The 56,056-nt window shown below is 73.0% G+C and carries 54 protein-coding genes and 1 riboswitch (1 of these 55 cut by a window edge); of the genes, 31 read left to right on the top strand and 23 right to left on the bottom strand.

The annotated features are described in order from the left end of the window. The 8 genes from AB0O21_RS20780 to AB0O21_RS20745 all read left to right on the top strand — a co-directional run. A protein-coding gene (locus AB0O21_RS20780) for an MFS transporter (RefSeq protein WP_365172612.1) crosses the window boundary here: on the top strand, positions 1-428 show its 3' end. 850 nt of this gene lie to the left of the window's left edge; the window shows 428 of its 1,278 coding nt (coding positions 851-1,278); its start codon lies off the left edge, out of view; it ends in the stop codon at positions 426-428. Continuing rightward, entirely contained in the window at positions 425-1,930 is a 1,506-nt protein-coding gene (locus AB0O21_RS20775) for an ATP-binding protein (protein WP_365172611.1), read from the top strand. Before AB0O21_RS20780 ends, AB0O21_RS20775 begins: the two co-directional genes overlap by 4 nt. A 15-nt stretch (positions 1,931-1,945) precedes the next feature. Further along, on the top strand, positions 1,946-2,287 hold the full coding sequence (locus tag AB0O21_RS20770) for a nuclear transport factor 2 family protein (protein ID WP_266937957.1): 342 nt from the start codon (positions 1,946-1,948) through the stop codon (positions 2,285-2,287). A 101-nt stretch (positions 2,288-2,388) separates the two neighbouring features. After that, positions 2,389-3,039, top strand: a complete 651-nt coding sequence (locus tag AB0O21_RS20765; protein WP_365172610.1) for a TMEM175 family protein — start codon at positions 2,389-2,391, stop codon at positions 3,037-3,039. Between the two features lie 72 nt (positions 3,040-3,111). Next, the gene (locus AB0O21_RS20760) at positions 3,112-4,440 is read left to right on the top strand and encodes a transposase (protein WP_365172609.1); all 1,329 of its coding nucleotides are present in this window, start codon (positions 3,112-3,114) and stop codon (positions 4,438-4,440) included. Then, complete coding sequence (locus tag AB0O21_RS20755) at positions 4,440-5,576, top strand: XdhC/CoxI family protein (RefSeq protein ID WP_365172608.1); 1,137 nt, start codon at positions 4,440-4,442, stop codon at positions 5,574-5,576. The genes AB0O21_RS20760 and AB0O21_RS20755 overlap by 1 nt, the downstream gene beginning before the upstream one ends. Positions 5,577-5,712: 136 nt before the next feature. Beyond that, positions 5,713-7,155 (top strand): GuaB1 family IMP dehydrogenase-related protein, encoded by a 1,443-nt coding sequence (locus tag AB0O21_RS20750; protein ID WP_365172607.1) that lies wholly within the window; start codon positions 5,713-5,715, stop codon positions 7,153-7,155. Between the two features lie 374 nt (positions 7,156-7,529). After that, complete coding sequence (locus tag AB0O21_RS20745; RefSeq protein ID WP_365172606.1) at positions 7,530-8,057, top strand: sigma-70 family RNA polymerase sigma factor; 528 nt, start codon at positions 7,530-7,532, stop codon at positions 8,055-8,057. Here AB0O21_RS20745 and AB0O21_RS20740 read toward each other — a convergent pair. The 9 genes from AB0O21_RS20740 to AB0O21_RS20700 all read right to left on the bottom strand — a co-directional run bounded on the left by AB0O21_RS20740 (position 8,027) and on the right by AB0O21_RS20700 (position 19,635). Continuing rightward, positions 8,027-10,897 (bottom strand): LuxR C-terminal-related transcriptional regulator, encoded by a 2,871-nt coding sequence (locus AB0O21_RS20740; RefSeq protein ID WP_365172605.1) that lies wholly within the window; start codon positions 10,895-10,897, stop codon positions 8,027-8,029. The two genes, AB0O21_RS20745 and AB0O21_RS20740, sit on opposite strands and share 31 nt — an antisense overlap. A 56-nt stretch (positions 10,898-10,953) precedes the next feature. Continuing rightward, on the bottom strand, positions 10,954-12,189 hold the full coding sequence (locus AB0O21_RS20735) for a histidine kinase (protein ID WP_365172604.1): 1,236 nt from the start codon (positions 12,187-12,189) through the stop codon (positions 10,954-10,956). Next, entirely contained in the window at positions 12,186-13,916 is a 1,731-nt protein-coding gene (locus AB0O21_RS20730; protein WP_365172603.1) for a cation acetate symporter, read from the bottom strand. Before AB0O21_RS20730 ends, AB0O21_RS20735 begins: the two co-directional genes overlap by 4 nt. A 308-nt stretch (positions 13,917-14,224) precedes the next feature. Further along, positions 14,225-14,500, bottom strand: coding sequence for a hypothetical protein (locus tag AB0O21_RS20725; protein WP_365172602.1), 276 nt, complete (start codon positions 14,498-14,500; stop codon positions 14,225-14,227). A 164-nt stretch (positions 14,501-14,664) separates the two neighbouring features. Beyond that, positions 14,665-15,480: a LytTR family DNA-binding domain-containing protein gene (locus tag AB0O21_RS20720; protein WP_365172601.1), complete on the bottom strand. Its 816-nt coding sequence runs from the start codon at positions 15,478-15,480 to the stop codon at positions 14,665-14,667. 123 nt (positions 15,481-15,603) lie between these two features. Further along, entirely contained in the window at positions 15,604-16,539 is a 936-nt protein-coding gene (locus AB0O21_RS20715; protein ID WP_365172689.1) for an SCO0930 family lipoprotein, read from the bottom strand. 128 nt (positions 16,540-16,667) lie between these two features. Beyond that, positions 16,668-17,690 carry a GDSL-type esterase/lipase family protein gene (locus AB0O21_RS20710; protein ID WP_365172600.1) on the bottom strand — a complete coding sequence of 341 codons (1,023 nt, stop codon included), beginning with the start codon at positions 17,688-17,690 and terminating at the stop codon, positions 16,668-16,670. Beyond that, on the bottom strand, positions 17,687-18,514 hold the full coding sequence (locus tag AB0O21_RS20705; RefSeq protein WP_365172599.1) for an SDR family oxidoreductase: 828 nt from the start codon (positions 18,512-18,514) through the stop codon (positions 17,687-17,689). Before AB0O21_RS20705 ends, AB0O21_RS20710 begins: the two co-directional genes overlap by 4 nt. Further along, a complete protein-coding gene (locus tag AB0O21_RS20700) occupies positions 18,511-19,635 on the bottom strand; it encodes an LLM class flavin-dependent oxidoreductase (RefSeq protein ID WP_365172598.1) in 1,125 nt (374 codons plus the stop codon). The genes AB0O21_RS20705 and AB0O21_RS20700 overlap by 4 nt, the downstream gene beginning before the upstream one ends. A gap of 306 nt (positions 19,636-19,941) precedes the next feature. On the opposite strand from AB0O21_RS20700, the gene AB0O21_RS20695 reads away from it, so the two are divergent. Both AB0O21_RS20695 and AB0O21_RS20690 read left to right on the top strand, forming a co-directional pair. Next, complete coding sequence (locus tag AB0O21_RS20695) at positions 19,942-21,399, top strand: amino acid transporter (RefSeq protein WP_365172597.1); 1,458 nt, start codon at positions 19,942-19,944, stop codon at positions 21,397-21,399. A gap of 10 nt (positions 21,400-21,409) precedes the next feature. After that, the gene (locus AB0O21_RS20690) at positions 21,410-21,865 is read left to right on the top strand and encodes an Lrp/AsnC family transcriptional regulator (RefSeq protein WP_030027017.1); all 456 of its coding nucleotides are present in this window, start codon (positions 21,410-21,412) and stop codon (positions 21,863-21,865) included. Here AB0O21_RS20690 and AB0O21_RS20685 read toward each other — a convergent pair. Next, positions 21,843-22,181, bottom strand: coding sequence for a WhiB family transcriptional regulator (locus AB0O21_RS20685; RefSeq protein WP_365172596.1), 339 nt, complete (start codon positions 22,179-22,181; stop codon positions 21,843-21,845). The two genes, AB0O21_RS20690 and AB0O21_RS20685, sit on opposite strands and share 23 nt — an antisense overlap. Positions 22,182-22,838: 657 nt before the next feature. Between AB0O21_RS20685 and AB0O21_RS20680 the strand changes: the two genes are divergently transcribed. The 3 genes from AB0O21_RS20680 to AB0O21_RS20670 all read left to right on the top strand — a co-directional run bounded on the left by AB0O21_RS20680 (position 22,839) and on the right by AB0O21_RS20670 (position 25,960). Then, a complete protein-coding gene (locus AB0O21_RS20680) occupies positions 22,839-23,237 on the top strand; it encodes a hypothetical protein (protein WP_365172595.1) in 399 nt (132 codons plus the stop codon). Positions 23,238-23,391: 154 nt separating this feature from the next. Then, positions 23,392-24,192, top strand: a complete 801-nt coding sequence (locus AB0O21_RS20675; protein WP_365172594.1) for a carbon-nitrogen hydrolase family protein — start codon at positions 23,392-23,394, stop codon at positions 24,190-24,192. A gap of 70 nt (positions 24,193-24,262) precedes the next feature. After that, entirely contained in the window at positions 24,263-25,960 is a 1,698-nt protein-coding gene (locus AB0O21_RS20670) for an NAD(P)/FAD-dependent oxidoreductase (RefSeq protein WP_365172593.1), read from the top strand. Between the two features lie 61 nt (positions 25,961-26,021). On the opposite strand, the gene AB0O21_RS20665 is transcribed toward AB0O21_RS20670, so the two are convergent. From AB0O21_RS20665 to AB0O21_RS20650, 4 genes are all read right to left on the bottom strand, one after another. Further along, positions 26,022-26,645, bottom strand: coding sequence for a hypothetical protein (locus tag AB0O21_RS20665; RefSeq protein WP_365172592.1), 624 nt, complete (start codon positions 26,643-26,645; stop codon positions 26,022-26,024). A 9-nt stretch (positions 26,646-26,654) separates the two neighbouring features. Continuing rightward, on the bottom strand, positions 26,655-27,329 hold the full coding sequence (locus AB0O21_RS20660) for a DUF5995 family protein (protein WP_365172591.1): 675 nt from the start codon (positions 27,327-27,329) through the stop codon (positions 26,655-26,657). A gap of 75 nt (positions 27,330-27,404) precedes the next feature. Next, the gene (locus tag AB0O21_RS20655) at positions 27,405-28,802 is read right to left on the bottom strand and encodes a solute carrier family 23 protein (RefSeq protein ID WP_365172687.1); all 1,398 of its coding nucleotides are present in this window, start codon (positions 28,800-28,802) and stop codon (positions 27,405-27,407) included. A gap of 54 nt (positions 28,803-28,856) precedes the next feature. Next, complete coding sequence (locus AB0O21_RS20650) at positions 28,857-30,095, bottom strand: MFS transporter (RefSeq protein WP_365172590.1); 1,239 nt, start codon at positions 30,093-30,095, stop codon at positions 28,857-28,859. Positions 30,096-30,157: 62 nt separating this feature from the next. Here AB0O21_RS20650 and AB0O21_RS20645 point away from each other — a divergent pair, with 62 nt between their 5' ends. Then, a complete protein-coding gene (locus tag AB0O21_RS20645) occupies positions 30,158-31,300 on the top strand; it encodes an ROK family transcriptional regulator (RefSeq protein WP_365172589.1) in 1,143 nt (380 codons plus the stop codon). A 23-nt stretch (positions 31,301-31,323) separates the two neighbouring features. Here AB0O21_RS20645 and AB0O21_RS20640 read toward each other — a convergent pair whose 3' ends face one another. The 3 genes from AB0O21_RS20640 to AB0O21_RS20630 all read right to left on the bottom strand — a co-directional run bounded on the left by AB0O21_RS20640 (position 31,324) and on the right by AB0O21_RS20630 (position 35,474). Next, positions 31,324-32,073: an NAD(P)H-binding protein gene (locus AB0O21_RS20640; RefSeq protein ID WP_365172588.1), complete on the bottom strand. Its 750-nt coding sequence runs from the start codon at positions 32,071-32,073 to the stop codon at positions 31,324-31,326. A gap of 52 nt (positions 32,074-32,125) precedes the next feature. Beyond that, positions 32,126-33,010, bottom strand: a complete 885-nt coding sequence (locus tag AB0O21_RS20635) for an RNA polymerase sigma-70 factor (RefSeq protein ID WP_365172587.1) — start codon at positions 33,008-33,010, stop codon at positions 32,126-32,128. Between the two features lie 82 nt (positions 33,011-33,092). Further along, positions 33,093-35,474: a chitinase C-terminal domain-containing protein gene (locus AB0O21_RS20630; protein ID WP_365172586.1), complete on the bottom strand. Its 2,382-nt coding sequence runs from the start codon at positions 35,472-35,474 to the stop codon at positions 33,093-33,095. A 280-nt stretch (positions 35,475-35,754) separates the two neighbouring features. Then, positions 35,755-35,885: riboswitch (FMN riboswitch) on the top strand. Between the two features lie 216 nt (positions 35,886-36,101). Between AB0O21_RS20630 and ribD the strand changes: the two genes are divergently transcribed. The 11 genes from ribD to AB0O21_RS20575 all read left to right on the top strand — a co-directional run bounded on the left by ribD (position 36,102) and on the right by AB0O21_RS20575 (position 45,310). Continuing rightward, positions 36,102-37,184: a bifunctional diaminohydroxyphosphoribosylaminopyrimidine deaminase/5-amino-6-(5-phosphoribosylamino)uracil reductase RibD gene (gene ribD / locus AB0O21_RS20625; RefSeq protein WP_365172685.1), complete on the top strand. Its 1,083-nt coding sequence runs from the start codon at positions 36,102-36,104 to the stop codon at positions 37,182-37,184. Beyond that, positions 37,185-37,790 carry a riboflavin synthase gene (locus AB0O21_RS20620; RefSeq protein WP_365172585.1) on the top strand — a complete coding sequence of 202 codons (606 nt, stop codon included), beginning with the start codon at positions 37,185-37,187 and terminating at the stop codon, positions 37,788-37,790. After that, positions 37,787-38,443: a nicotinamide mononucleotide transporter family protein gene (locus AB0O21_RS20615; protein ID WP_365172584.1), complete on the top strand. Its 657-nt coding sequence runs from the start codon at positions 37,787-37,789 to the stop codon at positions 38,441-38,443. Before AB0O21_RS20620 ends, AB0O21_RS20615 begins: the two co-directional genes overlap by 4 nt. Further along, entirely contained in the window at positions 38,440-39,729 is a 1,290-nt protein-coding gene (locus AB0O21_RS20610) for a bifunctional 3,4-dihydroxy-2-butanone-4-phosphate synthase/GTP cyclohydrolase II (RefSeq protein WP_365172583.1), read from the top strand. Before AB0O21_RS20615 ends, AB0O21_RS20610 begins: the two co-directional genes overlap by 4 nt. A 54-nt stretch (positions 39,730-39,783) precedes the next feature. Further along, positions 39,784-40,269 carry a 6,7-dimethyl-8-ribityllumazine synthase gene (ribH, locus tag AB0O21_RS20605; protein ID WP_007262951.1) on the top strand — a complete coding sequence of 162 codons (486 nt, stop codon included), beginning with the start codon at positions 39,784-39,786 and terminating at the stop codon, positions 40,267-40,269. Positions 40,270-40,327: 58 nt separating this feature from the next. Continuing rightward, positions 40,328-40,609: a phosphoribosyl-ATP diphosphatase gene (locus tag AB0O21_RS20600; RefSeq protein ID WP_365172582.1), complete on the top strand. Its 282-nt coding sequence runs from the start codon at positions 40,328-40,330 to the stop codon at positions 40,607-40,609. A gap of 57 nt (positions 40,610-40,666) precedes the next feature. Continuing rightward, positions 40,667-41,512 carry an ATP phosphoribosyltransferase gene (gene hisG / locus AB0O21_RS20595; RefSeq protein WP_365172581.1) on the top strand — a complete coding sequence of 282 codons (846 nt, stop codon included), beginning with the start codon at positions 40,667-40,669 and terminating at the stop codon, positions 41,510-41,512. A gap of 42 nt (positions 41,513-41,554) precedes the next feature. Then, positions 41,555-42,019, top strand: coding sequence for a PH domain-containing protein (locus AB0O21_RS20590; RefSeq protein ID WP_365172580.1), 465 nt, complete (start codon positions 41,555-41,557; stop codon positions 42,017-42,019). Positions 42,020-42,219: 200 nt separating this feature from the next. Beyond that, positions 42,220-43,737, top strand: a complete 1,518-nt coding sequence (locus tag AB0O21_RS20585; RefSeq protein WP_365172579.1) for a hemolysin family protein — start codon at positions 42,220-42,222, stop codon at positions 43,735-43,737. Further along, positions 43,734-44,807, top strand: coding sequence for a hemolysin family protein (locus AB0O21_RS20580; RefSeq protein ID WP_365172578.1), 1,074 nt, complete (start codon positions 43,734-43,736; stop codon positions 44,805-44,807). The genes AB0O21_RS20585 and AB0O21_RS20580 overlap by 4 nt, the downstream gene beginning before the upstream one ends. 95 nt (positions 44,808-44,902) lie before the next feature. Beyond that, entirely contained in the window at positions 44,903-45,310 is a 408-nt protein-coding gene (locus AB0O21_RS20575; RefSeq protein WP_365172577.1) for a hypothetical protein, read from the top strand. A 39-nt stretch (positions 45,311-45,349) separates the two neighbouring features. Here AB0O21_RS20575 and AB0O21_RS20570 read toward each other — a convergent pair whose 3' ends face one another. Continuing rightward, positions 45,350-47,272 carry an AAA family ATPase gene (locus AB0O21_RS20570; RefSeq protein ID WP_365172576.1) on the bottom strand — a complete coding sequence of 641 codons (1,923 nt, stop codon included), beginning with the start codon at positions 47,270-47,272 and terminating at the stop codon, positions 45,350-45,352. 368 nt (positions 47,273-47,640) lie between these two features. Further along, on the bottom strand, positions 47,641-48,273 hold the full coding sequence (locus AB0O21_RS20565) for a hypothetical protein (RefSeq protein WP_365172575.1): 633 nt from the start codon (positions 48,271-48,273) through the stop codon (positions 47,641-47,643). Positions 48,274-48,386: 113 nt separating this feature from the next. Here AB0O21_RS20565 and AB0O21_RS20560 point away from each other — a divergent pair, with 113 nt between their 5' ends. The 3 genes from AB0O21_RS20560 to AB0O21_RS20550 all read left to right on the top strand — a co-directional run bounded on the left by AB0O21_RS20560 (position 48,387) and on the right by AB0O21_RS20550 (position 50,584). Beyond that, the gene (locus AB0O21_RS20560; RefSeq protein ID WP_365172574.1) at positions 48,387-49,757 is read left to right on the top strand and encodes a peptidase C39 family protein; all 1,371 of its coding nucleotides are present in this window, start codon (positions 48,387-48,389) and stop codon (positions 49,755-49,757) included. Positions 49,758-49,845: 88 nt separating this feature from the next. Then, positions 49,846-50,274, top strand: a complete 429-nt coding sequence (locus tag AB0O21_RS20555; protein ID WP_365172573.1) for an SPW repeat protein — start codon at positions 49,846-49,848, stop codon at positions 50,272-50,274. Positions 50,275-50,431: 157 nt separating this feature from the next. After that, complete coding sequence (locus AB0O21_RS20550) at positions 50,432-50,584, top strand: SCO1431 family membrane protein (protein WP_365172572.1); 153 nt, start codon at positions 50,432-50,434, stop codon at positions 50,582-50,584. Here the strand turns inward: AB0O21_RS20550 and AB0O21_RS20545 are convergent. The 3 genes from AB0O21_RS20545 to AB0O21_RS20535 are packed head-to-tail and all read right to left on the bottom strand — an operon-like array spanning position 50,562 to position 53,016. Next, on the bottom strand, positions 50,562-51,461 hold the full coding sequence (locus tag AB0O21_RS20545) for a hypothetical protein (protein ID WP_365172571.1): 900 nt from the start codon (positions 51,459-51,461) through the stop codon (positions 50,562-50,564). The two genes, AB0O21_RS20550 and AB0O21_RS20545, sit on opposite strands and share 23 nt — an antisense overlap. Next, complete coding sequence (locus AB0O21_RS20540) at positions 51,458-52,411, bottom strand: DUF6114 domain-containing protein (protein WP_365172570.1); 954 nt, start codon at positions 52,409-52,411, stop codon at positions 51,458-51,460. The genes AB0O21_RS20545 and AB0O21_RS20540 overlap by 4 nt, the downstream gene beginning before the upstream one ends. After that, positions 52,402-53,016, bottom strand: a complete 615-nt coding sequence (locus AB0O21_RS20535) for a DUF6230 family protein (protein ID WP_365172569.1) — start codon at positions 53,014-53,016, stop codon at positions 52,402-52,404. The genes AB0O21_RS20540 and AB0O21_RS20535 overlap by 10 nt, the downstream gene beginning before the upstream one ends. Positions 53,017-53,104: 88 nt before the next feature. Between AB0O21_RS20535 and AB0O21_RS20530 the strand changes: the two genes are divergently transcribed. The 3 genes from AB0O21_RS20530 (at position 53,105) to AB0O21_RS20520 (ending at position 55,549) form a co-directional block, all read left to right on the top strand. Continuing rightward, positions 53,105-53,803: a TetR/AcrR family transcriptional regulator gene (locus tag AB0O21_RS20530; protein ID WP_365172568.1), complete on the top strand. Its 699-nt coding sequence runs from the start codon at positions 53,105-53,107 to the stop codon at positions 53,801-53,803. A gap of 147 nt (positions 53,804-53,950) precedes the next feature. Continuing rightward, the gene (locus AB0O21_RS20525; protein WP_365172567.1) at positions 53,951-55,123 is read left to right on the top strand and encodes an acyl-CoA dehydrogenase family protein; all 1,173 of its coding nucleotides are present in this window, start codon (positions 53,951-53,953) and stop codon (positions 55,121-55,123) included. 9 nt (positions 55,124-55,132) lie between these two features. After that, positions 55,133-55,549: a GNAT family N-acetyltransferase gene (locus tag AB0O21_RS20520; RefSeq protein WP_365172566.1), complete on the top strand. Its 417-nt coding sequence runs from the start codon at positions 55,133-55,135 to the stop codon at positions 55,547-55,549. 22 nt (positions 55,550-55,571) lie between these two features. Here AB0O21_RS20520 and AB0O21_RS20515 read toward each other — a convergent pair whose 3' ends face one another. Further along, a complete protein-coding gene (locus tag AB0O21_RS20515; protein ID WP_365172565.1) occupies positions 55,572-55,811 on the bottom strand; it encodes a hypothetical protein in 240 nt (79 codons plus the stop codon). Between the last annotated feature and the right edge of the window lie 245 nt (positions 55,812-56,056).

Below are 56,056 nucleotides of genomic sequence, written 5' to 3'. Positions count from 1 at the left end.
CCGCCACCGTCGCCCAGCTGGTGCTCGGCCGCACCGAGGCGCTGCGCACCGCCGTCCTCGGACTGTTCGGCCTGCTCGCCGGACTGGCCCTGGTCCTGCTCTCCCTCGGCATCGGCTCGGCCCCCGTGTTCCTCGTGGCCACCGCGGTGCTCGGCAGCGGCTGGGGGGCCGCCTTCCTCGGCTCCTTCCGGGCGCTGTCCGCGCTCGCCGACCCGGCACACCGCGGCGAACTCACCGCCGCCGTCTACGTCTTCGCGTACCTCGCCATGAGCGTGCCGGCGGTGCTCGCCGGGATGCTCACCAACATCCACGGGCTGCACCGCACCTCCGTCGGCTTCATGGCCGCCGTCGCCGGAATGTGCGCCCTGGCCCTGCTCGCCACCCTGCGGCTGGCCGCACGCACCAGGGAAGAGGGGAGGGCCGCATGAACCCCGCGGACATGAAGCCGGACGAGCTGCGCTCCGCCCTGCACGGGCTGGAGATCTTCGCCGGACTGACCGGCGAGCAGCTGGACTGGCTGGTCTCGGTCTCCGAGCCCCAGGTCCTCGCCGACGGGGAGGTCCTCTTCCGGGACGGCGAGGAGGCGGACCGCTTCCACGTCCTCCTCTCCGGCGGGCTCGTCGTCACCAAGGTCGTCGACGGCCGCGAGGAGGTGCTGACCCGGCACTCCACCGAGGAGGAGAGCGCCGCCGCCGATGACCACGACGGCAAACCCCCGGCCGCGCACCGGTTCACCGGAGAGCTGCCCCTGCTCACCGAGGGCTCCTACGTGGCCACCGCGGCCGCGAGCGGACCGGCCACCACCGTCGTGGCGTACACGAAGCCCGTCTTCTTCGAGATGCTGACCCGCTGCCACGGGGTGGCCGCCGTGCTCATCCCGGTGCTGGCCTGGCGGATCAAGTCCTCCGAGGTCCAGGCCCGCAAGCGGGCCACCGTGGAGGCCCTGGGCACCCTCGCCGCCGGGCTCGCGCACGAGCTGAACAACCCGGCGGCCGCCGTGGCCCGCGCCGCCCAGGAACTGGCCCCGGCCCTGGACCGGCTGACCCGCACCGCCCAGGCGTGGGGCGCCGCCGCCACCGGCGCGGAGCGCACCGTACTGGACCGGCTCGCCGAGGAACTGGACAAGCTGCCGCCGCCGACCACCACCGACCCCCTGGCCCAGGCCGACGCCGAGGAGGAGATCGCCGACTGGGCCGAGGAGGCCGGCACGGAACGGCCCGGCCTGCTCGGCTCGGGGATCTCCGACCTGGGGCTCGAACTGGGCTGGCTGCTGGACCGGCTGGAGGGGATCGGCGAGCCGGCCCTGGCCCCGGCCCTGGACCACCTGGCGGCGCTGCTGGAGATCCGCTCGCTGGCGGCGGAGCTTCGGGCCGCGGGTCCCCGGATCTCCCAACTCGTGTCCGCCACCCGGGATTACGCCAATCTCGACCGGGCGCCCGAACAGCGCTTCAAGGTGACCGACGGACTGGAGAACACGCTGGTCGTGTTGCGCGCCAAGCTCGCCGGGATCAGCATCGTGCGTGCGTACGAACCCGGCCTGCCCGAACTGACGGGCTACCCGAGCGAGTTGAACCAGGTGTGGACGAACCTGGTCGCCAACGCGGCCGAGGCCATGGACGGCGCCGGGGTGCTCACCCTGCGTGCCCGGGCCGAGGGCGTCTGCATGGTCGTGGAGATCGCCGACACCGGCAGCGGCATCCCCGAGGAATCCCTGCCGCGGATCTTCGAACCCTTCTACACCACCAAGGACGTGGGCAAGGGCACGGGCCTGGGGCTGCACCTCAGCTACCGCATCGTGACCCAGCGCCACCACGGCTCCATCACGGCCCGCTCGCGCCCCGGCGAGACCCGGATGGTCGTCCGGCTGCCGTTCGCCGGCAGCGCCCAGGGGTGCGCGGCGCCCGCCGACGCACCTGCCCCCACCAGTTGAAGGAATGGAGTCGACATGGCCAAGTACGACATCTCCAAGCTGCACCCGGTGTTCGTCCGGCAGATGGACGCCCTCGCCGCGCTGGACATCGAGGCGGTGATGAAGAACTACACCGACGACGCCGTGCTGCTCCGCTTCGAGGGGGTCTCGGTCGGCATCGACGCGGTACGCGAGACGTTCACCGGTTACCTGACGGTGAAGCCGACGCTGGTTGAACTCCAGGAGTACATCGAGACGGAGGACACCATCTTCTACCGCGCGATCATGAACCTGAACGGTGAACCGGAGCACGCGTTCGGGACACTTGTCGTCCGCGATGGCCGAATCTGGCGTCAGACAGCCGGATTCGGCGGCTGAACCGCGAAATCTGGGTAGCGTGTGCGGGGAGGGCGGGGATGTGCGCCCTCCCCGTATGTGTGACAGCGTAGATATATGCACGGAGTGGAAATGGGGAGGTCATGGAACGCGAAACCGGGCGGGTCGAGGCATTCAGTGACGGCGTATTCGCCATCATCATCACCATCCTCGTCCTGGAGTTAGAGGCTCCGGAGGAAAAGGGTTGGTCCGCCTTCTGGCACGGCGTCCGGGAACAGTGGCCGCATTACGCCGCCTACATCGTGAGCTTTCTCATCATCGGCGTGATGTGGGTGAACCACCACACCATCTTCAGCCACCTCAAAAGGGTCGACAGGCCCCTGCTGTTCCTGAATCTCCTGGTGCTGATGGTGGTATCGGTGATTCCGTACACCACCAACGTCCTCGCCGAGCACCTCATGGACGACGGCGGGTCCGCCAACGCGGCCGCGGTCCTCTACAGCGCCGTCACCGTGGCCTACGCCTTGGCGTTCCTGGTGTTCTGGTGGTACGTCACCCGGGTCGGCCACCTGTTCCACGACCACGTGGACAAGGAAGGCGCCCGCGCCACCAGGATGCGTTTCGGGCTCGGCGCCATCGCCTACCCGCTCACCGTGGCCCTGGCCTTCTTCTCCGCGCCCCTCACCCTCGTCGCCCACTTCCTGATCGCCATCTACTATGCGGCGAACCAGATCCCCATCCCTCTCGTGGTAGAGGACGAGCGGCTCGAAACTGCCAGCGACCTCAGGAAGTAGCCGCCGGGGCCTACGGCCGTTCTCCGCGGTCAAGTAGGGTATTGGATCTAGCTGGTCGCGGGGGAGGCCCAGATGGCTCGCGTAGTCCTGCCGGAGGATTCCACGAAGGAAATCTCCGAATTGATCGACGTCCTGATCTCTCTTCTCTTCGAGTCCTTACCCCGGCGGGACCAGCGAAACTGGGCCCGCGTATATTTGAACGGCCTCGTGCGGACCAGTGGGAAGAAAACAATCCGTAACATCGCCGGAACAGGGGCCAGTTCCGTCGAGCAAAGCCTCCAGCAGTTCATCAGCAAGTCCCCCTGGGACTGGACCCCGGTCCGCCGCTCCCTCGCACAGCACCTCGAACGCACCGCCCAGCGCCCCCTCGCCTGGGTGCTCCAGCCCATGGTCATAGAGAAGGCCGGCGACCGCTCGGTCGGCGTCGGCCGCCAGTTCGTCCCCCAGCTCGGCCGCACCGCCAACTGCCAGCAGGCCAGCGGGATCTGGCTCGCCTCCAGCGAGGCCAGCTTCCCGGTCGAATGGACCCTCACCCTCCCCGGGCCCTGGACCACCGAACTCCTGCGCCGCCGCCGCGCCGGCATCCCCGACACCGCCCGCTCGCTCACCCCCGCCCAGGACGCCGTGCACGCCGTCCAGCGGATGGCCGCCACCTGGCAACTCCAGCGAAGGCCCGTGGTGATGGAGGTCGCCAACTCCGACCTCCCGCAGAGCATCGAATCCTTCGCCCTCCAGGACATCCCCTTCGTCTTCAAGGTCGACGGCTCCCTGCCCGTCTCCTTCGGCGGCGCCGGCCGGCACAAACCCGGACCGCACACCGCACCCGCCCGCGAACTCATCGACTCCCTGCGCTCCCAGCGCCGCGTCGTCGAATGGACCCGGCACGGCCGCGCCGAGGGAGCCGTCACCCTGCTCACCTCCGCCTCCATCCTCGCCACCCCCGGCGAGGACCGGCCCCTGCCCGCCCCGACCACACCGCTGCTGCTCGTCGGAGCCTGGACCGAAGCCGCCCTGCTGCCCACCGAGTTCTGGATCACCAACATCGGCGACCGGCCCCTCGCCCAGCTCTTCCTCCTCGCCAAACTCACCGACCGCGTCTCCCTCGACTTCACGGAAACCTGCGAACCCGTCGGCATCCGCGACTTCGAAGGCCGCTCCTTCCGGGGCTGGCACCACCACGCCACCCTCGCCAGCGTCGCCCACGCCGCGAAGCTCCTCGGCACCCGGAGCCGTGCCGCCGACACCCAGCCCGGTACCCATCCCGCCGCCCGCGCCACCGCCAACCGGACGCCCGGACCCGTCACGGCCCGGCCCCCCGCCACCCGGCCCGGGCCGCCGGCCGCCCTGCCCGCGCGTGCCTACACCCCCGGCCAGACCCCGCGCCGCGAGTACATCCGCTGATGCTCGACATCGCCGACGAGCTACGCGCGTGGTACGCCGCGCAGCGGGAATTCGCCCTCGCCACCGTCGTCTCCGTCACCGGGAGCGCCCCGCGCGGCCCCGGCGCCTCCCTCGCCGTCGACCACCGGGGCACCGCCCTCGGCTCGCTCTCCGGGGGCTGCGTGGAATCCGCGGTGCACGAGCTCTGCCTCGAGGCGATCGCCTCCGGCAAAGGCGGCCTGCACCGCTTCGGCTACAGCGACGACGACGCCTTCGCCGTGGGCCTGACCTGCGGAGGAGTCCTCGACGTCCTGATCACCCCGGTCCGCGGGGACGACCCCGTGCGGCCCGTCATCCACCGCGTGCTCGACGTCACCGCCGGCGGCGCCAGAGCCGCGCTCGCCCGGGTCGTCTCCGGCCCCCAGGAACAGCTCGGCCGGGCCCTGGCCGTCCACGCCGACGGCAGCTACGAGGGCGGACTCGGCGCCGGCCCCGCACTGGACCGGGCCGCCGCCCGGCGGATACGGGGACTCCTCGCCGCCGGGCGCACCGGCACCGCCGAGCTCGGCACGGCCGGCGGACTGTGCGGAGAGCCGCTCACCCTCCTGGTCGAATCGGCAGCCGAACCGCCCCGGCTCCTCGTCTACGGGGCCATCGACTTCGCCGCCGCCCTGGCCCGCATCGGCGCCTTCCTCGGCCACCGGGTCACCGTCTGCGACGCCCGGCCCGTCTTCGCGACCCCGGCCCGGTTCCCCGACGCCGACGAGGTGGTCGTCGACTGGCCGCACCGCCACCTGGCCGCGGAATGGGACGCGGGCCGGCTGGACCCGCGTACCGCCGTCTGCGTCCTGACCCACGACGCGAAGTTCGACGTACCGCTGCTGGAGCTCGCCCTGCGGCTGCCCCTGTCCTACGTCGGAGCCATGGGATCGCGCCGCACCCACACCGAGCGGGCCCGCCGGCTGCGGGAGGAAGGGGTGCCCGACGCCGCACTGGCCCGGCTGCGCTCACCCATCGGCCTCGACCTGGGCGGCGCCACCCCCGAAGAGACGGCCCTGGCCATCGCCGCCGAACTCACCGCGGTCCGGCACGGCGGATCCGTCCGCCCGCTGGCCCGGAGCACCGGCCCCGTCCACCGGAGGGCCAAAGTCCCGTAGGAACCCACCACAGGGCCCGGAATGTCCTGGACGATAAGCCCGGACGGCGTAAACGCCAGGTCGTGGGAGAATGAAGTACGTGCGTTTCCTCGGCTGACAGGTCGGGGTACCTCCGATCGACTGGGATGTTCAGCACGTGCGTTTCCTCAATGACCTGAAGCCGCCGTACGACCTGACGTACGACGATGTGTTCATGGTGCCGAGCCGCTCCGCGGTCGGTTCCCGCCAGGGCGTGGACCTGTCCTCGCCCGACGGCACCGGCACCACCATTCCGCTGGTCGTGGCGAACATGACCGCCATCGCCGGCCGCCGGATGGCCGAGACGGTCGCCCGCCGCGGCGGCATCGTCGTCATCCCGCAGGACATCCCGATCGAGATCGTCACCGACGTCATCTCCTGGGTGAAGACCCGCCACCTCGTGCTCGACACCCCGATCACGCTGGCGCCCACCCAGACCGTCGCCGACGCGCTGTCCCTGCTGCCCAAGCGCGCCCACGGCGCCGGCGTCGTCGTCGACGCCGAGGGCCGCCCGGTCGGCGTCGTCACCGAGCACGACCTGACCGGCGTCGACCGGTTCACCCAGCTCTCCGAGGTCATGTCGAAGGAGCTGCTGCTCATCGACGCCGACATCGACCCGCGCGAGGCCTTCAACCAGCTCGACGCCGGCCACCGCAAGCTGGCCCCCGCCGTCGACAAGGACGGCAAGCTCGTCGGCCTCCTCACCCGCAAGGGCGCCCTGCGCGCGACCCTGTACACCCCGGCGACCGACGCCAACGGCAAGCTGCGCATCGCGGCCGCCGTCGGCATCAACGGCGACTTCGTGCAGAAGGCCAAGCAGCTGCTCGACGCGGGCGTGGACACGCTCGTCATCGACACGGCCCACGGCCACCAGGAGTCGATGATCAACGCGATCAAGGCCGTCCGCGCGCTGGACCCGCAGGTCCCGATCGTGGCCGGCAACATCGTCGCCGCCGAGGGCGTCAAGGACCTGATCGACGCCGGCGCCGACATCATCAAGGTCGGCGTGGGCCCCGGTGCCATGTGCACCACCCGCATGATGACCGGCGTGGGCCGCCCGCAGTTCTCCGCGGTGCTGGAGTGCGCGGCCGAGGCCAAGAAGTACGGCAAGCACGTGTGGGCCGACGGCGGCGTCCGCCACCCGCGCGACGTGGCGATGGCGCTGGCCGCCGGCGCCTCCAACGTGATGATCGGCTCCTGGTTCGCCGGTACGTACGAGTCCCCGGGCGACCTCCAGCAGTCGGCCGAGGGCCACCTGTACAAGGAGTCCTTCGGCATGGCGTCCGCGCGTGCGGTGCAGAACCGCACGTCGGAGGAGTCTGCGTACGACCGGGCCCGCAAGGGTCTGTTCGAGGAGGGCATCTCCACCTCGCGGATGTTCCTGGACCCGGCGCGTCCGGGCGTCGAGGACCTGATCGACTCGATCATCGCCGGTGTCCGCTCCTCCTGCACCTACGCGGGTGCCGGCTCCCTGGCGGAGTTCGAGGAGAAGGCGGTCGTCGGCATCCAGTCCGCGGCCGGCTACGCCGAGGGCAAGCCGCTGCACGCCAGCTGGAGCTAGCTCCGTTTCCTGTGGCCCCGGCCGCGCCCTTTCCGGGCGGGCCGGGGCCACAGCCGTACCCGGGTGCGGCGCCGTTGCCGGGGGCGCTGCCCCCGGACCCCCGCGCCTCAAACGCCGGCGGGGCTGGATTTCGGCTGATGCCGTGCGCCCTGCGCGGCTGGATGGCCCGGAGGGCAATTCCAGCCCCTCCGGCGTTTGAGGAGCCGGGGAACGGTGGAAGGGCGGGGAGAGGTTCCGTGCAGCGGGCGCGGGGTGACCGTTCGGCGTGCCGGGGGACCGTTCGGCGCAGGCGGCGGGGGATACGTCATGCGGCGGATAACTTCCGAGGGAGGCCGCGGGACGCTCGGGGGACCCGACCCCCGAAGGGACACCCCGTGGACAGGACTGACGCGCACGCCCTCGCCCGGCTGCACAGCGAACACGGCAAGGCCCTCTACGGCTTCCTCCTCGGCCTCACCTTCGGAGACCGGCACCGCGCCGAGGACCTCCTCCAGGAGACCCTGTTCCGCGCCTGGAAACACCCCGAGGCACTGGAGAGCGCGCACGCCTCCATGCGGCCCTGGCTGTACACCGTCGCCCGGCGCCTCGCCATCGACGCCCGGCGGGCCCGCATGGTGCGGCCCGCCGAGGTCGGCCCCGACGCCCTGGAGCACTCCCCGGCCGCCGACGACCGCACCGAGCAGGCCGTCGCCGTCCTCGACGTCCGCCACGCCCTGCGATTACTCAGCCCGGAGCACCGCGCCGTGCTCCACCAGATCTACTTCCGCGGGGCCTCCGTCGGCGAGGCCGCCGAGGCGCTCGGAGTGCCCGCCGGGACAGTGAAGTCCCGTACCCACTACGCGCTGAGGGCGCTGCGGGCCGCGATGCCCGGCTACGGCCCCGGCGACCGCATCGCGGCCTGAGCCGCCTGAGCCGCCTGAGCCGCCTGAGCCGCCTGAGCCGCCTGAGCGGCCTGTGCCGCCACCGCCGCCCGGGAGCGGACCTGGAGCTTGCCCAGGATGTGCGAGACGTGCGTCTGGACCGTGCGCCGCGACAGGAACAGCGCGCTCGCGATCTCCGGGTTCGTGCGGCCCTGCGCCACCAGCAGCGCCACCTTCAGTTCGGCCGGGGTCAGCGCCTCCCAGCCGTTCGAAGGCCGCCGCCGCGCCGAGCGGCTGCCCCGGCGCACGCCCAGGCTCCGCAGGCGGGCGTCGGCCCGGGCGGTGTCCCACCGCGCGCCCAGGTCCTCGTACGCCTCCACCGCCTGGGTCAGCGCCGCCCGCGCACCGGCCAGGTCGCCCCGCCAGGCCCGCGCCACCGCCAGGTCCTCCAGGGTGTGGCCCAGCGGCAGCGGCCACCCGGCGCGCTCGCCCCGGGCCACCGCCTCGGCCAGCGGCTCCGGGTCCTGCGCGAACAGGCCCCGGCAGCGCAGCAGGGCCAGCGCCGGGCCCGGATACTCGGCCAGCGCCGCAGCCGCCCGCTCGCACGCGGCCACCGCCGCCCGCGCCGTACCGGGCTCCCCGCTCTCCAGGGCGAGCCGCACGATCTCCGACAGCACCCAGGGGCGCTCGTACGCCACCGCCTCCTCCACCCCGTCCTCCAGCGCGGGCAGCAGCGCCCGCAGCGCGTCGCCCGGGCGGCCGTCCCGCTCCGCCAGCAGCGCCCGGGCCAGCAGGACGTGGGAGGCGTAGCGGCGCGCGGCAGGGGTGTCGAACGCCCCGGCCGGGAGCGAGGCCAGTTCGGCGGCCGCCGCCGCGGGCTCGTCGCGGTGGCCCAGCACCAGCGCCCGCAGCCCGTGCACCACCACCGGCAGCCAGCCGTCCGACACCGGCAGCGCACACGCCCTGGCCACCCCGGCGAGGGCCTCGTCCCAGTCGCCGAGCCGGTAGTGGAACTCGGCGAGCCGGGCCTGCGTCACCACCAGCCGCCCCGTCGAACGGGTCCGCGCCGCCAGCTCCCGCGCCTCCCGCAGCGCGGCCTCCACGATCCCCGGCTCGTCGAAGCGCATGTGGCCCTCGGCCTGGTTCGCGAGCAGCAGCAGCCGCATGTCGTTCGCCTCCGGGGCGCGCCGCGCGTACGCGATCCCCTCCGCGACGTGGCGCAGCGAATCCCGGCCCCGCCCCAGGTGGAACAGGGCGAAGGACATGGCGTGGTGGGCCTCCGCCCCGCACAGCGGATCCCCCAGCGCCCGCGCCCGCTCCACCACCGGCCCGGCCAGCGCGTACGCCTCGGCCGGGGGCCGCAGATCGGCCAGGGCCAGCACCCGGCAGGCCTCCAGCCGCAGCCGCAGCCGGGCCGAGGGGAACTCCTCCGCGAGCGCCCGCTCGGTGACCTCCAGCGAGCGGGCCATGTCCCCCTGGATCATCAGCGCGGACACCAGCTTGAAGTCCACCGACGCCCGCCGGTCCGGGTCCGTGGTCCGGGCGCGCAGGGCGGCCAGCAGCTCCACCGACTCGGGGCGGCGCAGCATCAGCGCCGCGTCCGCGAGGAGTTCCTCCAGGGCGTCCCGGGTCCCCGGTTCCCACGCGTCGCCCTGCGCGAGGGCCCGCTCCAGCAGTTCCTCCGCGGTGCCGGGCGCCCCGGCGATCAGCGCGGGCGCCGACTCCGCGAGCCAGCGCACCGCCCACGGGCAGAGCCGCCCGGCGCCCAGCAGCTGCTCGGCGGTCCGCACCGGGTCCAGCCCGGCCCCGGCGAAGGCCCGGGCGGCGTCCAGGTGCAGGGCGGTGCGCACGGCCCCCGGGGTCTCCGCGTACAGGGCCTGCCGCAGTGCCGGGTGGCGGAAGCGCAGGGCCTCCCCGGTGTCCTCCAGCAGCCCCGCCAGCACCGGCTCCTCCAGCTCCGCGAGCAGCTCCCGTACCGGCCGCGACCGTACGAGGGCCAGCTCGCGCGCCGTGAAGACCGCGCCCAGCAGCGCCGCGTGCCGGATGAGGGCACGCGCCGGCCCGGAGAGCGGGTCCAGCGCACGCGCGGCCGCCCCGGGCGGCGGTGACAGCTCCGCCTCCGGCACGGTGAGTTCGGCGACCCCGCCCCCGTCGCAGGGCCCGGCCGCGGCGACGCGGAGCGCTCCGGTGCGGGACCAGTGGTCCAGCAGCCGCCGCAGCAGGTCGGGGTTGCCGGCCGCCAGGCCGGCCGCCTCCCGCAGCCGGGGCCCCGGGCGCGCCCCCAGCACCTCGTGCGCCAGCCCCGCGGCCTCCGCCGCCGACAGCGGCTCCAGCCGGACCGTGCGCCCGCCCGGAGCCGAGCCCAGCGGATGCAGCTCGGGGCGCCGGGGCAGCGGCCGCCGGGTCGCGGCCAGCAGCAGCGGCAGCCGCCCGGCCGCCGCCCAGCCGGCGAGGCGCTGCCACAGCAGCAGGGTGGCCGGATCGGCCCAGTGCGCGTCGTCCAGCACCAGCAGCAGCGGCCGCTCGGCGCACCACCGCTCGACCCCGGCAGCCAGCAGGTCCATCGCGGCGAGCAGCGCACCGCCCGGCAGCGCCGCCTGCTCGGCCTCCCGCAGCAGGCCGACCACCGGCGCCCGGCCGGGCCCGCCGGGGTGCAGACAGTCCAGGGCCGCGCGCAGCGGCAGCCCCACCGCGAGCGCGTCGGCCGCCGCGTACCGCGTGCGCAGGCCGAGCGCCGCCGCGTCGGTCAGCGCCTGCCGTACGAACGCGGTCCGGCCGGAGCCGGGTTCGCCCTCCACCATCAGACAGGCTCCCGCGCCCTCCGCGCCCGCCCGCACCCATTCCCGCAACTCGCTGCGAAGCTGTTCTCGCCCGACCCGCACGTCGGCGATCCCTCCGGTCGTTCGCGCCGGTCACAGGATGACACGGAACGCTTCCCTCAGGGCCGGGGCGGCTGCTGTTCCGTAGGCGAACTGTGCACTCCCGCACGGAACTTGGGGATCCGCAAGGTGACCTTCATGCCCGCGCCGACCCCCGTTTCCATCACCGGCCCGTACGCGTCCCCGTACACCTGGCGGATCCGCTCGTCCACGTTGGGCAGCCCGATCCCCGAGGAGGCGCCGGCGTGCTCCCCGGCCAGGATCCGGCGCAGCAGGGCCGGATCCATGCCGATGCCGTTGTCCTCGACGCTGATCACCGCCTCCGAGCCCGCGTCCCGCGCGGTGATGGTGATCCGGCACTCCTGGGTGGAGTCCTCCAGCCCGTGCTTGACGGCGTTCTCCACCAGCGGCTGCAGGCACAGGAAGGGCAGCGCCACCGGCAGCACCTCCGGAGCCACCTGCAAGGTCACCTTCAGCCGGTCCCCGAACCGGGCCCCGGCCAGCGCCAGATACTGCTCGATGGAACGCAACTCGTCTGCCAGCGTGGTGAAGTCGCCGTGCCTGCGGAAGGAGTAGCGGGTGAAGTCCGCGAACTCCAGCAGCAGATCCCGGGCCCGCTCCGGATCGGTCCGTACGAACGACGCGATCGCGGCGAGGGAGTTGAAGATGAAGTGCGGGGATATCTGCGCCCGCAGCGCCTTGATCTCCGCCTCCATCAGCCGGGTCCGCGACCGGTCCAGCTCCGACAGCTCCAGCTGTACGGACACCCACCGCGCGACCTCCGTCGCAGCCCGCACCAGCACCGCGGACTCCCGCGAACCGTAGGCCACCAGCGCGCCCAGCATCCCGTCCTCGCCGGTCAGCGGCGCCACCACCGCCCACTTCAGCGGACAGTCGGGCCGCTGGCACTCCGTGCGCACGCTCTGGCTGCGCCCCGACTCCAGCATCACCGCCACCCGGGCCATCGCCCGCCGCTGGTGGTGGTCGGCGCCCGGGCCGTCCCAGGCCAGCACCGCGTCCCGGTCGGTCAGGCAGAGCGCTTCCGTGCCGAGCAGGGAGCGCAGCCGCTTCGCCGCCTTGCGGGCGGCGTCCTGCGTCAGCCCCGCCCGCAACGGGGGAGCGGCCAGCGAAGCCGTGTGCAGGGTGTGGAACGTGGCCCGCTCCACCGGGGTGCCGAGGGCCGGCCCCGCCGCCCGCTCACCGCGCAGCGCGTGCCGGCGGCCCGCCGCCCAGCCCGCGGCCAGCAGCAGGGCGGCGCCGGCCACCGCGAGGACGACGAGCCCGGCCGCGGTCACCGCGCACCCCCCGCCCGCTCGCCCGCCACGTTCTCCGGCAGGTGCAGCCGGGCCAGCGTGGCCGCCGTCCCGGCCGGGACCCGCGAGCGCGTCGCCAGCGATACCGCCACCATCGTCAGGAAGCCCAGCGGCACCGACCACGCCGCCGGCCAGGCCAGCAGCGCGTGCGTCCAGCCCCCGGGCGCCAGCCCGGCCCGGGTCGCCAGCACCGCGCTCAGCGCCGCCCCGCCACCGGTGACCAGGCCCGCCACCGCACCCGGCGGCGTCAGCCCGCGCCACCAGATGCCCAGCACCAGCAGCGGGCAGAAGGAGGAGGCCGACACGGCGAACGCCAGCCCCACCGCGTCCGCCACCGGCACGTCCCGGGCCGCCACGCTCCCGGCCAGCGGCACGAGGATCGCCACGAGCACCGCGATGCGGAAGCTGCGGACCCCGCGCGACGGCAGCAGGTCCTGGTGCAGCACCCCCGCCACCGCCATGGTCAGCCCCGAGGCCGTCGACAGGAACGCCGCGAAGGCGCCCCCGGCCAGCAGCGCCCCGAGCAGGTCCCCGAGCACGCCCCCCAGCATCCGCTCCGGCAGCACCAGCACCGCCGCGTCCGCGGCACCGGTCAGGGCGAGCTCGGGCGCGTAGATCCGGCCCAGCGCCCCGTACACCGGGGGCAGCAGGTAGAAGACCCCGACCAGCCCGAGCACCACCAGCGTGGTGCGGCGCGCGGCCCGCCCGTTGGGGCTCGTGTAGAAGCGAACCGCGACGTGCGGCAGGCCCATCGTGCCGAGGAAGGTGGCCAGGATCAGCCCGTACGTCGCGTACAGCCGGTACCCCGAGTGGTCCCCGGACAGCGGCTGCGACCAGCTGGACACGCCCATGCCCGCCTCCGCCCGGGTGTCCGGCACGGGGGCGCCCGGGGCGAACTCCAGCCGCGCGTGGGCCCGTACCGCATGCGGCCCGGCGGCGAGGGTCACCGGCTCCCCGCCGTAGGTGCGCCCGTCCAGCTGCCCGGTCACCGACACCGTCAGCGGCGCGTCCAGGGAGAGCCGCACGTCCTCGGCCAGGGTGACGGCGGTGTGCTCGCGGAAGACCGCCGGGGCGTCGAAGGAGGCGCGCGGGGCACCGTCCCCGGCCCAGGCGGCGACCAGGAAGAAGGCCGGGACGAGCAGCGCCGTGAGCTTCAGCCAGTACTGGAAGGCCTGCACGAACGTGATGCTGCGCATCCCGCCGGCCGCGACCGCCGCGCTCACCACGAAGGCGACGACGAGCCCGCCGACCCAGTGCGGGGCGCCGGTCAGGATCTCCAGGGTCAGCCCGGCGCCCTGCAACTGCGGCAGCAGGTACAGCCAGCCGACCCCGAGCACGAAGAGCACCGCGATCCGGCGCACCGCCTGCGACTCCAGCCGGTCCTCGGCGAAGTCGGGCAGCGTGTACGCCCCCGAGCGGCGCAGCGGGGCCGCGACCAGTGCGAGGAGCACCACGTACCCGGCCGTGTACCCGACGGGGTACCAGAGCATCTCGGGCCCCTGGAGCAGCACCAGCCCGGCCACCCCGAGGAACGAGGCCGCGGACAGGTACTCCCCGCTGATGGCCGCCGCGTTCAGCCGGGGGCCGACGGTGCGGGAGGCCACGTAGAAGTCGGAGGTGGTCCGGGATATCCGCAGCCCCAGGGCCCCCACCAGGACCGTGACCAGGACGACGACGGTGACCGCGGTCAGCGCGTACGTCTGGTTCACGGGCGGTTCCTTCGGCCGGGGATGGGTGCCGGGAGTCTATGCGCGGCCGCAGACGGGGCAACAGGCGCGATCCGGCCCGCCTGGGCCGATGCCCTGCGGGCGGCTCTGCCCCCACCCCGCCCCTTCCCGAACCGGGGCTCCGCCCCGGACCCCGCGCCTCAAACGCCGGCGGGGCTGGATAGTGCCGCTGCGCGGCACCTCCAGCCCGCCCGGCGTTTGAGGGCACGGGCGCGCAGCGCACGTACGGGGTCCGGGGCGCACCCCCGGCAGCGGCGCCGCAGGGGGGTGGGCCAGGAGCGGACCGCAGGTCAGACGGCGGGGTCGCGGTGGTCCGCGCAGTCGCGGAGGGCGATCTCCAGTTCCACGTACGACTCCTCCGCCCGCCGAAACGCCAGCGTCAACGCGGCCTCCGCCCGCGGCGGCACCTGCTCGCGCACGCCCTCCCGCGCCTCGTACAGGACATCGGCCCAGCGCGCGGCCGCACTCCGCAGCCCGGCCAGCAGCGCCTCGGCCTCGGCCGGCCCGGCGGGCCGGGTGCGGGACATCGAGGTCAGCGCGTCGAGCAGCGCCTGGATCTCGGACATCTCGCTCCTCCCGCGTCCCACGCCGGAAGATCCACGATACGCACCCCCGGTGCGCCACGCGGGCCGTTCACCCCGCCGGATCGCCGTACGCCATTCGCCGTGCGACGAACGGCGGGTGCGCGCCGCCGGGCGGTCGGGCGGCGGTCGGGCGGCGGCCGTCCGGCTCAGCCCGTGGCCTGACGCATCAGCAGGTCCCGCAGCTGCCGCGCGTGCCTCCGGCTGACCTGGAGCTCCGCCGCCCCGACCCGGACCGACGTGGCGCCCGCGTCGAGCCGCAGCTCGTCGATGCGGGCCAGTGCCACCAGGTGGCGGCGGTGGATGCGGACGAATCCGCGCGCCGCCCAGCGTTCCTCCAGCGTGGACAGCGGGATCCGGACCAGGTGGCTGCCCTCGTCGGTGTGCAGGCGGGCGTAGTCGCCCTGGGCCTCGACGTGGACGATGTCGGCTATCGCCACGAACCGGGTGACCCCGCCCAGTTCGACGGCGATCTGGTCCGCGGTGCGCTCCGGCACGGCGACCTCGGGTGCCGACGGCCGCTGCACCGGCACCGCGGCCAGCGCCCCGGCCGGCCGGGGCGGCTCCTCGGCCCGGCCCAGCTGCGCGCAGGCCCGCCGGACGGCCTCGGCGAGCCGCTCCGGGCGCACCGGCTTGAGTACGTAGTCCACGGCCTTGAGGTCGAAGGCCTGTACGGCGAACCCCTCGTGGGCGGTGACGAACACGATCAGCGGCGGCCGCGCGAACCCGGCCAGCAGCTTCGCGATGTCCAGTCCGGTCAGCCCGGCCATGTGGATGTCGAGGAAGACCACGTCGATGCCGTCGGCTCCGTCGGGCCCGGCGTCCAGCGCACGCGTGATCCGCCGCAGCGCCTCTGTGGCGTCGCCGGCGCCCTCCGCGCTGCGCACCCGGGGATCGGACCGCAGCAGGTAGAGGAGCTCCTCCAGGAGCGGCTTCTCGTCGTCGACGGCCAGTACGCGCAGCATGCCGCCGAGTGTAGAGAGAGGCCCGCCGGGGCGGAACGGGGCGCGGCCCTCCGCCCCGGGGGATGTAGGGCGAAGGGCCGCGCGGATGGGGGATGTGGGGGGAGAGGGAAGCGGAGCGGTGGACTACTGGACGGTGATGAGCTTGCCGTCGGGGGCGACGGCGTACCAGGTGCCGCCCACGCCCTGGCCGTTGATGTCGCCGGGCTTCTTGTCACCCGTGAAGGTGTAGACGGGCCAGCAGTCGACGGTCTGCTGCTTCTTGCCGTCCGGCCGGTCCAGGACCAGGTAGTTCCGCTCGGTGATGCCCTTGGCGTTCGCCTTGTCCACCGGCGGGACCACCGGCCACTTCGCCAGGCAGTCACCCACGCACTTGGACACCATCGGCCACGCGGTGTCCGGCTTGAACCGGTAGACCGTCATGCCCTTGCCGTCGACGATGTGGTCGCCGAGCTTCGGGTCCTTCGCCACCGACAGGCCCGCGCCCGCCTCGGCCGGAGCGCCCGCGCCCGCGCCCGGCGCCGCCTTCGCGGCCTTCTTCCCGTCCGGCGCGAACGCGAACCACGTCCCGCCGACGCCCTGGCCGTTGACGTCGCCCGCCTTGGTGTCCTTGTTGAAGCGGTACGCGGGCCAGCCCGCCACCGTCAGCTGCTTCGTGCCGTCGCTGCGCACGACCTCGCCCAGCAGTGCCGGGTCCATGCCGGCGGCGGCAGTGACGTCGCCCGCCGCGACCACCGGCCAGGTCTTCGCGCAGTCCCCCTCGCAGTTCGACTTGGACGGCTTGGCGGTGTCCTTGTCGAAGCGGTACAGGGTGAGCCCGGCGCTGTCGCTCAGGACCGAACCGAGCTGCGCGTTGTCGCCGATGGCCAGCTGTCCGGCCGCCTTGGCGCCGCCCGCGGCTCCCGGGCCTCCCGCGCCGTCCGCCGTGGGAGTCTGGGCGGAAGTGGCGCCGGCCGGCTTGGCCGCGTCGGCGGCCTTGTCGTCCGCCGGTCCGCAAGCCGTCGCCGCGAGGGCGACGGCGATCACGGCCGCGGCCAGGGTGGTTCCGCGCTTCATGCCCATCTTGATCTCTCCCACTGTGTGTCCGTCGTGTCCGCCGCCCGCGTTCTTCCGTCAGCGGCGGCAACTGTGCACAGGACACGCCCCGGGGGCCGTGATCTGTTCAAGGCGACCGGTGTGGGCTGTTTCACCTATCCGGCGGCGAACCCGGCGCGCCGCAGAGCCGTGACCACAGCGAGGCCGAGGACCTGGTGTCCGGCGTCGTTGGGGTGCAGACCGTCCTCCAGGTGCTCCGGACCGAGCACGTCCCGCCCCGGGAGCACGGCCAGCCGCTCGTCCCCGGCGGCGATCCGGTCCCGTGCGGCGCGCTCCATCGCGTCGCGCAGCGCGCCCAGGGTGGCGCCCAGCCGGTTCGGGGTCCGCTCGGCGTCGGGCCGCAGCACGGGGGAGACCAGCAGGAGCGGGGTTCGCGGGTGGCCCTGGCGGACCAGTTCGAGGAACGCGCGGGTGGTCTCGTACAGCATCGGCGCCGAAAACGGCACGCGCGACCAGCAGTTGGTGCCGAAGGCGAGGGTGAGGACGTCGGCGGGGAGGCTCGCGAGCTGCTCGGCGGTGGCGAGTTCACCGCGCGCGGCGCCCGCGTAGCCGAGGTTGACGGTGTCCCAGCCGAGCGCCCGGCCGGTGACCGCGGGCCAGCCGTGCGCGGGCCGGGTCGACCACCAGCCCTCGGTGATCGAGTCGCCGTGCACCACCCAGCGCGGGGCGGGCGGCGGCGGGGCGAGGGGGCCGCCGATCCCGCGCAGGCCGAGTATCAGAGGTGACTGGGCCTCGGGCGGGTGGATGGTGAACGGGCCGTTGCCGCCGCCCAGTTCGATGCGTACGACGGACTCGGCGGCCGGTTCGGTGAACACCTCGGTCACCACCCCGTGCCGGTCCCAGAGCGAGAAGAGGTGCGCGAGGTCGCGCAGGGCGTCGGTGGGGCCGGGCACCGTCGCCCGGTAGCGGATCTCCACCGCCCGCGCGGTCGCCGTGGTGAACTCCAGCCGGACCCCGATGGGGAGGGTGGCCCGTTCCCCGGTGTCCCAGGGCAGCCGCATGGTGTCCGCCGGGTCGGCCCGCACCGGGCGCCCCTTGTCCAGCCAGGCGACCCCGCGCAGGAAGGGCTCCGGGTCCTGCCACTGCCCATCGGTGCTGTCGGCGCTGTGCGGGCTCACTGTTCGCCTCCGATCGTCGGATACGGGAACTTCACACCGACCCCGCCGTCCACCACGAGCGTCTGCCCCGTCACGTACGAGGACAGCGGCGAGGCCAGGAAGTACAGGGCGGCCGCGATGTCCGAGGTCTCGGCCACCCGGCCCAGCGGGGCGTTCTCCGCGTTGCGCCGCCGCCCCTCGGCGCCCAGCAGGGCGGCGACCCGCGGGGTCCACACCACGCCCGGCGCCACCGCGTTCACCCGTACCCCGCGCGGGCCCAGTTCCACCGCCGCCGAGCGCACCAATGCCATCAGCCCGGCCTTGGCGGCCCCGTAGGCGGCGTGCAGCGGGGCCGCGGTGAGGCCGGACACGGAGGCCACGAAGACCAGCGGTCCGCCGCCGGCGGCGGCGACGGCCTCGCCGCCGTACTGGACGGCGAGCCAGGCGTGCCGCAGGACGAGGTCGAAGTGCCAGTCCCAGCCGGCGTCGTCCAGCTCGGGCAGCGGCGCGTAGCGGGCCATGCCGACGATGTCGACGACCCCGCCGACCGGGCCGCCGAGCAGCCCCGGCGCCCGCTTGAACAGGGTCCGCACGTCCTCCCGGCGGGTCACGTCGCAGGCGTACGGGACCCCGCCGGTCTCGGCGGCCACGGCGGCGGCCCGCTCGCCGTCCACGTCCACGCACAGCACCCGGGCCCCGGCGGCGGCCAGGGCGTGGGCGCTCTGCCGGCCGATGCCGTTGCCCGCGCCGAGCAGGACCAGGTTCCGGCCGTCGAGTCGGTGCAGGGCGGTGTAGTCGGGCACGGGCGAGGTGTCCAGGGGGCCGAGGGGCCCGGCGGCGCTCACGCGTCGGCCTTGCGGGGCTCGTACCGGGCCAGCTCCGGGATGACTTCCTTGCCCAGGATCTCGATCGTCCGCAGGATCTCGCGGTGCTCGAGGTAGCCCCACTGCACGTAGCAGATCAGCTGGTCCACCCCGAGGTCCGCGTACCGCTTCGCCTTGGCGACGATCGCCTCCGCGTCCCCGATCAGGATCATGTCCCCGTCGTTGAACTCCCGTACGGGCACCTCCCCTTCGAGGATCGGGTTCAGCAGCGGGAAGGCCCGCTCGCGCTCTTCCGGGGCCAGGTGCGGCAGCTCCCACTCCAGCGTGAACCGCGCCAGGTTCGAGTACCACCAGGCCACCGAGTCCCACACCCGGGCGTCCGGCTCCGTGCGCGGGGCGGTCGCGTGGACGAGGGTGTAGGCGCTGACCCGGTTCGTACTGACGTCGGTGAGCGGGCAGGGTGCGAGGGCGGCCGCCCGGTACGCCGCCACCTGCCGGGCCATCGCCTCCAGCGGCTGCATGATCGAGAACGAGAGCAGCCCGAGCCCGGCAGCCCCCGCCACCTCGGCCGATCCGGGGGAGGTGGCCGCCATCCAGGCGGGCGGGTGCGGGTCCTGCACGGGTTTCGGCGTCACCATGCGGCGCGGGAAGCGGAACCGCTCGGACTCGTACGCGAAGTACTCCTCGCGCCACATCCCGGTGACGATCTCGATCGCCTCGCGCCAGTCCTCGCGCGACCTCTCCCGGTCCACCCCGAAGGCGGCCTGCTCCATGGGGGTGGACCGCCCGGTGCCCCACTCGACCCGGCCGCCGGACAGCACGTCCACGGTGGCGACCTTCTCGGCGATGCGCTGCGGCGGGGTGAAGGCGAAGGGGGTCAGGGTCACGCCGAAGCCGAGCCGGATCCGCTCGGTCAGCCCGGCGAGGTGGCCGAGGAGCACCTCGGGGGCCGGGCAGTGCGAGCGGCCCTCGCGGAAGTGGTGCTCGACCGCCCACACGGTCCGGAACCCCATCCGGTCGGCGAGCCGGATCTGCTCGACGGCCTCCCGGTAGGCGCGCTGCTCGGCGGCCCGCTGGCCGTGCGGATGGGACCCGTGCCAGGGCTTCGGTACGTCGATCTCGTAGAGCACGTCCAAATCCATGGCGGCACGCTGCGGCAGATCTGACGAAGTGTCAAGAAAGGGGGTCGGGGGCGGGCTGCGCAGCGATCGATCGTCCGCGCGCAACGAAGGACCATCCAGGACAGATCCGCGCAACGATCGTGCGCCGATGCGCAAGGATGGCCCATTACGGGCGGTATCACCCAGCTCGTAGGCTCACTCGCTGTACGTGGAGTGGCGCGAACCGCCTGCTCGGCGGTCCCCATGCCCAGGCTTCGGCCTGCCCCTGCTCCGGACCGCTGCGGTCGTCGCCTTCACCCCCATCCGCAGCGTCAAAGGAGTCCCCTCGTGCTCGATCACGGCCAGGCGCCACCGCTCACCGCAGAGCGGCCCAAGCCCGTCCATCCGCTGCTGCGCCGCAAGCCGGTCGAGCGCCTCGTCGCCGAGGGCGGCCAGGGGGAGGGCGGCTCGCTGCGCCGCTCGCTCACCATGTGGCAGCTGACCATGATCAGCATCGGCGCGACCCTGGGCACCGGCATCTTCGTCGTCCTCGGCGAGGCCGCCCCCAAGGCCGGACCGGCCGTGACGATCGCCTTCGTGATCGCGGGCCTGACCGCCCTCTTCTCGGCCCTGTCCTACGCCGAGCTGGCCGGCACCGTGCCGGTCTCCGGGTCCTCGTACTCGTACTCCTACGCCACGATGGGCGAGTTCATCGCCTGGATCTGCGGCTGGTGCCTGGTCCTGGAGTACGCCGTCTCCGTCTCCGCCGTCGCAGTCGGCTGGGGCCAGTACCTCAACGAGCTGCTCGACGGGACGATAGGCATCACCCTCCCCGAGAAGTTCTCCGCCGCCCCGCTGGGCGACGGCGGCTGGATCAACCTGCCGTCCCTGGTCGTCGTCCTGCTCGCCATGGTCTTCCTGATGCGCGGAGCCAAGGAGAGCGCCCGGATCAACACGATCATGGTCGCCGTGAAGATCGTCACCCTGGTCCTCTTCATCGGCATCGGCGTCATGGGCATCAAGGCCGGCAACTACGCCCCGCTCGCCCCGCTCGGCATCACCGGCATCAGCGCCGCCGCCTCCACCCTCTTCTTCTCGTACATCGGCTTCGACGCCGCCTCCACCGCCGGTGAGGAAGCCAAGAACCCGAAGAAGGACCTGCCGCGCGCGATCATGCTCTCGCTGGGCATCGTCACGATCCTGTACGTCCTCGTCGCCTTCGTCGCCGTCGGCGCCATGCCGTGGCAGGACTTCGAGGGCACCGAGGCCGCGCTCGCGCAGATCATGAAGGACGTCACCGGCCACAGCTTCTGGGGCGTCGTCCTCGCCGCCGGCGCGGTCGTCGCGATCGCCTCCGTCGTCTTCGCCGTCCTCTACGGCCAGACCCGCATCCTCTTCGCGATGTCCCGCGACGGCCTGGTCCCCAAGGTCTTCGCCAAGGTCGACGAGAAGACCGGCGCCCCCCGCGCCAACGTGGTGATCGTCTCCCTCTTCTGCGGCGCCCTCGCCGCCTTCGTCCCCCTGGGCGAGCTCGCCAACGCCACCAGCATCGGCACGCTCTTCGCCTTCGCCCTGGTCAACGTGGCGGTCGTGATCCTGCGCCGCACCAAGCCGGACATGCCGCGCACCTTCAAGGTGGCGCTCTTCCCGGTCACGCCGATCCTCGGCTTCCTCGCCTGCGGCTGGATGATGTACAGCCTGCCGGTCGCCACGTGGGTCGCTTTCGGTGGCTGGATGATCGTCGGCCTCGTGGTCTACTTCCTGTACGGCATCCGCCGCTCCAGCCTGGCCACAGCAGAGAAGTGATCCACCCGCAGTGCGACTGAACGATCTCGACGAACGCATCGTGCACGCCCTCGCCGAGGACGCCCGCCGTTCCTACGCGGACATCGGCTCCGAGGTCGGGCTCTCCGCCCCCGCCGTGAAGCGCCGCGTGGACCGGCTGAGGGCGGAGGGAGCCATCACCGGCTTCACCGTCCGCGTCGACCCCGCCGCGATGGGCTGGGAGACCGAGGGCTTCATCGAGATCTACTGTCGCCACAACACCTCGCCGGACGACATCCGGCGGGGCCTGGAGCGGTACCCCGAGGTGGTGTCCGCGTCGACCGTCACCGGCGACGCGGACGCCCTCGTCCAGATCTTCGCCTCCGACATGCGGCACTTCGAACGCGTACTGGAACGCATCGCGGGCGAGCCGTTCGTGGAACGCACCAAGTCGGTCCTGGTCCTCTCCCCACTCCTGCGCCGCTTCACCTCCGGCGCCCCGGCGTAGGGGGTGTCCGGGGCCGGTTCCGAGGCCGGGGGAGGGGCCCGCGAGCCCCGGAGAGCCGGGCGTGCCGTTCCTCCTCCGTCAGGCCGCCCCAGACGCCGTACGGCTCACGCGTGCGCAGCGCGTGCTCGAGGCAGGCGGCCCGCACCGGACATCCACCGCAGACCCGCTTCGCGGCGGCATCCCGCACCTCCCGGTCCTCACCCCGCTCGCCTGCGGGATGGAAGAACCGGCCGGACCCCAGATCCCGGCAGGCGGCCCGGGTCTGCCACTGCCAGGCGTGGTGCACGGCATCGGGAAGACGTGAGAGTTCGGTCATGGCGGTTCCTTTCCGTGGGTTGCCCCGCGTCTGACCACTGAGCGCCCCGCGAAACCCCGGTGGCGCCGACAGCCCCCGGATCAGGCCTCCTTGACCGGCGCACGCAGGCCCACGAAGTCCGTCCGGGCCGACCCCACCGGCGCCGGCCTCTCCGCCCCGGCCGCCCGGCTCTGGCCGCCCCGCCTCGGGAGCCGCCCCGGCCCGTACGCGCGGCCATCCCGCCGCACGCCGGGCACCACCGCCGGATCGGCCCGTGCGCGCGGGGCCTCCGCGTCGGCGAGCCCCGCGGAACGGACCCGCGGACGGCGGGGAACCGGCCGCTCCCGCCTTCTTGACGGCCCCGGGCGCCGCCACGAGACTGCGGGAGACGGCCACACGGAACGGTGCCCGCCGCGGGAAGCCCCACCACCGCGAGCGAGGCCGCCGATGACAGGACGGGGCGGGACCGGTGGATACGGCCAGAACGGCGCACGCGGGGGCCCGGACCCTCCGCCGCTGGTGGCTGACCCGGCGCCTCCACATCGACCTCCTGCGGGTCTGCAGCGCCTTCGGCCGCTGACCCCGCAGGGGCGGCCCCACCCGGCACCCCCTGGAGACGACCGGGCGCGCGCCGCGCGACCCGGCAGAACGCCGTGCCGTCCCCCGCCCAGGAGCGCCATGTCCTCCCTCGCCGTGCCCGCCCTGCCCACCGGCCTGCCCCGCACCGAGCTGCGCGGCCGCATCGGGGCCGGGTTCTCGCCCGTCCCGCACCGCTACCGCCTCTACCTCGGCCCCGACTGTCCCCGCTCCCAGCGGGTGGCCGCCGCTCTGGCCGCCCTGGGCCTGGAAGGCTCGGTCCCCGCCACCGTCCTCCCCGCCGGCGCCGGCCACGACGGGTGCGCGCACACGGCCCTGCGCCTGGCCTACGAGGCCGCCGGCCACCACTTCGACGGCACGCTGACCGTCCCCGCCCTCGTCGACACCTGGAGCGGCCGCGTCGTCTCCAACCACGCCCCCGGCATCCTCGACGACCTGCGCCTCCTCGGGGCCCACCCGGCGTTCCGGACGGCCCCGTAGGCAGGACCCACGGGGGTCGCGCAACGAATCGCCGCTCATCGAGCGGAACGCGCAACGAATCGATGCGCGGAGCGCAACGGTCACGGCTTGTCCGGGTCGAACGTCCGAACGTACCGTTTTACGACCCCCACCCCTCCTGCCACAGAGGTTAGCCATGGCCCCGCTGCGCACCGCCCTCCTCCAGAGCTCCGGACGGCTCGGCGACACCGCCGAGAACCTGAAGGCGCTCGACGAGGCCGCGGCGCGCGCCGCACAGAGCGGGGCCGGGCTCCTCGTGACCTCGGAGATGTTCCTCACCGGCTACGCCCTGGACCCCCAGGACATCGCCGGCCTCGCCGAACCGGCCGACGGCGAATCCGCCCACGCCATCGGCGGGATCGCCCGCCGCCACGGGATCGCCGTCCTGTACGGCTACCCCGAGCGCTCGGGCGACACCGTCTACAACGCGGCGCAGCTCATCGGCCCCGACGGCGCCCCGCTCGCGAACTACCGCAAGACCCACCTTTTCGGCTGCTTCGAGCAGGAGGCCTTCACCCCGGGCGACACCCCCGTCGTCCAGGCCGACCTCGGCGGCCTCCGCATCGGCATCATGATCTGCTACGACGTGGAGTTCCCCGAGAACGTCCGGGCGCACGCGCTCGCCGGCACCGACCTCCTCCTGGTGCCGACCGCGCAGATGCACCCGTTCCAGTTCGTCGCCGAACAGCTCGTCCCCGTACGGGCCTTCGAGAACCAGATGTACATCGCGTACGTCAACCGCACCGGCCCGGAAGGCGAGTTCGAGTTCGTCGGACTCAGCTGCCTGGCGAGCCCCGACGGGGTCACCCGCACCCGGGCCGGACGCGGCGAGGAGCTGGTGTTCGGCGAGGCCGACCCCGAGCTGCTGAGCGCCTCGCGCGAGACCAACCCGTACCTGCGCGACCGCCGCCCCGGGCTCTACGCCTCCCTCGTCTGAGCCCCGCCCGCCCGCCCGCCCCGCCCGCGCCGCCCTCCCCCTGCCCCACCCCCGCAAGGAGCCGTACCCCATGACGTCCACGGTGCCCACCACCGCCGTCCCGCACAGCGACGGACAGCTGCCGATCACCATGTTCGGCCCGGACTTCCCGTACGCGTACGACGACTTCCTGGCCCACCCGGCCGGCCTGGGGCAGATACCGGCGACCGAGCACGGCACCGAGGTCGCGGTCATCGGCGGTGGACTCTCCGGCATCATCTCCGCCTACGAGCTGATGAAGATGGGCCTCAAGCCCGTCGTCTACGAGGCCGACCGGATCGGCGGCCGGCTGCGCACCGTCGGCTTCGAGGGCGCGGGCACCGAGGGGCTCACCGCGGAGATGGGCGCCATGCGCTTCCCGCCGTCCTCCACGGCCCTCCAGCACTACATCGACCTCGTCGGCCTGGTCACCGAGCCCTTCCCGAACCCGCTCGCCGAGGCCACCCCCTCGACGGTCGTGGACCTCAAGGGCGAGACGCACTACGCCGAGACCATCGCCGACCTCCCGCAGATCTACCGCGACGTCGCCGACGCGTGGAACGCCTGCCTCGACGAGGGCGCCGACTTCTCCGACATGAACACCGCGATGCGCGAGCGGGACGTCCCGCGCATCCGCGAGATCTGGGCCAAGCTCGTCGAGAAGCTCGACGACGAGACCTTCTACGGGTTCCTCTGCAAGTCCGAGGCCTTCAAGTCCTTCCGCAAGCGCGAGATCTTCGGCCAGGTCGGCTTCGGCACCGGCGGCTGGGACACCGACTTCCCGAACTCCATCCTGGAGATCCTCCGCGTCGTCTACACCGAGGCCGACGACCACCACCGCGGCATCGTGGGCGGCTCGCAGCAGCTGCCGCTGCGCCTGTGGGAGCGCGAGCCCGAGAAGATCGTCCACTGGGCCCAGGGCACGTCCCTGTCCACCCTGCACGAGGGCACCCCGCGTCCGGCGGTCACCCGCCTGCACCGCACGGCCGGCAACCGCATCACGGTCACCGACTCCTCCGGCGACATCCGCACGTACCGCGCCGCGATCTTCACCGCGCAGTCCTGGATGCTCCTGTCCAAGATCGCGTGCGACGACACGCTGTTCCCGATCGACCACTGGACGGCGATCGAGCGCACCCACTACATGGAGTCGTCGAAGCTGTTCGTCCCCGTGGACCGGCCGTTCTGGCTGGACAAGGACGAGGAGACCGGCCGCGACGTCATGTCGATGACGCTCACCGACCGGATGACCCGCGGCACCTACCTGCTGGACAACGGCCCGGACAAGCCCGCCGTCATCTGCCTCTCGTACACCTGGTGCGACGACAGCCTGAAGTGGCTGCCGCTGTCCGCGAGCGAGCGGATGGAGGTCATGCTGAAGTCCCTCGGCGAGATCTACCCCAAGGTCGACATCCGCCGCCACATCATCGGCAACCCGGTTACCGTCTCCTGGGAGGACGAGCCCTACTTCATGGGCGCGTTCAAGGCCAACCTGCCGGGCCACTACCGCTACCAGCGGCGCCTGTTCACCCACTTCATGCAGGACCGCCTCCCCGAGGACAAGCGCGGCATCTTCCTCGCGGGCGACGACATCTCCTGGACGGCCGGCTGGGCCGAGGGCGCCGTACAGACCGCCCTCAACGCGGTCTGGGGCGTCATGCACCACCTCGGCGGCTCCACCGACGCCACCAACCCGGGCCCGGGCGACGTCTACGACGAGATCGCCCCGGTCGAGCTCCCGGAGGACTGACCTCCCCGAACCCGGTGATCACGGGCCGCCCCCGCACGAGCAGCGCGGAGGCGGCCCGTCCTCATGCGCCCGGGGAGCGCTTCCAGATCAGCCGCAGATGCTCCCGGAAGGCGGCCCGGACCTCGCCGCGCTCCGGCCCGTACGGCAGCCGGTGCGGCCTGCGCCCCAGCCCCAGGCCGCACCCCGCGCACAGTGTGTGGGTCCCGTAGCCGTCACGGTCCCACTCGACCGATCCCCGGTCGCTCCCGCACACCGGGCACACGCCGTCCCTGCCCTGGTGGCCTTCGAGGCTCAGCCGTCCGCGCATCACCCCGGGCATCACGTCGACGAGCCGGCCCCCCGGGTGGAACTCCGGCTCCGGCCAGAGCAGCCGGGCCGACGGCTGCGGCGGGTCCGGTCTGCGTACGCCCGCCCGCTTCTGCGCCCGCCGCCCGACCTGCCACGCGGCGAGCTCGTCCAGCCACAGCCGCCGCGCCTCGTGCAGCTCCTCCACCGCCCGCACCAGCGACTCGGGGTCCTGCTCCAGGTCGCGCGGGATTCCTGCACTGCGGCACAGGTGGTGGTAGGTCGCGTAGAAGCCGTACGGGCAGAACTCCGTCAGGCAGGTGCGCAGCGCCGACAGCCGCCGGTGGGCCGGGCGTGAAGCGTCGTGCACCCGCAGGCGGTGCGTGGCGAAGCTGGGCATCCGGCCAGGCTAGGGGGCGTACGCCCAGCCGGCACGGGGTTTAAGGGCCGACGGAGTCAACAGGCAGCGGCCGACCAGGCCGACGCCCGCGTCGAGGGACTCGGTGAACTCCTCCGCCAGTTCGGGGGAGCGGCGCAGGGTCCACAGGAGGCGGGCGGCCGCCCAGGCGCCGGAGCGGGCGCGGTCCAGGCTCCACGAGCCGAGTAAGTGGGTCAGCGGGTCGGCGATCTCCAGCAGGTCCGGACCCGGCATCAGGTCCTCGCGGATCTGCTCCTCCAGGGCGACCAGCGTGTCGCCCACCCGGTCGAAGTCCGCCTCCAGGGCCCGTGGTTCGCAGTCCAGGGCGCGGCACGTGGACACCACAGCGAGCGCCAGGTCGTGGCCGATGTGCGCGTTGATGCCGGCCAGCGCGTGCTGGAGCGGACGCACCCCCGGGTGGCGCCGGTACTGGAGCAGCGGCCGCCAGCAGGCCGGCGGCCGGTCCGCTTCCACAGCAGCCAGGTACCGCTCCGCGAAGCGCGCGCTCAGCGCGGCCGCCTGGCGAGGTGCCGGGAAACCCCCGTGGGAGATCCGCTCGTACAGGGTCTGCGTCACCGTCAGGTACACCCGGTTGAAGACGGCGACACCGTCCTGCGCGGGGAGCCGCTCGTCCAGGGCGCGCATCCGCGCCAGCACCGCTTCCATGGGGGCAGCGTCCCAGTCGGCGACCCGGATCCGGGGAACTTGGCCGTACGCTTCCCCGGTTCGGGCGAAGCGGCGTCAACCCCGCTTGTCGTACCGGGTCGTGTCCTCGTCGTACGTCGAGGTGCCCTCGTCGAGCAGGGGCTCCTCGACCTTCATGTGCGCGGGGGCGAAGTACCGCAGCGTGTGGTAGCCGGTGATCACCACGATGCTGCCCAGCGCGATGCCGCCGAGCTCGAAGCTGTCGGTGATCTGGAGCTTGACGCCGCCGACGCCGATGATGATGCCCGCCGCGGCCGGCACCAGGTTCAGCGGATTGCGCAGGTCCACCCGGCCGTTGATCCAGATCTGGGCGCCGAGCAGGCCGATCATGCCGTACAGGATCACGGTGATGCCGCCGAGCACCCCGCCGGGGATCGCTGCGACGACCGCGCCGAACTTGGGGCACAGCCCGAAGAGCAGCGCGAACCCGGCCGCCGCCCAGTAGGCGGCCGTCGAGTAGACCCGGGTGGCGGCCATGACGCCGATGTTCTCGGAGTACGTGGTGTTCGGCGGGCCGCCGACCGCCGTGGACAGCATCGACGCGGCGCCGTCGGCGGCGATGGCGGTGCCGAGCTTGTCGTCGAGCGGGTCGCCGGTCATCTCGCCGACGGCCTTGATGTGCCCGGCGTTCTCGGCGATCAGCGCGATCACGACGGGCAGGGCGATCAGGATCGCCGACCACTCGAAGGCCGGGGCGTGGAAGGACGGCAGACCGATCCAGTCGGCCTCGCCGACCGCGGAGAGGTCCAGGCGCCAGTGGTCCACGGCCGCCTCCCCGCCCACCGTGGAGTGGATCTGGCCGAAGATCCGGTCCAGGATCCAGGAGAGCGCGTACCCGAAGACCAGCCCGAGGAAGATCGCGATGCGGGACCAGAAGCCCCGAAGGCAGACCACGGCCAGCCCGGTGAACAGCATGGTCAGCAGCGCCGTCCACTGGTCCTGCGGCCAGTACGTCGAAGCCGTCACCGGCGCCAGGTTGAAGCCGATCAGCATCACCACCGCACCCGTCACCACCGGCGGCATCGCCGCGTGGATGATGCGGGCGCCGAAGCGCTGGACGGCCAGACCGGCCAGGAACAGCGCCGCGCCGACGACGAACACCGCGCCGGTGACCACCGTACTGTCCCCGCCGCCCGCCCGGATCGCCGCCGCCACGCCCACGAACGAGAGCGAGCAGCCCAGATAGGAGGGGACCCGGCCGCGGGTCGCGAGGAGGAAGATCACCGTCGCGATGCCGGACATCATGATGGCCAGGTTCGGATCCAGGCCCATCAGGACCGGGGCGACGAAACTGGCGCCGAACATCGCCACGACGTGCTGGGCGCCCAGGCCGGCGGTCCGCGGCCACGACAGCCGCTCGTCCGGCCGTACCACCGCGCCGGGGGCGGGGGTCCGCCCGTCACCGTGCATGGTCCAGCGCACGCCGAGGCCCATGTCGTTCACTCCACTTCTCCGGAAGACCAGTGCCGCTGCCGGCCCGGCGACATATTACGGATGGATACCGGCGGGTTCGTCCCGATCGGGCCGGGCGGCCTTCTCGGCGGTGTCCGCATCAGACTGCCCGACCCGGGGCCCCTGGCGCAGTACCGCGGCCCCGGCGATCAGCACGAAGGCCAGCAGGGTGACCAGCCCGAAGGACCACACCAGCGAGGTCGCATCGGCCACCGCGCCGATCGCCGACGGCGCGATGAGCCCGGAGGTGTACGTGATCGTCGCGACACCGGCGATGGCCTGCGCCGGGGCCGGCCCGCTGCGCGCGGCCGCCGCGAAGGCCAGCGGGACCACCACCGCGATGCCGAGCCCGATCAGCCCGAACCCGGCCAGGGCCGCCGCGGGATGGCGGACCAGGACCACGAGCAGCCCGCCCGCGGTGGCCACCGCGCCACCCGCCCGGACCGTGCGCACCGGCCCGAACCGGTCGACCACCCGGTCCCCGGCCAGCCGGGCGACGGCCATGGTGAGCGCGAAGGCCGTGGTCGAGGCGGCCGCGAGACCGGCGTCGGTGTCCAGGACGTCCCGCAGGTACACCGCCGACCAGTCCAGACTCGCCCCCTCCGCGAACACCGCGCAGAACCCGATGGCGCCGATGAGCAGCGCGGACTTCGGGGGCAGCGCGAAATGCGGCGGCGCCTCGGAGTCCGGCTCGCTCCTGAGGTCCAGCACCCCCTGTACGGCGATCAGCCCGGCCCCCGTGAGGGCGAGCGCGGCGAGCAGGTGGTGCAGCCGGGCGTCGGCCCCGGCGTGCGCGGCGACCGTACCGGCCGCCGAGCCGAGCAGGGCGCCCACGCTCCACATGCCGTGCAGCGAGGACATGATCGAGCGGCGCAGCCGGTTCTCGGTCTCCACGCCCAGCGCGTTCATCGCCACGTCCGACATCCCGGCGGTCGCTCCGTACACGAAGAGCGCGAAGCAGAGGGTCACCAGGTTCGGGGCGAGGCTCGGCAGGACGAGGGAGAGGGTCCACAGCGCCAGCAGCATCCGCAGCGCGGTGCGGGCGCCGAACCGGTGGTTGATCCGCCCGGCCAGCGGCATCGCGAGCGCCGCGCCCAGGGCGGGGAAGGCCAGGGCGAGCCCCAGGGTGCCGGCGCCGAGCTGGGCGTGCTCCTGGATCCAGGGGATGCGGGTGGCGAAGGAGCCGGTGACGGCGCCGTGCGTGCAGAAGACGGCGGCGATGGCGAAGCGGGCATGGCGCAGGCGCGCCGGGCTGAGGTCGGGTTCCCCGGTCATGGACGTAAACTATCAGGGACCCTGCCTGATAGATACTGGCCGTGACTGCCTAGGATGGGCGCGTGACCCCTGCCCTCACTCCGGTGCCGTCCCCCGCCTCACCGAGCACGGCGCGCGCCATCAACGACCGCCTCGCCCTGCAACTGCTGCAGGACTCCGGACCGTTGACGGCCACCCAGCTCAAGGCCAAGACCGGACTCTCCCGCCCCTCGGTCGCCGACCTCGTCGACCGGCTCACCGAGGCCGGGCTGATCGAGGTCGTGGGGGAGTCCGGCGAACAGCGGCGCGGCCCCAACGCCAAGCTCTACGGGATCGTCGCCCACCGCGCCTACCTGGCCGCCCTCGACGTACGGACCGACAGCGTCACCGCCGTCGTCACCGACCTCCTCGGCGCCCCGCTCGCCCAGGCCGCGCTGCCCGTCGGGGCCCCCGAGGACGCGGTCGCGGCCCTGCTGCGCACCGCCCGCGAGGCCGGGGCCGAAGAACTGCACACCGTCGTCGTCGGCGCCCCCGGCCTGGTCGCCCCCGCCACGGGCGAACTCCGCGACACCACCGGCCTGCCGGCCTGGCACCGGGACCTGGTGGCCGCCCTCCAGCGGAGCCTGCCGGCGGTGGTGGTCGTCGAGAACGAGACGAACCTCGCCGCCCTCGCCGAGCAGCGCCTGGGCGTGGCCCGCGACCTGGACTCCTTCGTCCTGCTGTGGCTCGGCGCGGGCGTGGGCGCGGCGGTCGTCCTGGACGGCCGGCTGCGCCGGGGCGCCTCGGGCGGGGCCGGGGAGATCGGCTTCCTCCCGGTCCCCGGCACCGCCGGACTGCCGTCGGCCACCGGCTGCGCGGGCGGCTTCCACTCGCTGGTCGGCCGGGACGCCGTGACGGCACTGGCCCGCGAACACGGCTTCAAGGGGCCGGCGGAGGAAGCGGTCGCGGGTGCCGCGGGCGAGGCCTTCCTCGACGCCCTCGCCGAACGCCTGGCACTGGGGGCGGCGGCCGCCGCGGCGCTGCTGGACCCGGGCTGCGTGGTCCTGGCCGGCGAACTCGGCCGCGCGGGCGGCCGGCCCCTGGCAGCGCGGGTGTCCCACCGCCTGGCGGCACTGTCCCCGGTCCCGACGGAGATCCGAGCCACGTCTCTGGGCGACCCGGCGGTCCTGGCGGGCGCAAAGCTGGCGGCCCGAGAGGCGGCGCAGGAGGTGCTGTTCGGGGGGTGAAGGTCCCGCCAACCCCGCCTCCCCTACCGCCCCCGCCCCGCCGCGAACTCCGCGAACGTCACCCGCCCCACCGCGTGCGACGGCGTCAGGTTGCCGCCCCGCCTGAACCCCGCGTACGCCTTCCCCGCCAGTGGCAGCGGGACGATGCGCCGTCGGCGTCGGGTGGCATCGAGGTAGGTGCGGGCGAGGTCGGGCAGGGTGTGGATTTCCGGGCCGCCCATGTCCGGGACCCGGCCCGAGGGGGTCGGGACCGCCAGGTCCGCCATGCGGGCCGCGACCTCCTCCACCGCGATCGGCTGGACCCGTACCCCGCTCGGCAGCGGGAGGAGCGGCAGCTTCGCGGCCGTCTCCACGACCTGCGCCACCAGGTCGTGGAACTGGGTCGTGCGCAGGATCGTCACGCCCAGCCCGGACGCCTCCAGCATCCGCTCCACCTTCAGCTTCGCCTTGTAGTAGCCGAGGGGGACCACGTCCACGCCGACGATCGAGATGTAGACGAGGTTGCGGACGGTCCCCGCCCGGCGTGCCGCCTCGATCAGGTGTCCTGCGGCAGCCTCGTCGTCCTTGCCCGCCCGCCGCGTGTTGCTCGCGCAGTGCACGACGACCTCGACGCCCGCCATCGCGGCGTCGAGGCCGTGGCCGTCGCTGAGGTCGACCGGGTACTGGGCCGAGTGCCGGCTCAGGACGCGGACCTCGTGGTCCGCCTCCTGGAGCCGGGCGACGACGAGCTTGCCGAGGGTTCCGGTGCCTCCGGTGACGAGGATCGTGCTCATGGGGCTGCCCTTCGCTGGGAACTTCCGTTGTACAGCTTGGACCGGGCAGCGCTCAGGAATGTGACAGCTGGCGCTGGAGGAACTCCAGCTTCTCCGGGTTCGTCACCGTGCGCACCTCGCTGACCAGCCCGTTCTCGAATTCCACTTGGAAGATTCCCATCTCGCCGAGGAGCAGCGTGGGCGAGCCGTTGATCTCCGCGAAGGAGATGGACAGGCCCTGCCCGTACTTCGCCATGATGCCCACCGCGAAGCGGGCCACCTTGTCGCGGCCCAGGACCGGCCGGGTTGCCGCGCTGACGATTCCGCCGCCGTCCCCGACGTACTTCGCGTCCGCGGCCAGCATGCTCTCCAGCCGGGCCACGTCACCGCCCCGCGCGGCGTCGAGGAAGGTCTCCACCAGGCTCTGCCACCGTTCGGGGTCCGGCTCGAAGCGCGGCTTCGGCGCGGCGACCCGGGCCGCCGCCCGGCGATAGAGCTGGCGGCAGTTGGCCTCGGAGAGGTCCAGGATCCCGGCGATCTCCCGGTGGCCGTAGGCGAAGGCCTCGCGCAGTACGTACACGGCCCGCTCCACCGGCGTGAGCTGTTCCAGCAGCACCAGCAGGGCCATGGACACGCTGTCCCGCTGCTCCGCCGACTCCAGGGGGCCGAGCGCGCCGCCGTCGGTGAGGACCGGCTCCGGGAGCCAGGGGCCCACGTACTCCTCGCGCCGGGCGCGTGCCGAGGTGAGGGCGTTGAGGCACAGGTTCGTGACGACCTTGGCGAGCCAGGCCCCCGGGTGCTCGACGTCCGCGCGGTCTCCCGAGGTCCAGCGCAGGTACGCGTCCTGCACGATGTCCTCGGCCTCCGTGGCCGAGCCGAGCATGCGGTAGGCGATGCCGAACATCCGGGGCCGGTGTTCTTCGAATTCCGCGGTCGACGCGGTCACATGTGTGAGCATCAGGCCAGCGTACGAGCAAGGACCCGGTGGCCGCCGGGCCACCGGGTCCTCACGATCTACGGATGTCCACGCCTACGGCATGTCAGCAGGCGCCCTGGTCCTTCCAGACGCCCCATTCACCCGTGGTGCCGGGCTCTTCGTTCTGCGTCCACCACTGGGCCTTCCAGTTGCGGCCCTTGTGGGAGACGACGTTGCCGCTGTTGTAGATGGTGCCCGCGACGTACGCCGGGTTGGTGCACGTTCCGCCCGTCGGAGGGGTCGTGGTGGGCGGGGTCGTCGTCGGAGGCGTCGTGGTCGGGGGAGTGGTGGTCGGCGGGGTGGTGGTCGGCGGGGTGGTGGTCGCGCCGCCCGGCTGCACCAGCGTCGTGCCGCGCGCCAGGTCACCGGCGAGGGCGTAGGTGGTGCCCGAGATGGTCACCGTCCAGTTGGAGGGCGTGGACACCGGCAGGTAGTAGTTGAACGCCAGGTCGACCGAGGCGCCCGGGGCCAGCGACTGCCAGGAGGGGAGCTTCAGGGAGAACCGCTGGAAGTCGCCCTTGAGGCCGCCGATGTTGTTGCCGGTGTGCCCGCTGCTGACCACCGTCGTGCCGAAGCCGGACTGGTCCGAGGCGTTGTTGGGGGCCGAAGTGCCGTAGTCGAACCGGAACTCGGTGCCGCCGGGCAGCGTGGCGTTCGTGTTGTTGGTGATCTTGAGCTTGGGGGTGATCGGGTAGTTGGAGTCGCCCAGCTTGAACTCGGTGAACTCCGTCTTGATGTCCACGGCCTGGGTGGGCAGCGCGGCGCCCGCCTTCTTCGCGCCGTACGGCGCGGCCGCCTTGAACTTGTCGTACATCAGGGAGGTGAGCGTGTCGCCCATCTCGTACTGGCCCTTGGCCGCGTTGTACGCGTAGTCGCCGGCCAGTTCCCAGACCATCGTGCCGCCGATGCCCTTGTCGACCACGTAGTCGGCCTTGGCGGCCACCGACTGCTCGTCCTCCGTCGACAGGAAGACCTTCTTCTGCGCGTTCCACAGCCACGGCGCCACCAGCGTGGAGTCGTACTTGCGGGCGTAGGTGCCGGTCAGCGTGGTGTTCGCCGGGAAGCCGTACTTGGTGACGTAGTCGCCGACGACGCCCTTCTCCAGGTTCTTGGCGTGCCACATCGGGTTGGAGCCCGCCGGGGACTCGGCGCCGTTGGTGTCCTTGTCGTGCCACAGGTTGTCGATGCCGACCGCGCCGTCACCGCACTTGGTCAGGCCCGCGCCGGCCGGGCAGGTGGTCGCGGGGGCCTTGCCCCACAGGCCGTCCGTGCCGCCCTGCACGTTCTTGAAGCCGCGGGTGTAGTAGGGCAGGCCGATGTTGATGCGGCCGCCCGGCATCGAGCCGCGGAAGTAGTGGTACGCCCAGTCGGTGTTGAGGTAGCCGATGCCGCCGTACTGGGAGGTGGAGTAGACGCTGGCGGCGGCCAGTTCGCCGTCCTTGCCGTCGTCGAAGAGCGAGGCGTTGGGCCCGACGTACTCGTTCCAGGCGCCGTGCAGGTCGTAGGACATGATGTTGACGTAGTCCAGGTACTTCTGCATCTGGAACGTCTCCATGCCCCGCAGCAGGTAGCCGGAGGAGGGGGCGGCGACGGAGAGCAGGTAGTGCTTGCCGTCGGCGGCGCCGGCGCGGTCGAGCTTCTCGCGCAGCGACTTCATCAGGGCCGCGTAGCCCTGGACCAGGCCCGCGCGGCGGGCGTTGGACAGCTGCCAGTCCAGCGGGTTGCCGGCGTCCTTCATCGTGGTCGGGTACTCGTAGTCGATGTCGACGCCGTTGAACCCGTACGTGCGGATGAACTCGACGGAGGAGTCCGCGAAGGTGTCGATGCCCGCCTGGTTGACCGAGCCGTCGGCGTTGGTGGCCATCGAGTAGAAGCCGCCGGAGGCGACGCGGTTGCCGTCGTCGCCGAAGTAGCCGCCGGTCTCCGCCCAGCCGCCGACCGAGATCAGCGTCTTGACGTTCGGGTACTGCTTCTTGAATTTCGTCAGCTGGTTGAAGTGGCCCTTGTAGGGGAGGGCCGGGTCCATCTCGGCGCCCGCGACACCGGGCCAGGTCATACCGGTGGCGGCGTTGTTCGCGTTGTCCGCGCCGACCGAGATCTTGTTGTCGGCGCCGACGTGGGCGAAGGCGTAGTTCAGGTGCGTGACCTTGGCCCACGGGATGTTGTTGGCGAGGTAGGCGGGTTCGCCGTTCTTGCCGGTGCGCCAGCCGGTGAAGTATCCGATGACGCGGCGCTGGTGGTCGGCGCCCATCTTCTCGCGGCCTTCGGAGTCGTAGACCGAGCAGTACGGGACGTCGACGCCGGCCGTCTTGTACAGCCCGTCGGGGCGACAGCTCTCGTTGTCGGCGGCGTGCGAGACGCCGGTGGAGAGCCCGGCGACCAGCAGTCCGGCGATTGCGGCGCCGGACGCGAGGAGCATGGCTCTCGCACGTGTGGGGGACAGCATTGTGCCTCCTGGGGAGGGGAGGATGGCAGGACACAACAGGCATGCGGGTAGTGCGTGTTGGCCCGTGACGTGCGCACATCTGACGGGCTGTTCCCGGGTGAAGATGAGGGGAACGTTAAGAGGACTAGACCAAACCGTCAATAGGTCTGGACCAACCCGCGGACCGATCCGCGCCTACCCGACGGAGTAACCCCGGCGCCACCCTCTGTGACCCAGGCCACACCCCTTCACCCGCATGGCCCCCGATCACCCGTGGCAGACTGGCTGCAGTACCAGTAAGCAGCGCACTCCGGGGTCGGTGTAATTCCGAACCGGCGGTTATAGTCCGCGACCCGTCCGCAGCCAGCGGCCGGTTGACCAGGTGAGATTCCTGGACCGACGGTTAAAGTCCGGATGGGAGGCAGTGCGCGGCGGGCCAGTCACCGGTACGCCGCCGTCGGCGGTTCGTCGGCACATCCCTGCGGATGTGTCCTTTCGGACCGTTTTTCCGGCCTCGGCGTCCCCAGGTGAGCTGTACCGCTTCATCTGTCGTATCCCGACAGGCCCCGGAGTCCGTGCCCGATGTGGCAGGAGGACCCGGTGGCGACACACGCCGCGCACGCAGCACCCGACACGGGCACCCGTGCCATGCGCCGAGCCATCGAGCTCGCGGCGCGCGGACTCGGCTCCACCAGCCCCAACCCCGTCGTCGGCTGCGTCATCACCGACGCCGCGGGCACCATCGTGGGCGAAGGCTGGCACGAGCGGGCCGGCGGCCCGCACGCCGAGGTCCACGCCCTGCACGCCGCAGGCGGGGCCGCCCGCGGCGGCACCGCCTACGTCACCCTCGAACCCTGCAACCACACCGGCCGTACGGGACCCTGCGCGCAGGCCCTCATCGCCGCCGGGATCACCCGCGTGGTCTATGCCGTCTCCGACCCGAACCCGCAGGCCAGCGGCGGTGGCGCCACCCTGCGCGCCGCCGGGATCGCCACGGAGTCCGGACTCCTCGCGCAGGAGGCCGAGGAGGGCAACGCCGCCTGGCTGACCTCCGTACGCCTGGGCCGCCCCTACATCCTGTGGAAGTACGCCGCCACCCTCGACGGCCGCATCGCCGCCGCCGACGGCACCAGCCGCTGGATCAGCTCCCCGGAGTCCCGCGCCGACGTCCACCGGCTGCGCGCCGAGGCCGACGCCGTGGTCGTCGGCTCCGGCACCCTGCGCGCCGACGATCCGCACCTCGCGGTCCGGGGGATTGAGGGCGCGGTCCAGCCCCTGCGCGTCGTCCTGGACACCCACGCCACCATCCGGCCCACCGCCCGCGTCCTGGACGAGGCGGCGCCCACGCTCATCGTGGTGGCCGAGGATGCCGACACCCGCCACCTCGCCGGAGCGGAGCTGGCCCGGCTCCCGTACGACAAGTACGGGATCTCCGTGGACGCCCTGCTGCGCGAGCTGTACGGGCGCGGCATCCGCTCGGTCCTCCTCGAAGGCGGCCCGACCCTGGCCGGCGCGTTCGTCGCCGCCGGGGCCGTCGACAAGGTCGTCGGCTACCTCGCCCCGGTCCTCCTCGGCGCGGGCCCCGCGGCCCTCGCCGACGCCGGCATCGGCACCATCGCCGACGCGCTCCGGCTCCGGATCACCGAAACCGTCCGCATCGGCACGGACATCCGCGTCACCGCCGTCCCCACGGCAGCCCCGTCCGCCCCCACTGCCCTCAAGGAGCACTGAGTGTTCACCGGAATCGTCGAAGAACTGGGCGAGGTCGTCGCCGTCGAGGAGCTCCAGGAAGCCTCCCGCTTCCGCCTGCGCGGCCCCGTCGTCACCGAGGACGCCAAGCACGGCGACTCCATCGCCGTCAACGGCGTCTGCTTGACGGTCGTGGAGACCGGCGACGGCGAGTTCACCGCCGACGTCATGCAGGAGACCCTCGACCGCTCCAGCCTCGGCGCGCTGACCAAGGGCTCCCGGGTCAACCTGGAGCGCCCGATGGCCCTCGGCGGACGGCTCGGCGGCCACCTGGTCCAGGGGCACGTGGACGGCACGGGCGAGATCCTCTCCCGGACCCCCTCCGAGCACTGGGAGATCGTCAAGGTCGCCCTCCCGGCGAACCTCTCGCGCTACGTCGTCGAGAAGGGCTCCATCACGGTCGACGGCGTCAGCCTCACCGTGGTCGAGGCCGCTGCCGACTGGTTCACCATCAGCCTCATCCCCACCACCCTCGCCCTGACCACGCTCGGCATCAAGCAGCCCGGCGACCCGGTCAACCTCGAGGTCGACGTCCTGGCGAAGTACGTCGAGCGGCTGCTCGGCGCGGACCGGGAGGCGGGCAAGTGAGCGCCCTGAACTGGCTGAACTCGGAGGCCTTCGCGGTCTTCGGCCAGAAGGTCATCTGGTCCGACATGATCGGCAACCTGATGGGCCTGGCCGCCCTCGCCCTCGGCTGGCGCCGCTCCATATGGACCTGGCCCGCCCAGCTCCTCTCGGGCCTGATCCTCATCGCCGCCTACGCCTCCGCCCACCTGGCGGGCGGCGTCGGCAAGCAGCTCCTGGTCATCGGCGTGGCCGCCTGGGGCTGGCGGGCCTGGCAGCTCGGCCGGCAGCAGGCCCAGGACGGCTCCATCGCCGTGCGCACCGCCTCCTGGAAGGAGCGCGGACTGCTCCTCGCCGGAGCGGCCCTGGGCACCCTCGCCGTCGGCGGCCTGTTCACGCTGTTCCCGCACCTGTCGTGGAGCCCGTGGGCCGACGCGTACATCTTCGTCGGCACCATCGTCGCGATGGTCGCCCAGGCCCGCGGCCTCGTCGAGTTCTGGTTCGCCTGGCTCCTCGTCGACCTGGTCGGCGTCCCCCTCGCCTTCAACAACGGACTGGCCTTCTCCGGCCTCGTCTACGTCGTGTACTTCGCGCTCGTGCTGTGGGGCGCCTACGACTGGTACCAGCGCTCGCGCGCCGCCACCCCCGCCCCGGCCCTGGAAGGAGCAACGGCATGACCAGCCTCAAGCCCGTGCCCGACATCCCCGAAGAGACCTTCCGCCTCGACCCCGTCGAGCAGGCCATCCGCGACATCGCGGCGGGCCGGCCCGTGGTCGTCGTCGACGACGAGGACCGCGAGAACGAGGGCGACCTCGTCATCGCCGCCGAGAAGGCCACCCCCGAGATCGTTGCCTTCATGATGAGCGAGTGCCGCGGCCTGATCTGCGCGCCCATGGAGGGCGACGAGCTGGAGCGGCTCGAACTCCCCCAGATGGTCCAGAACAACACCGAGTCGATGAAGACCGCCTTCACCGTCTCCGTCGACGCGAGCGCCGCCCACGGCGTCTCCACCGGCATCTCGGCCGCCGACCGCGCCACCACCCTGCGGATGCTCGCCGACGGCGTCTCCCAGCCCGGCGACTTCGTCCGCCCCGGCCACGTCTTCCCGCTGCGCGCCAAGCCCGGCGGCGTCCTGGTCCGCAACGGCCACACCGAGGCCGCCGTCGACCTCGCCCGCCTCGCGGGCCTGCGCCCGGCCGGCGCCATCGTGGAGATCGCCGGCGAGGACGGCGTCATGCTGCGCCTGCCCGAGCTGATCCCCTTCGCCCGCAAGCACGGTCTGACGATCATCTCCATCGAGGACCTGATCGACTACCGGCGCTCGGCCGAACCGACCGTGCGCCGCGAGGCCGAGGTCAGCCTGCCGACCTCCTTCGGGGACTTCACCGCGTACGGCTACCGCTCCACCGTCGACGGGGTCGAGCACGTCGCCCTCGTCCACGGCGAGGTCGGCGACGGCGAGGACGTCCTGGTCCGCATGCACTCCGAGTGCCTGACCGGCGACATCTTCTCCTCCCAGCGCTGCGACTGCGGCCCCCAGCTGCACGCCTCCATGGAGCGGATCCAGGCCGAGGGCCGCGGGATCGTCGTCTACCTGCGCGGCCACGAGGGCCGCGGCATCGGGCTGCTGTCCAAGCTGCGCGCGTACGAACTCCAGGAGCGCGGCCGCGACACCCTCGACGCCAACCTGGAGCTCGGCCTGCCCGCCGACGCCCGCGACTACGCCGCCGGCGCGCAGATCATCGCCGACCTGGGCGTGCACAGCGTCCGGCTGCTGACCAACAACCCCGACAAGTCCGACGCCCTCGTCCGCCACGGCATCACGGTCTCCGGCCGTGAGTCGATGCCGGTGGAGGCGGGCGAGCACAATCTGCGGTACCTGCGCACGAAGCGGGACCGCATGGGCCACGACCTGCCCTGGCTGGACCCGGCCGTGCCGGCGTCCACCTGCGGCAACCAGTAAGAACGCACCACCACCACCCGTACGTACATCCACGAACCACCGAGGAGCAGAGCTGTGAGCGGCAAGGGCGCACCCGAACTGAGCGTGAAGAACTGCGGAGACCTCCGAGTCGCCGTGATCGCGGCCCAGTGGCACGAGAAGGTCATGGACGGACTGGTCGACGGCGCCCTGCGGGCCCTGCACGAGCTCGGCATCGACGAGCCGACCCTGCTGCGCGTCCCGGGCAGCTTCGAGCTCCCCGTCGTCGCGAAGGTCCTCGCCGGCCGCGGCTACGATGCCATCGTCGCCCTCGGCGTGGTCATCCGCGGCGGCACCCCGCACTTCGACTACGTCTGCCAGGGCGTCACCCAGGGCCTGGTGCAGGTGTCGATCGACACCGGCGTCCCCGTCGGCTTCGGTGTCCTGACCTGCGACAACGACGAGCAGGCGCTCGACCGCGCCGGGCTCGAGGGGTCGAACGAGGACAAGGGGCACGAAGCGGTCACCGCCGCCGTCTCCACCGCCATGACCCTGCGGACCGTCAGCGAACCCTGGCGGTAGTCCACGGAGTGAACCCCCGCGCCGCGGGGCCCCGGTGAACCCGTACTCTAAGGGCATCATGGCGAACAAACCCCCTAAGAGCTTCGAAGAACTCTTCACCGAGCTCCAGCTCAAGGCCGCCAACGGCGACCCCAGCACCTCCCGCACCGCCGAGCTGGTCGGCAAGGGCGTCCATGCCATCGGCAAGAAGGTCGTCGAGGAGGCCGCCGAGGTCTGGATGGCCGCGGAGTACGAGAGCAAGGACGCCGCCGCCGAGGAGATCTCCCAGCTGCTGTACCACGTCCAGGTGATGATGGTGGCGCGCGGGATCTCCCTCGACGACGTCTACGCCCACCTCTGAGCCCAGGCACGAACACCCCGCCCGCAATCACGTATCCCACGCACCAAAGGAAGCCCCATGCTGCGCATCGCCGTCCCCAACAAGGGTTCACTCTCCGGACCGGCGTCGGCGATGCTCCATGAGGCCGGCTACCGCCAGCGCAAGGAGTCCAAGGAGCTCGTGGTCGTCGACCCCGAGAACGAGGTGGAGTTCTTCTACCTCCGCCCCAAGGACATCGCGATCTACGTCTCCTCGGGCAAGCTCGACATCGGCATCACCGGCCGTGACCTGCTGCTCGACTCCGGCGCCAGCGCCGAGGAGATCCTGCCGCTGAACTTCGGCCGCTCCACCTTCCGCTACGCCACCAAGCCCGGCACCGCGAAGGGCCCCGAGGACTTCCACGGGATGACGATCGCGACCTCGTACGAGGGAATCGTCGCCAAGCACCTCGCCGAGAAGGGGATCGACGCCTCCGTCGTCCACCTCGACGGCGCGGTCGAGACCGCCATCCAGCTCGGCGTCGCCCAGATCATCGCGGACGTCGTCGAGACCGGCACCAGCCTGCGCAACGCCGGCCTGGAGGTCATCGGCGAGCCGATCCTCACCTCCGAGGCCGTCGTCATCGGCAACGGCGCCGTCGCCGAGGACCCGCAGGCCCAGCAGTTCCTGCGCCGCCTCCAGGGCGTCCTGGTGGCCCGCAGCTACGTGATGATGGACTACGACTGCCGCGCCGAGCACCTGGAGCGCGCCGTCGCCCTCACCCCGGGCCTGGAGTCGCCGACCGTCTCCCCGCTGCACAACGAGGGCTGGGTCGCGGTCCGCGCCATGGTCCCCGCCAAGGAAGCCCAGCGGATCATGGACGACCTGTACGAGCTCGGCGCGCGCGCGATCCTCACCACCTCGATCCACGCCTGCCGGCTCTGACCACACGGCAATCCCGCGATTCCAGAAGGCACTGAAGCGCACATGAGCGAGCCCGCCGCCCAGCCCGCACCGCCCGCCCTGCCGGTCACCTTCCGGCCGACCCGGACCCGGGCGGTCCTGCTGAGCGTCGGGCTCGCCATGTTCGCCACCATCACGGCGATCGCCGTGCTCCTGGACCGCCTCAGCCCGGGGGAGCGGATCAGCTTCGTCTTCATCGCCGTGCTGCTCACCTCCGTGCTCGTCCTGCTCAGCCGCCCCAAGGTGGTCGCCGACGAGACCGGCGTCACCGTCGTCAACCTGACGACCAAGCGCCGCCTGGAGTGGGCGCAGATCCTGCGCGTCAACCTCCGACCGGGCGACCCGTGGGTGTTCCTCGACCTCAGCGACGGCACCAGCCTGCCCGCCCTCGGCATCCAGCCCGGGGTCGCCAAGGCCCAGGCGATCGGCGACGCCCGCGCCCTGCGCGCCCTCGCCGAGGCGCACGGAACCGGCGCAAACGACCACTGAGCGCGCGAAGGCTCGTCGCTGCGTCCCATTGCGGCCGCGATCTCAATGACTACCCTGGTGGCGGGGCGCAGCCGTGCGCCCTCACACCGGCCCCGGGACCCCGGGACCGCCGGTCACCTGCGACTCGAGGAGTGACTCCCTCCAGCAATGGACGGATCGTCCGGTAATACCCGCGCCGCCCTCCCCACGGAGGCGGCGGCATGACCATCCCGCTACTCCTGCTCGTGGCGGCATTCGCCCTGATCCTCGCCAACGGATTCTTCGTGGCGGCCGAATTCGGCCTCGTCACCGTGGAACGACCCGAGGCCGAACGCGCCGCAGCCGAAGGCGACCGCCGTGCCCGCACGGTGGTCAAGGCGCTGCGGGAGCTGTCCTTCCAGCTCTCCGGCACCCAGCTCGGCATCACCATCACCTCCCTCGTGGTCGGCATGCTCGCCGAGCCCGCCCTCGCCGCACTGCTGTCGGGGCCGCTCGAAGCGACCGGCCTGCCCAAGGGGGCCGTCCCCGGCGCAGCCGTCGTCATCGGCATGCTGCTCGCCTCCGCCGTCCAGATGGTCGTCGGCGAGCTCGTCCCGAAGAACTGGGCGGTCTCCCGGCCGCTCCAGGTGGCACGCTTCGTCGCTGGCCCCCAGAACGCCTTCTCCCGCGCCTTCCGGCCGGTCATCGCCGGCCTCAACGCCGTCGCCAACCGGCTCGTACGGGCGCTGGGCGTGGAGCCCGCCGAGGAGATGGCCTCCGCCCGCACGCCGGGCGAACTGGTCTCCCTGGTCCGCCATTCGGCCCAGGCCGGCGCCCTCGAACAGGACACCGCCGACCTCTTCGTACGGACCCTCTCGCTGGGCGAGCTCACGGCCCAGCACGTCATGACCCCCCGGGTGAAGGTCAGCGCCCTCCAGCACACCGCCACCGCGGCCGACGTGCTGAACCTGACCCGCGCCACCGGCCTGTCCCGCTTCCCGGTCTACCGGGAGCGCATCGACGAGGTCACCGGCGTGGTCCACCTCAAGGACGCCCTCGCCGTGCCCGAAGCCGAACGCGCCCGCACCGTCGTCGCGCGGATCTGCGTCGCCCCGCTGCTGGTGCCCGGCTCCCTGCCGGTGCAGCCGCTGCTGGAACGGCTGCGCAGCGAACAGCCCATGGCCGTGGTCGTCGACGAGTACGGGGGCACGGCCGGCGTGGTCACCCTGGAGGACATCGTGGAGGAACTCGTCGGCGAGGTCCGCGACGAGCACGACCTCGCGGAGGACCACGGCCCCGAACTGGCCGCCGTAGCCGCCGAGGACGGCCGCCCCTCCTGGGAGGCCGACGGCAGCTGCCGCGTGCAGACCCTGCGCCGCATAGGCCTGGAGGTGCCCGAAGGCCCGTACGAGACCGTCGCCGGACTCGTCGCCGACCTCCTCGGCCGGATCCCCGCCCCCGGGGACCGCGCCGAGCTCCCCGGCTGGAAGCTGTCCGTCCGCCAGGTCGGCCGCAACCGCGCCGAACGCGTGCGGATGGTCCGTGTCCTGCCCGCTCCGGCGGGGCAGGCGGGCCGGCCGTACCCGGCCGGAGCGGTATCCGGCGTCGCCGGCACCGGGGCCGACTGGGCCGCAGCCGGGCGGCCGGACCTGGCCGTCGCGTACGCGGCTGGCCCGTCCGCCGCGCCCGGACGCCCGGCCCCGCACGGGGCCGCGCACGCGCCCGGACAGCACGCCGAGGCCGAGGCGGGCGCCCGGTGAACGCGCTCCAGCTCCTCTTCGCGCTGCTCCTGGTCCTCGCCAACGGCTTCTTCGTCGGCGCCGAGTTCGCGCTCGTCTCCGTACGGCGCAGCCAGATCGAGCCCCTCGCGGCCGGCTCCAAGCGGGCCCGCCAGGTCCTCCACGGCCTGGAGAACCTGCCCCGCATGATGGCCGCCGCGCAGTTCGGCATCACGATGTGCTCGCTGACCCTCGGCGCGGTCGCCGAACCCACCGTGGCCCGGCTGCTGGAGCCCGTCTTCCACGCCGTCCACGTCCCGCAGGGCCTGATCCACCCCCTCGGCTACGCCCTCGCGCTCGCCGCCGTGGTCTTCCTGCACCTGGTCATCGGCGAGATGGTGCCGAAGAACCTGGCGATGGCAGCCCCGGAGAAGACCGCGCTCTGGTTCAGCCCCGGCCTGGTCGCCTTCGCGCGGCTGTGCGGACCGGTCACGGCCGCACTGGGGGCCTGCGCGGCACTCGTCCTGCGGATCTTCGGCGTCGAGCCGAAGGACGAGGTCGAGGCCGTCTACACCAGCGCCCAGCTCGGCCGGCTCGTCGAGGACTCCCGGCAGGCCGGGCTCCTCGAACCCGGCGAGCAGGAACGCCTGGAGGACGCCCTCGAACTGGGCAGCCGCCAGGTCACCGACGTCCTCCTGGCCCCGGGCCGCCTGGTCACCGTCGGCCCCTCGGCCACCCCGCGCCAGATCGAGCAGCTGACGGTGCGCACGGGCTACTCCCGGTTCCCCGTCCGCGCGGACAGCGGCGCCTTCATGGGCTACCTGCACGTCAAGGACGTACTGGACCTGGAGGACCGGGAGCGGGCCGTGCCGCAGCGGGTCTGGCGCCGGATGACCACCCTGTGCGCGACGCTCCCGCTGGACGACGCCCTCAGCGTCATGCGCCGGGACGCCACCCATCTGGCCCAGGTCGCCGACCCGGCCGGGCGGGTCCTCGGCCTGGTCGCCCTGGAGGACGTCCTGGAAATGCTGGTCGGCGAGGTACGCGACCCCGCGCACCGCGTCCCGCCGGGCCGCCCGGGACTCCGCGCGGAGGGCGCCCTGACCAGCTGACCGGTCGCCGGACCCGCCGTCCCGCGGCGGGTCCGGCGGGTTCGGGCACCGGGTGTCGGGGCAATACTGACCGTACGCGGGGAGGGGGCGGTCGGATGTCCGGGGAGCACGGTGAGGCGGCCGCCAGGATGGTGGCCCTGCTGAGCGAGGACCCGGCCGTGGCCTCCCCGGTGGCGCGCCGGCTCCGCGCATTGGTGCGCGACCGGTTGACGGAACAGGGCCTGGCCTTCCTGGCCGCCTTCGAGCGTGACCCCTCCGTACCGGAAGCGGCCGACCGGCTCACAGCGGCGCTCCTCAACCTGACCGAGGCGGACCCGGAGTTCGCGGCGCAGGCTCGGGCCCTCCTGCGGGGCAGCCTCGGCACCCCGGCCGACGAGCAGTGGGCCGGACGCGACGGAGGGCGGCCGATCTCCGCGGCCTGGTTGCTGATCCTCCTGGGCGTCATCTGGTTCGCCCTCAACGTCTTCGCGGCCTGCTCCGGACCGATCCCCGACCTGCCCTAGTGCCGTGACCGGCCCCGCCCCGCCCCGCCTGGCCCGGGGTCACAGGGGCGGCGGCTCCGGCCGGTCCTGCGGCCCCCGGCCCGAGAGGACCTCCCCGTACGCCTGCATCAGGTCCGGCAGCCGCAGCGTCGCCAGGTCGTCCCGGGAGGGCTCCCCGGCGTAGCCCGCGAGCCGCAGGTCCCGGTACGCGCAGCTCTTCTCGTACAGGGTCCGCAGGAACCGCCCGTTGCCGAGCTCGTCGATCCAGCCCTGCTCCACCACGTGCCCGCTGATGCTGCGCAGCTCCTCCAGGGCCTCCTCGTCCCAGCGGTCCCCGTTCGCGTCCGCCAGGACCCCGCCGATCGCGGTCAGTTCCAGCGGCCGGTAGCTAGGGAAGTCCACCCGCGTGGTGAACCGGGAGGACAGCCCCGGATTGGCGGCCAGCAGCCGGTCCATGCCGGCCGGGTAGCCCGCCAGGATCACCACCAGGTGGTCCCGGTTGTCCTCGGCGCGCTTGAGCAGCACCTGGAGGGCCTCGTCGCCGTACGCGTCGCCCTTGCTGTAGCCCGAGTTGGACAGCGAGTACGCCTCGTCGACGAACAGCACCCCGCCGATCGCCGAGTCGATCAGCTCGTTCGCCTTCACGGCCGTCTGCCCGAGGAACTCGCCCACCAGGTCCGCCCGTTGCGCCTCCACCAGGTGGTCGCCGCCCAGCAGCCCCAGCGCGTAGAACACCCGGCCCAGGATCCGGGCCACCGTCGTCTTGCCGGTGCCCGAGGGACCCGAGAAGACGAAGTGCCGCTTCGGCGGCTGCACGGGCAGCCCCTGCCCCGCCCGCAGCCGCGCCATGTGCAGCTGCGCCGACAGCGCCTTCACCTGCCGCTTGACCGGCTCCAGGCCCACCATCCGCTCCAGCTCCGCCAGCGCCTGCGCGAGCGCCGCCGGATCGGCCGGCCCGGCCGGCAGCCCCCCGGGCGCGCCCTGCGCGGGCAGCCGCACCTTGCGGCGGGCCCCTTCCCCCCGGCTCCCGGGCGGCACCGGCGGAGCCAGCGGGTCCGGGTCGGCGGCCTGGCCGTCCGGCGCGACGTCCTGGACGGGCCCGCCGCCCAGCGCCAGCTTCGCGAATCCGCCACCCGCCGGGGACGGGCCGTGCCCGCCCGCGGCGCCGTACCCGGCGTACCCGGCCGTGCCCGCCAGGTCGGCCATGCCGTCGGTGTCGTCGCCGTCCTCGATCGCCGTCAGCCGGGCCGCGGTGTCCATGAAGGCGGGATCCACCCGGTGCACGGCCCGGTACAGCGGCAGCGCCGCCGCGCTGCGCCCGGTGCCCTCGTGCGCCCGCGCCAGCCAGTACCGCAGCTCCTTGCGCTGCGGCTGCTCGCTGCGGCACCGCATCAGCGCCGCGGACAGCAGCGGCTCGGCCTGCCCGTACATCTCCAGCCGGACCCGGGCCATCCCGCCGAACAGCCCCGCCTCGATGCCGAGCAGCGGATCGTCCACCAGCGGCTCGGTGTTGCGGACCAGCAGCTCCCAGTCCTTGACCAGGTACGCGCGGCAGGCGTGCAGGAAGCGCACCTGCGGATCGGTGTCCACCGGGGGCAGCGCGGCGAGGGCCTGGTCGAGCTCGGGCACGTGGCGGCCGTCCAGCCAGTGCGAGGCGTGGGCCAGCAGCAGGTCGCGCCGGCTCTCCAGTACCGGCTGCACCCACCAGCCCAGCCAGTACCAGGAGTTCAGCGTCCGGCGGTGCCGGGCCCGCTGTTCGCCGAAGCGGTCCCGGTGCGCGTACATGCGCAGTAACGCGTTGGTGGTGTCGACCCGTAGCGCGTGCAGGCCCAGCCAGGCGTCGGCCATCGCGGGGTCGAGTCGTACGGCCGTCCGGAACTCCTCCTCGGCCTGGGGGTAGGCGCCCATGGTGCAGGCGTCGACCCCGCGCAGCCAGGCGAGTTCGGCCGGGGCGCGGGTGTTGCCCGGCGTGCCGAAATCCATCACGTCCCCCACAAGCCTGCCCCCGTGGTGCGCCGCAACCCCCGCTTCGAGCGCGCGAGTTGCCCGGTGCCCCCGACTGGCGTCGCTGAAATCAGGGCTGCATCGTACCTGCGGTTTCGCACCTTACGTAGGGTGCGGCGGCCGTGGTTCGGGTGTGCGCCCCCGGTGCGCGTGGTGACTCAGGGTGAGGGAGCGGCGGCGATCCGTCCCGGCCCGGGGCAGAACGAAGCCCCCGATCACGGGGGAACGATCGGGGGCTCATGTCCGCGGCGGCCGGTGAAGGCCCCGCATTGAGAACGTAAGGCCGCCGCGGGCCCCAGGTCAAGCAGGTCGGAGGAGGCCCGCCCGGCGCGGAATCCGAGGCCCGCTCAGGCCCGGGGGAGCCCGTCACCCTCGGTGATGAAAGTGGCCGTTCGCGGGGTCGCAGCGGCCCCGGAAGACCACTCGTATCCCGTACCGCTCTGGCGTACCAGGGTGCCCGCGAAGGGGCGCGAAGGGTCGTCCGAGAAGTGCGCGCGCTCCGCGCGCTCCCATCCGTCCCAGAAGTCGGAGAGTTCACGCCCATCCCGGTCCCGCCCGCGCCCCCAGGACTTCGCACGGGGCGTCTCCATCCACAGCAGCCGCGCCAGATGCGGGCGCAGCGCCCGGCGCCCGGCCCCGACCCCCTCGACGAGCAGCACCGGAGCCGGCTCCAGCACCCGCTCCGGCCCGAAGCGGCGCTCCACCCAGTCGTACGGGGCCCAGTGCGCGGGCCGGCCGGCGGCGAGCGGCTCCAGCACCTGGACCCGCAGCCGCTCCTGCCAGCCGAACAGATCTTCGTGGGTGGCCACGTCGTCCAGGTGCAGCACCGGAGCCCCCGCGGCCTGCGCGAGGCGGCCCGCGAAGGTGCTCTTCCCGGACCCGGCGTGCCCGTCGATCCCGATCAGCCGGACCGGACCGAGGGAGGGCGGCAGGGCGGCGAGCTCCCGCGCGAGTGATTCGAGTGACTGGTGTGGCTCCACCCGACCAGCGTAGACAAGCCCGACACGGCCGCCGGCTTCGGCCCGCGGCCGCCGGGAACTGGAAGGGTGAGGCCACCAGGCACCGGCACCGACCACCACCCGGGGGAACCGCGATGACCGCACCCACACCGCGCAGGGCCGTACTCGTCGCCGCACTCGCGGTCGCCACCGCGGCCACCGCCGCCACCGTCTCCGGCGGCAGCGCCGAGGCCGCCGCGCCGTCCGCCCCACCGGCCCCGCGCGGCACGGGCCGCCCGGTCGACAACCGGTTCTGGTACGCGTACGCCCACTGGCAGGCCGGGACCCACCAGGGCACCACCGCCGTCGACGGGGCCCGACCCGGACTGGAGATCAAGACCCCCGTCGGCCGTACCGAGTACGCGGACCCCCACACCGGGAAGAAGAGCACCTGGGAGTACGCCACCTGGACCTCCCCGGCGCACCGCTCCACCGTGCCCGCAACCGAGGCCATCGCCTCCTGGAACGCCCGCACCCCCGCCGGCACCTGGATCCAGGCCGAACTGCGCGGGACGTACGGCGACGGCACGAACACCCCCTGGTACGTCATGGGCCGCTGGGCCTCCGGCGACCGCGACATCCGCCGCACCTCCGTCGACGGCCAGACCGACGGCCGCTCCACCGTGTGGACCGACACCCTGGCCGTGGACGCGCCCGCGAGCGGCCTGCGCATCACCGGCTGGCGGCTGCGCCTGACCCTGTACCGCAAGCCCGGAGCCGACCGCGGGCCCACCGTGTGGCTGGCCGGAGCCATGCTCTCCGACGTCCCGGACCGCTTCACGGTCCCCGCCTCCACCCCGTCCGGGCAGGCCCACGAGCTGAAGGTGCCGCGCTACTCGCAGGAGACCCACGCCGGGCAGTACCCCGAGTACGACAACGGCGGCGAGGCCTGGTGCAGCCCCACCTCCTCCCAGATGATCATCGAGTTCTGGGGCCGCAAGGCCGGCGCCACCTCCCTGACCTGGGTCAACCCGAAGTTCTCCGACCCCCAGGTCTGCCACGCCGCCCGCTCCACCTACGACGCCGCCTACAAGGGCTGCGGGAACTGGCCCTTCAACGCGGCCTACGCCGCCACCTACCGCCAACTCGCGGGGGTCGTCACCCGCCTCTGCTCCCTGACCGAGCTGGAGACCCTGGTCCGGGCCGGCATCCCTGCCATCACCTCCCAGTCCTTCACCGCCCAGGAGCTCACCGGCGCCGGCTACGGCACCGCGGGCCACCTGATGACCGTCATCGGCTTCACGGCCGCCGGGGACGTGATCGCCAACGACCCCCACTCGCGGGACAACGCGTCCGTCCGCCGGGTCTACAAGCGCCGGGAGTTCGAGAACATCTGGCTCCGGACCAAGCGCACGGGCGCCTCCGGCAAGGTCGCCTCGGGCAGCGGAGGCATCTGCTACCTCTACGCCCCGGCCGTCCCGAGCGTGGCGCAGATCGCGGCCCTGCGGGCGGTCGGAGTGCTGTGAGATTCCCGTTGAGCAGGCCGTATAAGAGGAAGATAATGGGGTAAATGGCACATAAAGGCTTCTCGGCTTCTCATAGGAGGCGCCAGCCATGACCACCCATCCGAGCATCGAACACCACCCCGACCTCGCCGAGATGCGCACTCGGTTCGAGCGGGTGACCAGCACCCCCGCCGCACAAGCCGTCGAGGCGCTCGCCCTGATAACGGGCGTGTACCTGGCCGCGTCGCCGTGGATCGCCGGGTTCGCCATCCTGACCCCGCTGGCCGTCAACAATCTGATCACCGGCCTGGCCTTCTGCCTGTGCATGGGCGGTCTCGGCTCCGCGTACGAGCGCACCCACGCGATGGCGTGGACGGCGGTCGCCCTCGGAGCGTGGACGATCATCGCCCCGTGGGCCATCAGAGGCGAGATGGACTTCACCCGCACGATCGTCAACAACGTGATCACCGGAGGCGTCGCCCTGTGCCTCGGCCTCGCGATGGTCGCGATGGCAGGCCGCAACGAGGCCCGCGGTTGACGCGGGAGGTAGTGCAAGACAGCGAACGCCGGATCAGTGAACGCGCCGGGTCCCGACCGCAGAGGCCGGGACCCGGTGGCATGCGGCCCGTGTGACCTGCGCCTCCAGTGACCATCGTCTCTACCGCGAAAGCCGCGAACGCTGGCACATTGGACGCATGACCACAGAAACCGCAGCCCTGACCGCCCGCGCCCGAGGCCTCGTCCGCACCGGAGGCCCCAAGGACGGCTCCTCCTGGCTGGAACACGTCCTCGGCTGGACCCTCGTGGTCGTCGTCGCCATGTTCGTCACCCAGGTCGGCTGGCTCTGACCGTCTCCCCGGCCTCCGGCTCCGCCCGCCAGTGCGCGTCCGGGACGCCCACCAGCCCGTAGAGGGCGCGTACGGGTGACCGCGCGGGCAGCAGCACCGCCCCGGCCGCCACCGCGAACAGGCCGAGCCCCGCCCACCAGCCCAGCAGCCGTACGAGCACACTCGCACCCAGCGCCCCGGCGAACGGCAGTACGTAGACCCCCGCCCCCGCGATCGCCACGGCGACCACCCGGGGCACCTTGAGGTCCGCCGCCGCACCCGGCAGCCGCCACCCCTCCACCAGCCAGCCGATCTCGGCGAGCAGCATCGTGCCGACCACCGCCGAGCCGAAGACCAGCAGGGCCAGGAAGGTCCCCGAGGTGGCGAAGGCCAGGCAGCTGTTGACCACGCCCTCCGCGGACCAGTCGGCGAAGGCCCGCGGACCGGCGCTCAGCACCCGCCGGTAACCACTGCCGTCCCACCCGTGGATCAGGGTGGAGAACAGCAGGAAGTAGCCGGCGACCGCCTGCAGGTACCCCCAGTACCCGGCCCCCACCAGCACGAACAGCCGCGCCGCCAGGAAGCCGAGCAGCGCCCCCACCACCACCGACCCGGTGTGGAAGAGCGCGAAGCCCGCCCAGACCCCGCCGTGGTCCCGCGCCACGTGCATGGTGGCCCAGGCGGGGTTCTGCCAGAGCAGGTACATCCCGGTCGGGGCGAGCAGCAGGGCCGCGTAGAGCACGGTGAGCGCCAGGTACGGATTGGCCGCGCGGCTCCTCGTACGGACCCCTTCCCCTCGGACCGACCGCTCCCACCACTGGAGCTGCCGGCCGGCCGCCACCGCGAAGGTCGCGCCGATGCCGTAGGCCCACAGCGGCGCCGCCTGCACGGGGATCATGAGGCGTCCAGCCGGAGCCCGTCGGTGACGATCACGTCGGAGGTGACCAGGGCCTGCTCCGCCGTGACCTGGGTCATGAGGACGAACGGCGGGATGACCGGCGGCGCGGGCAGCCCCTGGGGGCTGAAGGTGACGCACAGCAGCCCCTCGATGCAGCCGCTGAACTTCGTGAGGTACAAGGTGACATCGCCGCGCAGGTCGAGGGAGTCGGCGGACAGCCCGTACTCGTCCGCGCCGTCCCGGGTCCGCAGCCGGTAGTCCCGCAGCGAGGCGGCACGCATCCGCAGCACCAGCACCTTGAGCGGCCCGTCCACCGTGGGCACCTCGGTCACGCCTGCCAGCGTGAAGCCCTGGGGCGCGAAGAGGGAGGTCGTCACGACCGGGGGAGTGCGAGCGGCGGTCGGCGCCCCCGCGCCGGCCGCCGGGGCGGCCTCCGCCTGCGGGGCGCCCGCCACCAGCGTTGCGAGCAGCACCACGGGTAGCGCGGCGGCCAGCGTCCGCGGGCCGCTGCCGTCCAGGCTGGGGATGTACGGACCCTCCTCGCCCGCCTCCTCGTCGGGCAGCGGGGTCCAGCCGAAGGCCAGCGCGCTCCCCGCGATGCCGAGCAGCATCCCGACCAGGAACCCGCCCAGGTTGGTCGCGACGAAGGACAGCACCGACAGCAGCAGGGCGTGCAGCGACACGTACGCCCGGGCCCCCGGCAGGTACCAGAGGAACAGCCCCGCCAGGATCAGCGCGACACCGATCCCGATGGCCGCGATCCCGCCCAGACCGAGGCTGACCAGCACCGTCAGCGGCGAGAGCGGGACCAGCAGCAGCTCGGTCCCGCCCAGCAGCACCAGCAGGCCGCCCCAGAACGGCCGGGTCCGGCGCCAGGCGCGCAGCCGCCGCCGCTGCTCCGGCAGCGGCAGCCGCCGCTCCAACCACCCGCCGCGCGGGATCAGAAGCACTTCTTGCCGTCCAGGCTGACGCTCAGGTTCAGGCCCTTGAGCTTGAAGTTCCCGCCCGTCGCGGACCAGGCGTGCGACTTCACGCCCACCACCTCGATGTTGCCCGCCTGCAGGCCGAACTTGCCCGCCTGGCCCTGGACCCCGTCCACCTGGTCCAGCGTCGAGGCGTCCCGGCCGATCTGCGCCGTGCCGAAGGTGGCGTCGCCGTTGAGGTCCTCGCCGTCGATCACCAGATTGCTGGCCGTGACCTCCCCGGCCGGGCCGCCGGCCGTCAGCTTGAAGACCACCTTGCCGACCGGGGTGTCCACCTCGGCGGCCTGGCAGATGTCGGCGAGCGTGGCCTCGCCGATGCCGAGCAGCGCCACCGGATGCCCCTTGCCGTCGACGGAGCGGTCCGTCTGCACGTATGAGGCCAGGCCCTTGCTGCTCAGCTTGGACGAGGAGACCTGGAAGCTGGTCCCCGAGACGGCGAAGGAGGCGGCGAGCGCGCCCTGTGCCATGACCATGGCCATCGCGCCGACGGCGACGATCGCGGGCATCGCGACGGCCGCCGTCTTCTTCCAGTGGACCCGGCCCTCGCGGGGCTGTCTGTTGCCCTTGCTCATGATGGTTCCTCCCGTACGTCGTCCGGTGCGCAGGGGAAGTGCTGCCATACTTCAGGCATCTTGTGGCAGTTCGAGGCTAGGGCTGAATTTGAATAATAGTCAACAGCGCGGCACGACCGAGCGTTCGCAGGTCCGCAGGGCCGAACTCATAGCGACCGGACGCAAGTTGTTCGCCGACACCTCGTACGACGCGCTCTCCATGGACGACATCGCCAAGCACGCGGGCGTCGCCAAAGGGCTGATCTACTACTACTTCAAGAGCAAGCGCGGCTACTACCTCGCCATCGTCGAGGACTCCGTCGCCGAGCTCGTCGCCCGCGCCGGCGGCGACACCGACCTCCCCAACGCGGAACGCGTGCGCCGCACCATCGACGGCTACCTGCACTACGCCGAACACCACCACGCTGCCTACCGCACCATCGTCACCGGCGGCGTCGGCTCCGACGCCGAGGTGCTCGCCATCCGCGAGGCCGTCCGCGCGGAGCTCGTCGCCACCATCGCCGAAGGCGCGTACGGCCACCGCGTGCTCCCGCCGATCGCCCGGCTCGCCCTCGTCGGCTGGCTCTCCGGGGTCGAGGGGACCACCCTGGAGTGGATCGGCGGCCTGGACGGCGATGACGCCCCGGCGCAGCCCGGCCGCGCCGAGCTCGGGGCGCTGCTGGTGCGCCAGCTGCGCGCGACGCTGACGGTGATCGAGGAGTTCGTCCCGGAGTGTCCGGCACCGCCCGCTCCCGAAGGGCCGTTCGAAGAACGAGATGATCTTGCCCCGGTGACGGGAAGCCCCTGATCGGGCATACTCAAGCCGCCGCAGCCGCTGAACTGCCCCTTCCGTGATCCGGGAGGGCAGCATCGGCTGTAAGAGCACCGAGATCCGGTGGCGCGCACCACACCTCGCGCGTCGCCGCCGTGCCCGACGAGGGAGGAGAGCGCCGCCATGACAGACCGCGCCCCGCAGCCGGTGGACCGACAGCTGCCCACCGAGGAGTCCCGGGACCTCCTCGCGCTCGTACGAGAGATCGCGCAGCGGGAGATCCGCCCCAAGGCCGCCGAGGAGGAGGACTCCGGGCGGTTCCCCAGGGAGGTCTTCACCCTCCTGTCCGAGGCCGGACTGCTCGGCCTCCCGTACGCAGGCGAGTACGGCGGCGGCGAGCAGCCGTACGAGGTCTACCTCCAGGTCCTGGAGGAGCTGGCCGCGGCCCGCCTGACCGTCGGCCTCGGCGTCAGCGTCCACTCCCTGGCCTGCCACGGCCTCGCCGGCTACGGCACCAAGGAGCAGCAGGGCGCCCACCTGCCCGACATGCTCGGCGGCGGCCTGCTCGGCGCCTACTGCCTCTCCGAGCCCGCCGCGGGCTCCGACGCGGCATCGCTGACGACCAAGGCGGTGCGCGACGGCGACGACTGGGTCATCACCGGCACCAAGGCGTGGATCACCCACGGCGGCGTCGCCGACTTCTACACCGTCCTCGCCCGCACCGGCGTCGAGGGCCCCAAGGGCATCACCGCCTTCCTGGTCCCCGGGGACGCGGAGGGCCTGACGGCGGCCGTGCCCGAGAAGAAGATGGGCATGAAGGGCTCGCCCACCGCCCAGCTGCACTTCGACGGCGTACGGGTCCCGGACGCGCGCCGCATCGGCGAGGAGGGGCAGGGCTTCACCATCGCCCTGGCCGCGCTGGACGCGGGACGCCTGGGCATCGCCGCCTGCGCCATCGGTGTCGCCCAGGCGGCGCTGGACGAGGCCCTGACGTACGCCCTGGACCGCAAGCAGTTCGGGCACCCGATCGCGGACTTCCAGGGGCTGCGCTTCATGCTGGCCGACATGGCCACCAAGATCGAGGCCGGCCGCGCGCTCTACCTCGCCGCCGCGCGCCTGCGCGACGCGGGCAAGCCGTTCTCCCGCCAGGCGGCGATGGCCAAGCTGTTCTGCACCGACGCCGCCATGGCCGTCACCACGGACGCGGTCCAGATCCTGGGCGGCTACGGCTACACGGCGGACTTCCCCGTCGAGCGGCTGATGCGCGAGGCGAAGGTCCTCCAGATCGTGGAGGGCACGAACCAGATCCAGCGCATGGTCATCGCCCGCCACCTGGCGGGACCGGAGACGCGGTAGGTGCCGGGGGTGGGGGCGGGGGCGGAGCTGGGCCCGGAGCCGGGCCCGGAGCTGGAGGTGCGGCCCGCGCTCGCGGACGCCGAGCTGAACGCCCTCTTCGCCGCCGCGTGGCCGGAGCACGAGGACGTCTCCTTCGCGCCGGTCCTGGAGCGCAGCCTGGCCTGGGTCGCAGCGCGCCGCGACGGCCGGCTGGTGGGCTACGTCAACGTCGCGTGGGACGGTCGGGCGCACGCCTTCATCCTGGACACCACGGTGCACCCGCAGGAGCGGCGCCGCGGCCTCGGGGTCCGGCTCGTCCGGGCCGCGGCCGGGGCGGCACGGGAGCGCGGGGCGCAGTGGCTGCACGTGGACTACGAGCCGCACCTGGCGGGGTTCTACGAACGGTGCGGCTTCCGCCCGACGGCGGCCGGCCTGCTGGCCCTCTGAGCCGACCGGCGGGCCGGCTCCCTCAGCCGCCGAAGAGCGGCCCGTTCGGCCAGATCGGGGAGGACGCGATGCGGGACCACTCCGGATCGCGCCGCCCCGGCACGGTCCGGCCGTCGGCGGCCCAGCGGGCGATGAGCGCGCTGTAGATGGGCGGGTCGGGGTACCGCGTACGGGAGCCCTGCTGAACCGATTCTTCGTAGCCGGACGGCAACGGCCGCCGACGGCGTCCCGCCCGGGGCATGGAAGTCTCAACCGTGGTCATGCCCGGGCAACGCGACACCGCACCCACGGGTAATCCCCTCCACACCCCGGGTATCCGTTCGAGGTGTCCCCGTGGGGGCGGGGTGGGGTGGGGCGGGGCGGGGCGGGGGCTTCGGGTTTGGCGGGGTCCCGGCCGGCCGGAATCGGAGAAGGCGCGGGGGGTTTCCCGTCAGTCCCATGGTCCTTCCGTGTCGGGCCGGCCTGTAAAGGGCGCTCCTCCTTCGTCGTCGCGTCGCTTCGCGATGG

The organism is Streptomyces sp. NPDC091371, from assembly GCF_040684275.1.
GTDB lineage: Bacteria > Actinomycetota > Actinomycetes > Streptomycetales > Streptomycetaceae > Streptomyces.
Note: the sequence above shows the minus strand (reverse complement) of the source record. Positions and strands in the feature narration are given on the sequence as shown.

Excerpts from the sequence above, each read along its gene's own strand:
- AB0O21_RS20575 (WP_365172577.1), top strand. The coding sequence starts at position 44,903 with ATGTCCGGGGAGCACGGTGAGGCGGCCGCCAGGATGGTGGCCCTGCTG.
- AB0O21_RS20760 (WP_365172609.1), top strand. The coding sequence starts at position 3,112 with ATGGCTCGCGTAGTCCTGCCGGAGGATTCCACGAAGGAAATCTCCGAA.
- AB0O21_RS20715 (WP_365172689.1), bottom strand. The coding sequence starts at position 16,539 with ATGGGCATGAAGCGCGGAACCACCCTGGCCGCGGCCGTGATCGCCGTC.
- AB0O21_RS20680 (WP_365172595.1), top strand. The coding sequence starts at position 22,839 with ATGTCCTCCCTCGCCGTGCCCGCCCTGCCCACCGGCCTGCCCCGCACC.
- AB0O21_RS20515 (WP_365172565.1), bottom strand. The coding sequence starts at position 55,811 with ATGACCACGGTTGAGACTTCCATGCCCCGGGCGGGACGCCGTCGGCGG.
- ribD (WP_365172685.1), top strand. The coding sequence starts at position 36,102 with ATGCGCCGAGCCATCGAGCTCGCGGCGCGCGGACTCGGCTCCACCAGC.
- AB0O21_RS20600 (WP_365172582.1), top strand. The coding sequence starts at position 40,328 with ATGGCGAACAAACCCCCTAAGAGCTTCGAAGAACTCTTCACCGAGCTC.
- AB0O21_RS20590 (WP_365172580.1), top strand. The coding sequence starts at position 41,555 with ATGAGCGAGCCCGCCGCCCAGCCCGCACCGCCCGCCCTGCCGGTCACC.
- AB0O21_RS20670 (WP_365172593.1), top strand. The coding sequence starts at position 24,263 with ATGACGTCCACGGTGCCCACCACCGCCGTCCCGCACAGCGACGGACAG.
- AB0O21_RS20650 (WP_365172590.1), bottom strand. The coding sequence starts at position 30,095 with ATGACCGGGGAACCCGACCTCAGCCCGGCGCGCCTGCGCCATGCCCGC.
- AB0O21_RS20610 (WP_365172583.1), top strand. The coding sequence starts at position 38,440 with ATGACCAGCCTCAAGCCCGTGCCCGACATCCCCGAAGAGACCTTCCGC.
- AB0O21_RS20655 (WP_365172687.1), bottom strand. The coding sequence starts at position 28,802 with ATGGGCCTCGGCGTGCGCTGGACCATGCACGGTGACGGGCGGACCCCC.
- AB0O21_RS20630 (WP_365172586.1), bottom strand. The coding sequence starts at position 35,474 with ATGCTGTCCCCCACACGTGCGAGAGCCATGCTCCTCGCGTCCGGCGCC.
- AB0O21_RS20685 (WP_365172596.1), bottom strand. The coding sequence starts at position 22,181 with ATGACCGAACTCTCACGTCTTCCCGATGCCGTGCACCACGCCTGGCAG.
- AB0O21_RS20555 (WP_365172573.1), top strand. The coding sequence starts at position 49,846 with ATGACCACCCATCCGAGCATCGAACACCACCCCGACCTCGCCGAGATG.
- AB0O21_RS20570 (WP_365172576.1), bottom strand. The coding sequence starts at position 47,272 with ATGGATTTCGGCACGCCGGGCAACACCCGCGCCCCGGCCGAACTCGCC.
- AB0O21_RS20765 (WP_365172610.1), top strand. The coding sequence starts at position 2,389 with ATGGAACGCGAAACCGGGCGGGTCGAGGCATTCAGTGACGGCGTATTC.
- AB0O21_RS20770 (WP_266937957.1), top strand. The coding sequence starts at position 1,946 with ATGGCCAAGTACGACATCTCCAAGCTGCACCCGGTGTTCGTCCGGCAG.
- AB0O21_RS20585 (WP_365172579.1), top strand. The coding sequence starts at position 42,220 with ATGACCATCCCGCTACTCCTGCTCGTGGCGGCATTCGCCCTGATCCTC.
- AB0O21_RS20560 (WP_365172574.1), top strand. The coding sequence starts at position 48,387 with ATGACCGCACCCACACCGCGCAGGGCCGTACTCGTCGCCGCACTCGCG.
- AB0O21_RS20665 (WP_365172592.1), bottom strand. The coding sequence starts at position 26,645 with ATGCCCAGCTTCGCCACGCACCGCCTGCGGGTGCACGACGCTTCACGC.
- AB0O21_RS20755 (WP_365172608.1), top strand. The coding sequence starts at position 4,440 with ATGCTCGACATCGCCGACGAGCTACGCGCGTGGTACGCCGCGCAGCGG.
- AB0O21_RS20725 (WP_365172602.1), bottom strand. The coding sequence starts at position 14,500 with ATGTCCGAGATCCAGGCGCTGCTCGACGCGCTGACCTCGATGTCCCGC.
- AB0O21_RS20700 (WP_365172598.1), bottom strand. The coding sequence starts at position 19,635 with ATGGATTTGGACGTGCTCTACGAGATCGACGTACCGAAGCCCTGGCAC.
- hisG (WP_365172581.1), top strand. The coding sequence starts at position 40,667 with ATGCTGCGCATCGCCGTCCCCAACAAGGGTTCACTCTCCGGACCGGCG.
- AB0O21_RS20535 (WP_365172569.1), bottom strand. The coding sequence starts at position 53,016 with ATGAGCAAGGGCAACAGACAGCCCCGCGAGGGCCGGGTCCACTGGAAG.
- AB0O21_RS20720 (WP_365172601.1), bottom strand. The coding sequence starts at position 15,480 with ATGCTGCGCGTACTGGCCGTCGACGACGAGAAGCCGCTCCTGGAGGAG.
- AB0O21_RS20525 (WP_365172567.1), top strand. The coding sequence starts at position 53,951 with ATGACAGACCGCGCCCCGCAGCCGGTGGACCGACAGCTGCCCACCGAG.
- AB0O21_RS20675 (WP_365172594.1), top strand. The coding sequence starts at position 23,392 with ATGGCCCCGCTGCGCACCGCCCTCCTCCAGAGCTCCGGACGGCTCGGC.
- AB0O21_RS20660 (WP_365172591.1), bottom strand. The coding sequence starts at position 27,329 with ATGGAAGCGGTGCTGGCGCGGATGCGCGCCCTGGACGAGCGGCTCCCC.
- AB0O21_RS20640 (WP_365172588.1), bottom strand. The coding sequence starts at position 32,073 with ATGAGCACGATCCTCGTCACCGGAGGCACCGGAACCCTCGGCAAGCTC.
- AB0O21_RS20550 (WP_365172572.1), top strand. The coding sequence starts at position 50,432 with ATGACCACAGAAACCGCAGCCCTGACCGCCCGCGCCCGAGGCCTCGTC.
- AB0O21_RS20635 (WP_365172587.1), bottom strand. The coding sequence starts at position 33,010 with ATGCTCACACATGTGACCGCGTCGACCGCGGAATTCGAAGAACACCGG.
- AB0O21_RS20545 (WP_365172571.1), bottom strand. The coding sequence starts at position 51,461 with ATGATCCCCGTGCAGGCGGCGCCGCTGTGGGCCTACGGCATCGGCGCG.
- AB0O21_RS20775 (WP_365172611.1), top strand. The coding sequence starts at position 425 with ATGAACCCCGCGGACATGAAGCCGGACGAGCTGCGCTCCGCCCTGCAC.